Source organism: Vibrio sp. HM8-C (genome assembly GCF_058630515.1).
In genome coordinates this window covers 115,344-173,014 of record NZ_JBMMKS010000011.1, presented here as the reverse complement: position 1 = coordinate 173,014, position 57,671 = coordinate 115,344, and the positions used below count along the sequence as shown (strand labels likewise).

Here is a 57,671-nt window from a genome sequence, read left to right as displayed (position 1 = left end):
AAGTTCTAACTCTTCACGAAGTTGCATTGCTAAGTCTTCACCGATTTCAGCATCTAATGCTGAGTTATCGATGCCTTTGATAATGCGTTCTTCTTGAATCGTATGACCATGACCTGTTGAGTACAGAACCGTTTCATCACGGTGAATATGATAGACACCCTTGAACTCCTTACCACAGCCGATTGGCCAAGTAATAGGAGCACAAGCGATCTTCAGCTCATTTTCCACTTCGTCTAACAGTTCCATTGGGTCGCGGATATCACGGTCCAACTTGTTCATGAAAGTGACGATTGGTGTATCACGCAGACGAGTAACTTCCATCAATTTACGCGTACGATCTTCTACACCTTTTGCCGCGTCGATAACCATCAAACATGAGTCAACAGCAGTAAGTGTACGGTAAGTATCTTCAGAGAAGTCTTCGTGTCCCGGTGTATCCAGTAGGTTCACCAACGCATCGCGATATGGGAACTGCATTACAGAGGTTGTTACCGAGATACCACGTTCTTTTTCCATCTCCATCCAGTCAGATTTAGCGTGCTGAGATGAACCACGTCCTTTTACAGAACCTGCGGTTTGGATTGCGCGTCCGAATAACAACACCTTTTCAGTGATGGTAGTTTTACCAGCATCCGGGTGAGAAATAATCGCGAACGTCCTACGTTTGTTGACTTCGCTTAGAAAAATCGGGTCTGCCATTTGATCATTCTTTTCGTTTGAGCACGGATACATAGATGCGAGTTGTTACCTGCAAGGCTTTACTCACACAAATCCGTTAGTTAATCGTGATTGGCGGGTATTTTCGCTGATTCTGCCGTCATAAACAATCAAAGCTTATATAAAGTAACATTTACCTAGGTGTTAAACTCAAAAACCAAGGTGAAAAATCAATATTTTCAGTAAATTAAACAAGGTTATTAAATCTAAATTCCAATTATTCTAATCAGACAAAAAACTTATTCTTTAATAAACACTCTATTTCTATTGAGAAGATTAACTATTTAAATTACTGTAATTTATGGTCTTATTAGCGCTAAGCAAGGAAAGCTTAAAATTGTGAGTCCTGATAACATTCGCGATAGATCGTCATTCAAAAGTTAAATGTGCAGTCATTATTGAGCATTAATATATCAGCCAATATGGGCTATAACTTTAAAGGAATATAGGAACTTTTGGGCGCTATGGCTAAAACTAAGCAGCTACACTCATTGGCATTTAAGCAAGCCAAAACCGTGTTTCTGGTATCTGTGATACTGGGAATATGCTTTAGTTTTTATCATATAATTGTCGACTTTCATCAAGAGCAAAAAAAGGTAGAAGAAAGCTATCACGTCAAGCTGATGCAAAGTTATGCCAATGCCAGTCTAGCCGCTTATCACTTAAACAACCTCTTAGCAGGACAAGTTGCAGCCAGTTTGATGGCAGACCCAGCTATTTATAAAGTTGAAATCATCGATGATTTCGGTGATACCTTGATTGTTAAACAGCGCCCTATTCCGAAAATGAGTGAATTCGTCAAACTGCTTTCCAATTATTTCACTCCTGAGATCCCAACCTTTACCACCGATCTTCATAAGCCCGAATCCAATGTATTGGTCGGAAACTTAAGTTTTTCCGTAGATGGTACTTCACTCGCATCGGAATTTATCAACAAAACGACTCAGGTATTGCTATTTGATTTGTTTCGTAACGTTCTGCTAACCAGCATATTGTTGCTATTTTTCTATCGTAAATTGTCGCTGCCTATTATCTTGCTCAACAACTGGGTTAGATCTTTAAAAGGGAAGCAGCATATTACACCGCCACCACTTGCTGAACACGAAGATGAGATCAGCGAGTTAGCTTTTACTTTCCACAAACTATGGAAAGACAGAGAAGAAGCGGAAATTAAACTCAACCAGCTAGCCTACTACGACAGCTTAACGGGACTAGCCAACCGCAGTTTACTGCTGCAAAAATTGTCAGAAGCCATTGATGAAGCACGGTTGAATAAAACAACTGGCGTCCTGTTCTACATCGATATCGACCGATTTAAGACCATCAACGATTCTTTAGGCCACACTATCGGCGATAAATTAATTAAAGCGATTGCACTACGAATGGAAGCTTGGGCAAGGGATGGTTATGTGCCCGCACGTATCGGCGGCGATGAGTTCGCAATTCTCAACGCAAATGCCTCTCCGAAAGATATAGAGAACGCAGCCAAACAACTGCTCGCTTTAATTTCTAATCCATACTCTATCGATGGCCACCAGCTTTATTGCACGGTCAGCCTAGGCATTACCACTTTTCCAGAAAACATCACAACCAATATCGACCTGCTTCGTCAAGCGGATACCGCCTTATACCGAGCAAAAGTGGGTGGGCGAAACAACTATGTTTTTTACAAACCGGAAATGCAGGCTCAAATTGAATCTTTTCTAACAATAGAAAAAGGACTGCATGAGGCGCTTTCAGAGAACCAACTTGTGCTCTATTACCAACCTCAAGTCGACATTCACCACAATATTATCGGTGTCGAAGCGCTAATCCGTTGGAATCATCCAAGAAAAGGAATCCTGCCTCCAGGTTTATTCATGCCGATAGCCGAAGAGACGGGGCAAATATTGCAGATGGGAAACTGGATCATCGAGCAAGCTTGTTATCAGTATGCTCAATGGAAAAAAGCCGGCGTACTGCCACCTCATTTCCGCCGCCTAGCCATTAACATCAGCCCACTGCAGTTTGCTCAGGACAGCTTTGTGGAGTTCATAAACGACACGTTGCAACAAGTCGAGATCTCAGGTGAGCATATTGAGCTTGAGATAACCGAAGGATTACTACTGGAAAATGTCGAGAGCTCAATGGAGAAGATGGCTCAGCTCAAAGAAAACCATATTAAGATCTCTATCGATGATTTTGGTACGGGCTACTCTTCTCTGCGTTATTTAAAACACCTTTCTGTCGACATGCTGAAGATTGACCGTTCTTTTGTCACTCAACTGCACCTAGACGAAAGTGATCAAGCGATTGTCGACACCATTGTAATGATGGCGCGTAGACTCAATTTAGAAGTGATTGCCGAAGGTGTAGAAGACATCAATGAACTCAACGCGCTCAAAGACTTAGGGTGTGAACAGTTCCAAGGCTATTTATTTGATAAACCGTTAGCTGTGGCTGAGATTGAACAACGTTTCCGAGACAATCCATACAAGGCATTGGCAAATCAAAGCGAGATCATTCGACTAGGCAACAAATAACGCTTCCACTAGTTGAAAAAATAATAGCTCATGATAATTGCGTCTTCTTTCCCCTTCTCTGTCGGGTAGTAGTTGACGCGGCGATCAATCTCGTTAAAGCCCAGGTTTTGATATAGCTCGAAGGCACGATGATTACTCTCGCGAACTTCAAGCCAAACACTCTCCGCTTTTAGTTCTTCACAATGTTGTAAGAAAAACTCAGTCAGCTGTTTACCATAACCTTTGCCCTGAACTGCGGGATCGATAGCAATATTGAGCAGAGAAACTTCACCAACAATGTTTTGCGCATAGAAATAGCCAATAACCTTATCTTCACGCAACATACAAAAGTGACACGCGCCACGGCTGTCCAACTGACGAATCATCGATTCTTTCCAAGGATGGCTATGAGCTTGCTGCTCTATTTGCCACACTTGATCCAAATGTTGCTCTTCTAAAGGTAAAAACTGAATCGACATAATATTAATTCGCCTCGTAAGAACAAATTTGTTGCCATAAATCGCGACGATGTTGAGTGTTACCATCAACGTCGGACAAAGGAGGTGTACGGAGTTTTTTGATGTCAGAGATGCTCTCATCATCGCAACCAGCAAACCAGATCCACTCAAGTGTTGAGAGGTCTATATTTGCCAGATTATGCAAATTAGCATACTGAGACTGCTGCAATTCCACGTTGAAGCTCTTCAACACTCTTTCAAATAACGCGACTTCGCTAGCAGTAGGATAATGATCACTCACTAATAGCAGCTTACACTCTGTATCTAAAGCAGCTTTCGCTGGTTGATAGCCCTGTAAACGCTCAGGGTGTATCAAATCCCAGCTTTGAATGCCCATGGCATGTAAGTATTGTTGCTCGTGATTAGACATAGTAGTGAAGAATCAGTAATGCATGATGTTAGAGAACTGAATGCTAACAAACTTACTCTTTAATCACCACTGCTCAGAGTTACTAGCCAGGCCATAAATCTAAGTTAATGCCTCGCAAGATAAGCATGTATGCGGATACGTGATATGAGCTATTTTTGAAAGCGAAAATTGAAGAAGAAGCAAATTTGCTTCTTCTAAATGAGAGAGATTAAGCGAGTTCGTTAAACTCAGGGCAATACTCAATCAGCCCTTGTTTGTTGTCGAGTTCGTTTTCCCACAATGCAACAATTTGAAATGCTTCAGCAGGCACTTCCCATTGGCATTTAAAACCAAACTGACTTGCTGCTTTAAAACCAAAACGGTTGTAGTAGCTTGGATCTCCAAGAACAACACAAGCTGGATAGCCTAGTTCACCTAGAGAACTAAGACCTTCTTTCACAATTTCAGCACCAATACCCTGTTTACGGTACTCTGCTTTCACAGCCAAAGGTGCTAATCCTTGCCAGTTAAGATGTTCACCATCTAGAGATACCGGGCTAAACATCGCAAAACCAACCACTTCACCATCGTCTTCACAGGCAACCAGTGACAACGTGCGATTACCGTTCTCACGCAGAGACATGACTAAATTGGCTTCGGCTTCAGTTTCAAATACCGATTTGAGTAATTGGTCAACAACCAGAATATCAGCAGGCGCTTCACTTCTAATAAGCATTCACTACCTCTTTATGTGCGTTAGGTGCTTGCATGCCTTTATGCACAAATTCCGCCAGTTGGTGAAGTAAAATTTGCAAAGCTTTCGGTAATTGTTCCAAATCCACACTATCCATCAAATTTTTAACTTCAAGACCAAGCTCGGTATCGCCTTCAATTGATAGTCTGCGTTGGAAAAACAAAGTGTCCGGATCTTCTTTACGACCAGCGATCAAAACCAAATCGTTCAAGTTTCCGCTGAAGCTGACATCTTCATCTTTGATATTGTCTGCAACCACCAGCTTTTCGTCTTCATAGCTGATATACCAACACAGGTTCATATCGCGAATTTCAACTTTAAGCCACTTGCCTTCTAGGAACTCAAAATCACCATCATCGAGTGCCTCATGAAAGACCATTTTCATGCCATCAAGTAAGGCTTTTTTTTGCACAAACTTAGGCAATAAGTGGACTGGAGATCTCAAAATTGATGCTGCATTTTGAACTAGTTGAATACGAATGTTGTTAATCACGCCCTTTATCCGTTACCTTTGTCTTTGGAAAACTCATCATACGGGATGTGATAGTGGTGAACCCTGTTATGCATCAAGAAATTGTGCAACACAGAGAAGCTTTTCTAACCGTGAAATCAACGTTATAGTTAGTACGTATCGCTCTTAAATAATTCTTATTGAACAAATAAGCGCTTAAACACAGTTGGTAGTTTCTTAATGCCGTCGCAAATGCCTTCGCAACATCTACAGCACTGGTTCGCAAAAATAACGTCTAATAGTCCGTTCTTTTTTGCCGTATTAGATGACCAACATAATTATGTCATGGTCAATGAGAGGTATTGTGATGTCTCAGGTTTAACCGCTGCTGAATTGGTTGGTATGAATGATTCGCAAATTCTTGGCGAACAATTTTACAACCATCTCAAAGGTTATTACTCAAGAGCATTCGCTGGCGAGACTCTAGAAGCAGAAATGACTCTCCATGATATCGACATGGAAATGAGCCTTCATTTCTCGCTCTCTCCTATTTTCAACGATAAGAAAGATGTGGATTACATTGTTTTCCATGCTATTGATACGTCTGAAAAACAAATTCTTATCCGCTCTCTGGAAGATTCTGAGAATAAATTTTCGACCCTTACCACTTTGTTGCCGGATGGCTTACTTTTGGTCGAAGATGATTTCATTATTTCAGCCAACCCTTCAGCTGCACGTTTACTAGGCTTTGAAGAGACTTCTGAGTTACTGGATGAAGAACTGTCACGCTTATTTGTTGATGAGAAAACCAAAGGCGTGTTTAACGCTAAGCTTGGTGAGCTACTAACTGAAAACCCATTGGTGTGTTTAACCGGCCCTCGCTGTGGTTTTGAACGTCGAGTTCAACTGCATGCTGGCACAACACAGATTTTGGGCAGCAATTCACAACTGATTTTAATTCAGGATGCGTCACAAGCGACAAAACAGCTTTCCGCTACCAGCCAAACCGATATTCATGTTGATTCATTAACGGGATTGTATAACCGTTTAGGCTTTACAAAGCGCCTAGAGCATTTAATTCAAAACGACACGCCACTGGTGATGTTGTATCTGGATATCGATAACTTTAAGAATATTAACGACTCTCTGGGTCACCATATTGGTGACAAAGTGATTCAGGAAGTGTCATCACGTCTAAAACGTTTACTGCCACAACAAGCCATTTTAGGGCATTTAGGTGGTGACGAGTTTGGTCTGATTCTTCCAGAACCTGAACATAACCGTTCGGCTGAAATGCTGGCGGAACGCATTATTTCTCTGATTAACCAACCGTTTGATTTGCATCACTTCAGCAAGCGATTAGCGTGTTCGATTGGTAGTGTGCAGTACCCTGGTGACGGTAACGACGCACGTATTTTGCTCCAAAATGCGGATACTGCGATGTATGAAGCGAAAGATCGTGGTCGAAATCGTCTGATCAAATTCCACGATCAGATGAACAAAGAAGCGCGTATGCGTCTTTGGCTAGAGATCGAACTGCAAAAAGCACTTCAACAGAATGGCTTAGAGGTGTGGTATCAGCCAAAAGTGAATGCTCGTGATTTCAGTGTGAACGGTGCAGAAGCTCTGGTTCGCTGGAAACATCCGGTTGAAGGCTACATTAGCCCAGCAGCGTTCATTCCTGTGGCAGAAAAAGCGGGTCTGATTGAACATCTTGGCCGCGTGGTTATGCGTGATGTTTTTGCGACGGTAAAACGTTGGAAACAACAAGGTATTTTACCGGGTCGAGTCGCTATCAACATCTCTCCAGAACAGTTTGGTAACCCACAGTTAATCGACTATTTGGAAAAACTGCTGCGTACCACTTCACTTGATCCTAGCTGTATCACTTTCGAACTGACTGAAAGTGCGGTGATGAGTGATAGTGAACACACATTGCAAATGCTTAACGCGATTAAGAAACTTGGCTTTAACCTTTCTATCGATGATTTCGGTACGGGCTATTCATCTCTGGCGTATTTAGCACGATTCCCTATTGATGAACTTAAGATTGACCGCGCTTTCATTACTGATATCGATACGCTACCTAAGCAGATCACCGTAATCGAAAACATCATTAACCTTGGTAGATCACTTAACTTATCTGTGGTTGCAGAAGGTGTTGAAACACAACAACAAGCTACCTTGTTATCCAATTTGAATTGTCACGCGATTCAGGGATTCCACTTCCACCGCCCACAGCCAAAACATGAAGTTGAAGAGTTATTTGCTAAACACCGTCGTCATCGCAAAGCTATCTAGCCTTTAAGCAGTAAATCAAAAGAAAATAAGCCATCACTCCAAATGAGTAAATTATTCCTTATTCACTGAAACCTGCCTTACATCAAATCGAAAAGCCTTGTTTATTCATAGAATATGGTCACTTTTTCATAAAAAATAAGTAACCGAGCAATGGAACTTCTCTGTCCAGCTGGTAATTTACCCGCACTTAAAACAGCCATTGATTGTGGTGCAGATGCCGTTTATATCGGCTTCAAAGACGACACCAATGCCCGCCACTTTGCAGGGTTGAATTTCACAGGCAACAAACTGAACAAAGCCGTTCAATACACTCATGACCATGGTAAAAAAATCCATGTCGCATTAAATACTTTTGCGCATCCAGATGGTTTTGAAAGATGGACTAATGCTGTTGATCAAGCTGCCGATCTCGGTATTGATGCTTTGATCGTCGCGGATGTCGCTATTCTTGATTACGCAGCGAACAAGTACCCAGATTTAGAATTACACCTTTCTGTTCAAGCGTCCGCCACTAACGTCAAAGCGGTGGAGTTTTACCACAACAATTTCAACGTGAAACGCGTCGTATTGCCACGCGTACTCTCTATTCATCAGGTAAAACAGCTGTCACGTAATATCCCAGAAGGTGTAGACCTTGAAGTGTTCGCTTTTGGTAGCTTATGCATCATGTCAGAAGGTCGCTGTTATCTATCCTCTTACATGACAGGTGAGTCACCAAACACGGTTGGTGCGTGCTCTCCGGCTAAATACGTACGCTGGCAAGAAACTGAATCAGGCCTAGAGTCTCGACTCAATGAAATACTGATTGATAAGTACGCTACGGGCGAAAATGCAGGTTACCCAACCCTATGTAAAGGCCGTTTTATTGCCGATATTGATGGTGAACAAAAACGCTACCATGCATTAGAAGAGCCAACCAGTCTCAACACCCTTTCACTCCTACCAGAGCTTTTCGCAGCAAATGTCGCTTCCGTAAAAATAGAAGGACGTCAGCGCAGCCCTGCTTATGTAGAACAAGTGACTCGTACATGGCGCGCCGCAATTGACCGCTACCTTGCTACTCCTGATAGCTATCACGTAGAAAGTGCTTGGGACGCCACACTTGCCAATGTTTCTGAAGGCACACAAACCACACTCGGTGCATATCACCGAAAATGGCAATAAGTAGTAAGGGGGAAAATATGAAATACGCATTAGGCCCGCTACTGTACTTCTGGCCAAAACAAGACGTCGAAAGCTTCTATCAACAAGCAAAAGAAAGCAGCGCAGACATCATTTACCTTGGTGAAACCGTCTGTTCCAAGCGTCGTGAAATGAAGCCTCAACACTGGTTTGAGATTGCTAAAGAACTCTCATCTACTGGTAAACAGGTCGTACTTTCAACCATGGCATTGTTGGAAGCGCCAAGTGAAATTAACGTATTAAAAAAATACATTGATAACGGTGATTTCGCCATTGAGGCTAACGATGTATCTGCCATTCAGATGGCACACGAAAAAGGCTTACCTTTCGTCGTCGGCCCAGCAGTAAACACCTACAACGCATACGCACTGAAGATATTCTTAAAGCAAGGTATGACTCGTTGGTGTATGCCTGTCGAACTTTCGCGAGATTGGCTCAACAACGTTTTAAATCAGTGTGAAAAAATCGGTATCCGTAGTCAATTTGAAGTAGAAGTGTTTAGTCACGGATATTTGCCACTGGCTTATTCTGCTCGCTGTTTTACTGCGAGAGCTGAGAACAGAGCGAAAGATGAGTGTGAAACCTGTTGTATCAAGTACCCAACAGGTATTCAGGTAAACAGTCAGGAAGGGCAATCCGTGTTTAATTTAAACGGCATTCAAACCCAATCAGGATATTGCTATAACCTGATGAATGACTTACCCAGTATGGAAGGGTTAGTTGATGTGGTTCGTTTGAGTCCGCTAGGTGTAGAAACTTTCCACCACCTCAGTAAATTCAAACAAAACGAACACGGCGCACACCCAACCAAGTTAGAAAATCAGCAGTGCAACGGTTACTGGCATCAATTAGCAGGCTTAGAAGTTAAGAACATCTGATTGATACTAAAAATAAAAAGCGAGGTTCTAGCCTCGCTTTTTTATTTGTTATCTATCGCCATTTTATGGCTTGCTTTGCCAGCTAATTTTCTGATGCTTAACAAGACCGGCGGACAGTATGCACAGCACACCACCCAAACCAGCAAAACGAACTGCCGTCTGGGCTTTGGCTTCTACTTTTGGTTTTGCGTGGAATGCAACACCAAGACCCGCAGCTTCCATCATCACTAAATCATTTGCACCATCTCCAACGGCAACGGTGTTATGCATTTCAATGTCAAATTGAGTCGCAAGCTCTTCAACGATGTCAGCTTTAGTTTGAGCCGTTACGACATCGCCAAGTACTTTGCCTGTCAGTTTGCCGTTAACAATTTCCAAAGTATTTGATTGAGCATGATCTAAGTTGAGTAGCGCTTTTAGATGATCAGAGAAGTAAGTGAAGCCACCAGATGCAATAGCGGTCTTCCAGCCAAAGGCTTGTAATGTTTCAACCAACTCTTCTAGCTCTTCCATCAAAGGCAAGGTTGAACGCACTGATTCCAAAATCGATTCATCAGCACCGCTAAGTTTACCCACTCGTTGGCGTAAACTTTGTTCGAAATCGAGTTCACCTTGCATGGCACGCTCTGTGACTTCGGCTACTTCATCACCCACACCTGCTAGTTTGGCGATTTCATCGATACACTCAATCTTGATTGCCGTAGAGTCCATATCCATCACAATCAAACCTGGTTTTGATAAATCAGGCACTTCATTGATTCGTGCGTAATCTAAACCTAAACCTTGTATGATTTTCTCGTGTTCACTGGTCAACTCACCTGACATCAGAGCCACTTCATAAGGCCCAACTTTCCAAGCATCAACGATAGCGTTGTAATAACCCGTATAGAAATCAATGTCTTCAAACTGCTGCGCAGTTAAGAAATCCCCAAAAACAATCCAACTTGCTTTGCTTTTGTCTAATTGAAGAGATAAACGGGTTTCAGGCAGACGATTGATAAGAGACGTATGTTTTTTAATAGGTAGCATATATAAGGCATCCATGTCTTTGTATAAGCAGACGTTACCCTATTGCAATTTAAAAACGCAAGTCTCAATATGTGCAAAGTCTGATTTTCTTTGGATTAAAACGCTTATGGACGGTTCTTTGTTCTCCTTTCGTATGGTAATTCGCCTATTAACCTTACTGCTGCTGATTGGCATGTTCGTTATTACGATCAAAAACAGCGTTGTGATTAGTAAAGGTAACGAACGGATTCAAGCTAACCAGCTAGAAACCCTTACTAAAGTATTGATTACTCAAGCCTCACTCACTGCGGGCAGAAGTATTGCTGAGCAAGACCAAGAGCGTCTGTTAAACCTCACCAATCAATTAGCTCAAGATCGCTTAGTATTTGATGCAACAATTTATGATTCTGAAGGTGTAAAACTGGCTTCAAGTGACTCCGCGCTGAGCGTTAGAGAAGTACTTGGCTTAGATACACCGTTACAAACTGCGAGCATTGGCCGCCAGCAACTTGTAGAGCCAGTGATGCACGATGGTAACCTGATCGGTTTTGTGCGTATTACATTCGAAACAGGTAAGGTGACAGCGATTTCTGACCACCACTACCGTAAGAGCGATCGCTACATGTACTTGATGGTACTAATGAGTTTTATCAGTGGCGTGTTGTTCACTCTGCTATTGAAACGCAAATCAAAGCCGAAAGGTGAAAACCTACTGCTGCAAAACGCAGAATAAAGCCTACATTCAGGAGTGCGGTGAACCTTACTTCAATACATTCAGCCACAGCGACTCATAAAAAAACCTCAGCCAGGGCTGAGGTTTTTTGTTTGATTCATTTGAGATAAGAGGCTTAGTAACCTTCTTGATCACCAATCAATACCGAATCTAGAGCGATAAGCATCATGTCGTTGAACGTAGTTTGGCGCTCTTCAGAAGTAGTCGCTTCACCAGTTTTGATATGGTCAGATACAGTACAGATAGTCAGAGCTTTTGCACCGTATTCAGCAGCAACGCCGTAGATACCAGCGGCTTCCATTTCAACACCAACGATACCGTATTTGTCCATTACATCGAACATCGATGGATCTGGCGTGTAGAACAGTTCAGCAGAGAATAGGTTACCCACTTTCACGTCGATACCGCGTGCTTTTGCAGCTTCTTCCGCCGCTTTCACCATTTTGTAGTCTGCGATTGCAGCAAAGTCGTGATCTTTAAAGCGGATACGGTTCACTTTAGAATCTGTACAAGCACCCATGCCGATAACCACATCACGTACTTTGATATCTTCGTTCACTGCACCACAGCTACCTACACGAATCACTTTCTTCACGCCGTAATCTTTGATTAGCTCTGTTACATAGATAGAACATGAAGGGATACCCATACCGTGGCCCATCACAGAGATCTTACGACCTTTGTAAGTACCAGTGAAACCGTACATATTACGTACATCACACACTTGCACCACGTCTTCTAGGAAGGTTTCAGCAATGTATTTCGCACGTAGCGGGTCACCCGGCATTAGTACTACGTCAGCGAAAGCGCCCATTTCAGCATTAATATGAGGAGTAGCCATTATCTTATTCCTTATGATGTTAGGTGTTTTGTTTAACACCTGTACCAAACTGATGATTGGGGCTTGAACGCTGTCTCTTTAAGACAGCGTTCAAGCCCCCAAGAAATTACAAAAAGTTCTTACCGTATTCCATTGGTGAAATACCAAAGTAGCTTGCGAGGCTTTGACCGATATCGGCGAATGTTTCACGACGGCCTAATGAGCCAGGTGCTACTTTCTTACCGTAAACAATCACAGGGATATGCTCACGAGTATGGTCAGTACCCTGCCATGTTGGGTCACAACCGTGGTCAGCCGTTAGAATCAGCACATCATCTTCTTGCATTAATTCTAGAACTTCAGGCAGACGCTCATCAAAATATTCTAGTGCTGCTGCATAGCCTGCTACGTCGCGGCGGTGGCCGTAAGCAGAGTCAAAATCGACGAAGTTAGTGAAAACAATAGTGTCATCACCCGCTTGTTGGATTTGATCTAATGTTGCTTCAAACAGCGCTGGTATACCGGTAGCTTTAACTTTCTTAGTGATACCGCAGTTTGCGTAGATGTCTGCGATCTTACCGATAGACACAACGTTACCTTGCTTCTCTTCAACCAGTTTTTGAAGAACAGTTGCTGAAGGTGGCTCAACAGAAAGGTCACGACGGTTACCTGTACGTTCAAATTGACCTTTACCTGCACCAATAAATGGACGAGCAATAACACGACCAATGTTGTAGTCCGCTAATTCTTCACGGGCAATTTGGCAAAGCTCAAGTAAGCGGTCTAGGCCAAAGGTCTCTTCGTGGCAGGCAATTTGGAATACTGAGTCAGCAGAAGTATAGAAGATTGGCTTGCCAGTCTTCATATGTTCTTCACCTAAATCATCCAGAACCTGCGTACCAGAAGCGTGACAGTTACCTAGGAAATCATCCAAACCTGCGCGAGCGAGAATGCGATCAGTCAGCTCTTTAGGGAAACTGTTTTGTTTGTCCGTGAAATAGCCCCATTCAAACAGAACAGGAACACCAGCAATTTCCCAGTGACCAGATGGCGTGTCCTTACCAGAAGACAGCTCAGCCGCATGACCATAAGCACCGATGATGTCTGCTTTATCATCCAGTCCAGGCGCAAAACGACCTGTAGACTCTTTGTGCGCCATTGCAAGACCAAGCTTAGATAGGTTTGGTAATGTAAGTGGACCTTTACGATTAGCGTTATCCGCTAGACCTTGCGCACATTGATCAGCAATGTGACCTAATGTATCTGCGCCAACGTCACCAAAATCTTTTGCATCAGCCGTTTCGCCGATACCAAATGAATCTAAAACTAAAATAAATGCTCTTTTCATAACTATTTCCTCACAACTCTTTCTTCAATGTATTACACGTCTTCTGCACGGATCTGACGGTAAACATCAGGAGTTGGGACGTATTCACCACCGACTTTAATCGCATTTTGTAGTGCGTTTGCCGCTTCTTGCCACTGCTCTTCACTACGCGCGTGAATGAACGCTAACGGTTTGTTGCTATCTGCAACTTCACCAAGGCGAATGAAGTTATCAAAGCCTACTGCGTAATCGATAGAATCTGTTGCTACACGACGACCACCGCCCATACCAACTACAGCCATGCCAATCGCACGAGTATCCATAGCCGATACCACACCCGATTGCGCTGCATAAACAGGTTTGATGATTTGAGCTTTATCTAAGTAGTTTTCGTAGTTTTCAACGAAGTCTGCTGGGCCGCCAAGCCCTGCAACCATCTTACCAAAGCGCTCTGCTGCTTGACCGTTGTCTAGTACAGCTTGCAGTTTTTGACGAGCTTCAACGCTGTCTTTCGCAAGCTTTCCTAGCACCAACATTTCCGCACAAGAAGCCATAGTCACTTCAAGTAGACGAGGGTTACGGTATTCGCCCGTTAGGAAACGAACCGCTTCACGTACTTCCACAGCGTTACCCGCAGAAGAAGCCAATACTTGGTTCATATCCGTTAAAATTGCCGTTGTTTTGGTGCCAGCACCATTTGCAACCGCTACGATAGATTTTGCTAATTCTTCTGACGCTTCATAAGTTGGCATAAAGGCGCCAGAACCTACTTTCACGTCCATCACTAATGATTCAAGACCTGCTGCTAGTTTCTTCGAAAGAATAGAAGCTGTAATCAGAGAGATATTATCAACGGTTGCCGTGATATCGCGCGTAGCGTACACACGCTTATCAGCCGGCGCTAAATCACCAGTCTGACCGATAATTGCCACACCAGCTTGCTTGGTTACTAGACCAAACACTTCATTAGTCGGAGTAATGTTGTAACCAGGGATAGACTCTAATTTATCAAGAGTACCGCCGGTATGACCTAAACCGCGACCAGAGATCATCGGAACATAACCACCGCAAGCCGCAACCATTGCGCCTAACATCAGTGAAGTTACGTCACCCACACCACCTGTCGAGTGTTTATCTACAATCGGTCCATCGAAGTTCATATGACTCCAATCGATAACCATGCCTGAATCGCGCATTGCACACGTCAGTGCGATACGCTCCGGCATTGTCATTTCACGGAAGAATACAGCCATTGCAAATGCTGCAATTTGTCCTTCAGAAACCGTGTTTTTAGCCACACCTTGAATGAAGAAGTTGATCTCTTCTGTGGTAAGGATTTCACCATCACGTTTTCTGCGAATAATTTCTTGAGGTAAATACATTAGTGCCTCCCTAGCCCCGAACCAATTGGATGGGTAACTATGGTTTTTGCTATTTAGAAATGAAGATGGCGCTAAGCGCCATCTTGTAAAACAGAACGATTAGTACGCTGCTGGATCAGCTTTCTCGTTTGTCACTTCTAATGTATTTAGTAGGTTTGTTAGCAAGCTTGACGCACCGAAACGGTAGTGACGGCTATCAACCCAGTTGTCACCTAAGATTTCGTCAGCCATTGCTAGGTAATCACTAGCATCTTGAGCTGTACGAACACCGCCCGCAGGTTTGAAACCAACAGTTGCAGCTACGTTCATGTCACGAATTACTTCTAACATCATACGAGCGTATTCCGGTGTTGCGTTCACAGGCACTTTACCCGTTGACGTTTTGATGAAGTCTGCACCCGCTTCGATACAGATTTGTGAAGCTTTCTTGATCAATGCTTCTTCTTTTAACTCACCAGTTTCGATGATTACTTTAAGAAGAACATCAGAACCACAAGCTTCTTTACATTGTTTAACTAAGTCGAAGCCTACTTTCTCGTTACCAGCGATTAGAGCGCGGTAAGGGAAAACTACGTCTACCTCGTCAGCACCGTATGCTACTGCCGCTTTTGTTTCAGCCACTGCAATTTCCACATCATCATTACCGTGTGGGAAGTTAGTTACTGTAGCGATACGAACTTCTGGTGTGCCTTGCTCACGAAGGGTCTTCTTAGCAATAGGAATAAAGCGAGGGTAGATACAGATTGCAGCTGTGTTACCAACTGGGCTTTTTGCATCATGACAAAGTTGGATTACTTTCGCATCCGTGTCATCGTCATTCAGTGTTGTTAAGTCCATCAGTTTAAGTGCACGTAGTGCTGCTGCTTTTAAATCGCTCATTTCTAACTCCGATCAATATATTCAATTAGTTCACTACCAAGGCGACTGTCATACGTCTATTTTGATAGCCACAAATGAACGGACTTGGTTCCTTGAAGACTCGGTGACTGTTTAAAGTTCACCAATTGCTATCCTTGTCACCGCACAGTACCCATTTGGGTCTATGGCACAACAATCTGTGATTGCGGTGTCTTACAGTTTCAGTTTCAGGCAGTTTCAGTTTTAGACATGATCTGTTTTAGACATTAGCTGCCTTTCAAAAACACCGTTGTAGTTAACCTATCCAATTGGCTTCACAACGTCGTTTTGAGATTCGCTTACTTCCTTCGGCAAGTGAATACAGTATAGATATTTATCACAAAACTGTAGTCCCAATCGAAGAGCAAACGGTTTGTATCTCAAAAATGGTCAAATTCTGACAACCTTGAGACACAAGGCTTTTCAATGCAATCCATTACAAAAAATCACTCTTTGTCATGCCCTGAAAAGCAAAAACACCCCGCAGCAATATTCTTGCTACGGGGTGAGATTAAATGGCGTCTATATATCGTTCTCTAAATCGAATTAGAAAGAGATAAAGAAGCCAGCAATTGTTGCAGCCATCAAGTTAGATAGCGTACCAGCAATAACTGCTTTGATACCCATACGAGCGATGTCGTGACGACGAGACGGAGCTAAGCCACCTAGACCACCTAGTAGAATCGCGATAGAAGATAGGTTTGCGAAACCACATAGTGCGAATGAGATGATTGCTTGAGTCTTCTCAGACATTACTTGACCAGTTGCCGCAACAACTTGTGCATTTTCACCCACGTAAGGTACGAAGTTCAGGTAAGCAACGAATTCGTTCACAACAGTCTTCTGACCGATGAATGAACCAGCGATTGTTGCTTCTTCCCATGGCACACCGATAACGAATGCAAGAGGAGCAAATACCCAACCAAGGATAAGTTCTAGAGTTAGTCCAGGCATACCGAACCAACCACCTAGACCACCTAGGATACCGTTTAGAAGAGCGATCAAACCGATGAATGCAATTAGCATTGCACCAACGTTTAGAGCAAGTTGTAGACCTGCTGCTGCACCGCCCGCTGCTGCGTCGATAACGTTAGCTGGTTTGTCGTCGCCGCCTTCAAGAGCGTCTTCAATGTTCTCTTGTGGTTGATCAACTTCAGGGAATAGGATCTTAGCGAACAGTAGACCACCTGGTGCTGCCATGAATGACGCTGCAACTAGGTATTCTAGTGGAACACCCATTGACGCATAGCCTGCAAGTACACCACCAGCAACAGAAGCTAAACCACCACACATTACCGCGAACAGCTCAGATTGAGTCATTTTTGGAACAAATGGGCGAACAACTAGTGGAGCCTCAGTTTGACCAACGAAAATGTTAGCTGCTGCAGACATAGATTCTGCGCGAGATGTGCCTAGAGCTTTCTGTAGACCACCACCAAGAATCTTAATTACCCATTGCATAATGCCTAGGTAGTAAAGAACTGAGATTAGTGCTGAGAAGAAAATTAGTGTTGGAAGAACACGGAAAGCGAAGATGAAACCACCGCCACCGAATACTTCGAACATCTTGTCAGAAACAAGACCACCGAATAAGAAAGAAGTACCGTCATTACCGTAGTTAATAACGTTAGATACGCCATTTGAGAAACCAGCAAGTAGATCGCGGCCCCATGGGACGTAAAGTACAAATGCACCTAGTGCAAATTGGATAGCGAATGCGCCACCCACCGTTCTTAAATTAATAGCTTTGCGGTTATTTGAAAGTAGTACTGCGATTGCAAGTAAAACGATCATACCGACTAGGCTCATAAACGTACTCATAGTTTATGGCTTCCTTATAGTTTAATTTGGCGTGTTAAACATTGGGTTGTTTTCGGGGTGCGATTATACGCATCTCCCACCTCAAAAAGTAATATATGCATCACGCATTTTTAGGCAATAAGTACACATTACATTCAAAAATAAGAAGCAAGTCACAATAAACCCTCAAAAATGGTAGTTTGAAGCCTTAGTAGAAACATCTCGCCAACAAATTGTAGTCCAAATACGACAAATTGCTGCAACCGTTTGCTCATAAAAGAAGCGTGCACATTTATAAACTTTAGAACCACATTAACTACATTTACCTACCAAATTAACCATAAATTTTGATTTTAACGAAAACGAAAACATGAGTGTTTCATCACACTTGAATGTTACATTTTTCATTCATCTGCTCTACAAATTTGTATTTTTCTCCACATTCAACACTGTACCAATTGGAAACAATTCATTTCATACACATCGCTAATAAGTTGGCTTACGATTTGCTTAGTGACCAATCCGCAGCGAAAACAGCGGAGAACAAAGCAAACATTTATCTTGTTTGCACTATTTTGGTGACTTAAATCACAAAAATGGTGAGCCTAATTTCTTGTAAATGCTTGGAATTAACAAAAAAACATACATTTTTGGCTAATTAGTTTCTTCTTTTACAAAAAAATGTGATTTGGTGTGAGGTATTCGACTTTTTTTTGCAGCGCAAACGATAAACTTATACACGATCAAACTTGCTCACCAATAATTCATTCAAACTATTGATATTTTGTTTTTGGGTTTGTTCGACTTTTGTTAAGGGTCAGCAGTCTCTCGTCTAGTACAGTGGTATTGCAACATAGGTATATAACAGTGAAAAAATCTATTATAAAAATCTCAGCACTTGCTTTAGCGATCTCTTCATTTCACGTTTTCGCAGAAGCAAAACCAGCCGTAATTTATGATACAGCGGGTAAATTCGATAAATCGTTCAACGAAGCGGTATATCAAAATGGTGTGAAAGTTATGGCAGCGGAAGGTACTGAAGTTCGCGAATTTGAACCTCAAAACGAGGCTCAACGTGAACAAGGTCTTCGCCGTCTTGCAAGCCGCGGTTTTAGCCCAATTGTTGCAGTAGGCTTTAATATGGCGTCAGCTGTAGAAAAAGTAGCAACTGAGTTCCCAGACATTCACTTCACAATTCTTGACTCAGTTGTTGATAAGCCAAACGTACAATCTATCGTATTCAAAGAGCACGAAGGTTCATTCCTTGTAGGTGCACTTGCAGCTAAAGCGTCTAAGTCAGGCGTAGTTGGCTTCGTTGGTGGTATGGATATTCCTCTAATCCGTAAATTCCAATGTGGTTACGAGCAAGGTGCTAAATACACAAACCCAAGCATCACTGTTCTACAAAACATGACAGGTTCAACTCCAGCAGCGTTTGCTGACCCTGCAAAAGGTTCTGAGCTTGCTAAATCTCAATTCTCTAAAGGTGTTGACGTAATTTATGCAGCAGCTGGCGGTACAGGTCTAGGTGTTTACCAAGCAGCGAAAGATGCTGGCAAACTGGCAATAGGTGTTGACTCAAACCAAAACCACCTACAACCAGGCACTATGCTAACTTCAATGGTTAAGCTAGTAGGTGCAGCTTCAGTTGAAACTTGGAAAGAAGAGATGAACGGTACTTGGCAACCAGGTATCAAAGCTCTAGGTCTTAAAGAGAATGCTGTTGACTGGGCATACGATGACAACAACAAATCTCTAATTACTGACGAAATGAAAGCTTACATGGATACTCTTAAAGCTGACATCATCGCAGGCAAAATCAAGATTCACGACTACATGTCTGACAATAAGTGTGAGTACTAATTTAGTCCTCTACACTTAGTTAAAACAATACGTTCCATTTGGAAATGTAATACGCCGCTGCTTGCTCAGCGGCGTATGATTTTATTTGGCTGCGCTTTAAGCGCATCCATTTGAATATGGCCTTAATTAGTTCAGGAAGTTTTTACGTGACGCAATCTCAAAACTATGCCATCGAGCTTAAAAAAATCGATAAACGCTTTGGTGCCGTTCACGCGAATAAAGCTATCGATTTAAAAGTTCCAGCAGGCACAATTCACGGCATTATCGGTGAAAATGGCGCTGGTAAATCCACCTTGATGAGCATCATTTACGGTTTTTATCACCCAAACTCAGGTGAGATGTTTGTCGATGGCAAACCATACAGCCCTAGTAACTCTCAAGAAGCGATTGCAGCGGGAATCGGCATGGTTCACCAACACTTCATGTTGGTTGATACCTTCACGGTTCTTGAAAACGTTGTTCTCGGCGCAGAGTCTGGCTGGAAATTAGAAGACAGCATCAAAGCTGCAAGAAAGAAGCTACACCAAATTGAAAAAGACTACGGCCTAGATGTCCCTCTCGATAAATTGGTTGGTGACCTACCAGTTGGCTTACAACAGCGAGTAGAGATCCTTAAAGCACTTTATCGCGATGCAAAACTTCTAATTCTTGATGAGCCTACAGGTGTATTGACTCCTCAAGAAGCCGATCACTTGTTTGCGATTCTGGACAAACTCCGTAGCCAAGGCACCACAGTTATCATCATCACGCACAAACTGCGTGAGGTACTCGCTATTACCGACAACATTTCGGTGATGCGCCAAGGCCAAATGGTTGCCGATGTAAAAACTTCAGAGACAAATCGTGAAGAACTTGCCGAACTGATGGTTGGACGTAAAGTTCGCTTAAAAGTCGATAAATCAGAAGCAAAACCGGCGAAAGAGCTACTTAAGGTGAACAACCTTAGTTATGTGGATCACAGCGGTGTTAAACGCGTGAAAGATATCAGCTTCTCAGTCCGTGCAGGTGAACTGGTCGGCATTGCTGGCGTATCTGGTAACGGTCAATCCGAAATCTTGTCTTTGCTATCTGGCATCTTGAAGCCAACATCCGGTAGTTTTGAACTCAATGGACATACCATTTCTGTCGATAAACCGGCAGATCCTCAGCAGGTTAGAGCTATGGGTGTCGGTCATATTCCTGAAGATCGCCACAAACAAGGCTTAATCAATAAATTTGAAGCTCAAGAAGCTTACATCTTGGGTTACCACAATCTACCGAAATACAACAAAGGCCTGCTGCAAGACAAAGCTGCAATTTCGAGAATTTGCCAAGAGAACATGGATAAATGGGACGTTCGTCCAAATGACATCCATCTGAAAACGGCAAATTTCTCTGGTGGTAACCAGCAAAAATTGGTTATTGCCCGTGAGATGGAAGAGAACCCAGATGTTCTTTTGATCGGCCAACCAACCCGTGGTGTAGACATCGGTGCAATTGAATACATCCACCAACAAATTATAGCTAGCCGCGATTCTGGCAAAGCTGTGTTGTTAGTTTCCGTTGAATTGGATGAAATCCTCAGTCTTGCAGATCGTATTCTGGTTGTCTTTGATGGCGCAATCGTTGGTGAGCTGCAAGCTCATCAAGCAGATGAAAAAACACTAGGTCTAATGATGGCGAATATCGTTCCAGACCACATAAAAGAGAGCATTGCCCAAGGAGAGACCGCATGAGTCAGGCAAAAGTGCCCGCTTGGGTAACCATTGCGCTGTTACCGGCGATTAACGTATTAGTCGCATTTTTAGTTTCAGCTTTATTGTTTATTTATATTGATATCAACCCATTAGACGCTATCAAAGTCATGTGGACAGGTGCTTTCGGCTACGCTGAAGGTATCGGATATACCCTTTACTACACAACCGGCTTTATCTTCACTGGTCTAGCGGTTGCAGTGGCTTACCATGCAGGCCTATTCAACATCGGTGTGGAAGGTCAGGCATACATAGGTGGCCTTGGCGTTGGGATCATCTGTTTAACCTTGGGCGAGTACGCTCCTTGGTATGTTGTATTTCCTGTCGCGGTTATCGCTGGCGGTGCTTTTGGTGCAGCTTGGGCGTTCATTCCTGCTTATTTACAGGCAAAACGTGGTTCGCACATCGTAATCACAACCATCATGTTTAACTTTATCGCAGCTTCTCTGATGGCATACCTGCTCGTTGATATTCTTAAGCCAGAAACAACAATGGCAACGGAAAGTCGCGTGTTTGCACAAGGCAGCTGGCTGCCGAAAATGCACGAGTTGTTCGCGGTGTTCGGTATTAATGTTGCGCCAAGTCCACTCAACATCAGTTTCATTTTTGCTTTGATTTGCTGCGTGTTTGTTTGGCTCTTTATTTGGCACTCACGTTGGGGCTATGAAATTCGCTCTATCGGCGCGAATGCTTCAGCTGCGTCTTACGCGGGTATCAACTATCTCAAGATAGTTGTGATCACTATGCTGCTTTCAGGCATGTTGGCTGGCTTCTTTGGTATTAACGTACTGCAAGGTGAACTTCACCAGATCAAGCTGAACTTCGTAGAAGGTTTCGGCTTTACTGGTATCGCGGTGGCTCTGATGGGACGAAACCACCCTGTGGGTGTTGTTTTCGCAAGCTTGCTGTTTGGCTTCTTGTATCAAGGTGGTGCGGAACTGAGTTTCGATTATGGTGTTGACCGTAACATCGTTGTTGTACTGCAAGGTCTGGTCATTCTTTTCTCTGGTGCGCTTGAGTACATGTTCAAACCTTCAATTGAACGCATTTATCTGCGCTTATTTGGCAAACAAGAACATGGAGTTGCGTAATCATGTTTGAAACCATCATTTTAATGGCTGACGCCACCATTCGTGTAGCGACTCCGCTGATTCTAGCTGCTCTTGCAGGTATGTTTAGTGAGCGTTCCGGCGTGGTAAACATCGCTCTAGAAGGTAAGCTTCTGGCAGCGGCTTTCTCAGGTGCAGCAACAGCGTACATCACAGGCTCTGCTTGGTTAGGTGTTTGTGCGGGTGTACTCGTCTCTATTCTGCTTGCTCTATTGCATGGCTTTGCTTCGATTACTCACCGTGGTGACCAAGTGGTAAGCGGCATGGCAATCAACATTTTGGCGACAGGCTTAACTGTGACCCTTGGACGTTACTGGTTTAATCAGGGCGGTCAAACACCAGCGCTTTCTGGTGATGCTCGCTTTGCACCAATCTCTTTACCGGGTGCAGATGCGCTACAAGATACACCTGTAATTGGCCTACTCTACTCTGAACTAATCAGTGGTCACTCAATCATTGAGTATGTGGCTTTAGCTGCGGTTCCTCTGTCTTGGTATGTGCTGTTCAAAACTCGTTTTGGTTTACGCTTAAGAGCAGTGGGTGATTCACCAGCGGCTGTCGATACTGCCGGTATCTCAGTGGCAGGCATGCGTTATAGCGCTATGGTGATCTGTGGATTGCTAGTCGGTTTAGCGGGCGTTTATCTTTCTGTTGGTCAAACAGCGCAGTTCATTCCGAACATGAGTGCAGGTAAAGGTTATATGGCTCTAGCGGCGCTTATTTTTGGTAAGTGGCGTCCATTCACAGCGATGGGTGCATGTTTGCTGTTTGGCTTCCTAGATGCGTTAGCTATTCGTCTGCAAGGTGTGAGCATTGGTGATTTCCCAATCCCAGTTCAAGCCATTGAAGCACTACCTTATATCTTGACCGTATTCTTACTGGCTGGATTTATTGGCAAAGCAATTGCTCCTAAAGCGATTGGTGTTCCATACACCAAAGAGCGCGAGTAGTGATTAAATTGATCATCACATCAGCAAATTAATTTTAAGGGAGCGAATTTCGCTCCCTTTTTTTAAACTATTCATCATTCATTCGAAACAGTTCGAGGCTATTTGCCCATAGCTGCGATGCCAGTTGCTCTTGGTCTTCATCTCTCAGTAGTGCCAATTCTTCTAATACATGAATGAGATATTTGGGATGATTTGCCAATCCTTGTCTGCCACATAGCGGCATATCTGGCGCATCGGTTTCTAAAACCAGAGCTTCTATCGGTAACTGACGGATAGCTTGCCGAGTTTTATTTGCACGAGGGTAAGTAATCACTCCGCCTACACCGATTTTAAATCCTAGGTCGATAAACTGCTTTGCTTGCTGTTCACTACCTGAAAAAGCATGCAATACGCCACCTTGTGTAAATCGCTGTTGTTTGATTAGTTGCAGTAATCGGTTATGTGTTTTTCGACTGTGCAAAATGATAGGAAGACGAGCGTGTTGCGCTATGGATAATTGAGCAATAAAAACACGCTCTTGAAGCAATGAATTGGCCTCAACCATGGCATCTAACCCACACTCGCCGACGGCAACACAAGAGCTTTCTCGCAGTGCTAATTCATCTTCTAACAGTTGTAACTGTTCATCAGAAAATTGTTCAAGAAAATAAGGATGAAAACCGAGGGCATATCGAAGGGTTGCTGGGTATTGTGCTGCGATATTTTTCACTCGCAGCCAATTAGAAAGACCAACAGATGGAATAAGGATTTTATCTACCTGAGCATGCGTTGCTGCTGAGATTTGATCCGAAAACGACGTTGTAAACTCATCAAAATCAAAGTGGCAATGGGTGTCAAATAGCCTCAGCTTATTATTTATCGCTGTCTTTGCCATGAGTCGGTTCTTTATCATGGATAGGATCTTTACGATAAGGAACACAGCAACGTTTTTGATCTGGCGTTAATCCCATGCTTTGACACCAATCGTCATAGCGTGCTAACCATTTTTTAAACCAAGTTAACATAACAACCTCATCTATAGGCTTATTGTTCTTCTCGTTTGAATACAAGCTCAGTTGCTGTCGATTCTGCGGCACAGAAGTAGTAACCCGCAGTGTCAAAGGCTTCCAGTTGCTTAACCGAGTCAATGCGGTTTTCAATAATATAGCGCGCCATCATGCCACGTGCCTTTTTAGCAAAGAAGCTGATGACTTTGTATTGGCCGTTTTTACAGTCTTTGAAAACTGGTGTAATCACTTGAGCATCTAATGTTTTCGGTTTTACTGCTTTGAAATATTCATTAGAAGCCAAATTGATCAATACCTTATCGCCTTGAGCATTGATCGCTTCATTGAGCTTATTGGTAATAATGTTGCCCCAGAATTGGTACAAGTTGCTACCACGTTCATTACCCAGTTTAGTACCCATTTCTAAGCGGTAAGGCTGCATAAGATCGAGAGGCTTTAACAGACCGTATAGACCAGACAGAATACGCAAATGCGTTTGTGCGTAATCTAAATCGTCTTCAGACAAGGTTTCAGCTTCTAAACCTGTGTAGACATCCCCTTTAAATGCAAAAATCGCTGGGCGTGAGTTATCGGGCGTGAAGGTTTCTGTCCACTGCTCAAATCGCGCTACGTTCAATCCTGCAATTTTATCGCTCACTTTCATTAAGTCGGCGATATCTGCTGGCGTTAGCATGCGACATACTTTGATCAGTTCTGCGGAATGAGACGTCAACTCAGGCTGAGTAAAGCGAGTTGTCGGCAATGGCGATTCATAATCCAAGGTTTTTGCTGGAGAGACCACTATAAGCATAAGGTTTCCTTAATAAATTCTGTTGAGCTGGCTTTTTATTACCTTTGCCCATAGCTTACAAAAAAAGCCATGCAGTGTCTGCAGGGCTTTTCCAATCTATAGCATCGGCGCTGTCTATTAGTTGTCAACTTTCCAGTAGTAGCGCCGCTATTTATGAATCGATAACTGACCCAAACCAATCTATTTGGCTTTTGATTGTTCCCAAATACCGTCTTCTAGTTGAGATTTCAATTCTGGGTAATCATTGGCGTTGAATGTCGGTACTTTGCCTGCATCCAATTGGCGGTTGTAGTCTTTAGCGAGCTTAATCACAGTGCCAGACAGAAGTAGAATCGCAATCAGGTTCACAATTGCCATCAAGCCCATTGAAACGTCCGCCATAGCCCAAACAGTAGGCAAAGTTGCTAATGCGCCGAACATCACCATCGCAAGGAAAATCAAACGAAATACCACCAAGCCTTTCTTATTGTTGTGTTCAAGGAAAACTAGGTTGGTTTCTGCATAGGAGTAGTTGGCAATGATTGAAGTAAATGCGAAGAAGAAAATCGCCATCGCAATGAAGATTCCACCCCAGTCACCCACTTGTGAACTTAACGCACGTTGAGTCAATTCAATTCCCGTAATTTCACCGTGAGGAACGTACTCACCAGAAACAAGGATGATAGCCATTGTTGCTGAACAGATAACGATGGTATCGACAAACACGCCCAGCATTTGTACATAACCTTGAGAAGCCGGATGAGGCGGATACGGTGTAGCAGAAGCCGCAGCGTTAGGAGCTGAGCCCATACCAGCTTCGTTGGAGAATAAACCACGTTTAACGCCGTTAATCATTGCTTGAGCGATAGCATAGCCAAGTCCACCAGCTGCTGCTTGTTCAAAACCAAAAGCGCTTTTAATGATAAGAGAGAATACCGCAGGTACTTTCTCAATATTCATAAACACAACGACTAGCGCAATCGCTAAATACGCTATCGCCATGAACGGAACGATAAGCTCAGCAGTACGGGCAATTTTACGGATACCACCGAAAATAACGAACGCTGTTAGCAGCACAATACCAACGCCGACCATCATAGGGTCAAAACCAAATGCATTGTTCATCGCATTAGAAATCGAGTTAGCTTGTACTGCGTTAAACACTAAGCCGAATGCAATGATAAGGAAAACCGAGAAAAGCACACCCATCCAGCGCATGCCTAGACCTTTCTCCATGTAGTATGCAGGTCCACCACGGTAGTTACCGTCTTTGTCACGAGACTTGTAAAGCTGCGCTAGAGTACTTTCAGCAAATGACGTTGCCATACCTAGCATAGCGGTCATCCACATCCAGAAAATTGCGCCAGGGCCACCAACCGTAAGTGCAACGGCAACACCCGCCATGTTACCTGTGCCTACACGTGCAGCAAGGCTGGTACAAAGTGCTTGGAAAGAAGAAATACCAGCTGTATCGGCTTTGCGGCTATTTTTCAGTACGCTGAACATATGGCCAAAATGACGAAATTGAATAAAGCCTAAACGTAGTGTGAAATAGATACCCACACCAACGAGTAGATACACAAGTATCGAACCCCATAGCAGGTCGTTCATTAGGTTAATTAAGTCTGTCACAAGAACCTCTAAATAGAGTCAATAGTAGAACCTGAATATAAAAGTTAACACTTTAGCTACACGTTCGCTGGCTGCGAAATGCTTTTATTATGATGTGTCATTCAGGAGATTGGAGATACCCTTTCAGATTAGGTATCAATTTGATGGGCGAGAATGATGCAGCTAGGGGGGGTAAAAATCAATATGAATAAAATTGCTTATAATTCATATCATCACCTTAACTCAATAGAATTCTCACCCACCAAGAGCAACTTAAAACAAACACTACTGCAACAAAAAACAAACAATAGCCCTACTGTCAATATCAGACAAATCGTATTTAGCTAAAACTAGCCCCCACCTTTTAATTCTCGTTATTCACGACAAAAAATTTTACATAATCCACAAGGAAACATTTAGAAACTTAGTGGTTAAATTTTAATCCATAAATAGTTATTAACTTGAGAAAGACAACATTCCATTAACATTAAGCAATTATCAATAAATAAGAAACAGCGAAACCAACCGGTTAAATAACAACCAACCTAAGGCTATCAAAGTTTAATTGCCTAGAAGAAATCCATAAAAATTTAATATCAATGAAACAAATGAGAAATAAATCATAGTTATTGTCCATGGAAATATGATATTTAGAAAAAACTCCAGGAACGGAGACAACCAGAAAGAGGCTTGCTTATGGATGACTTGCACTTCGATGAACTGTTAGATGCGCAAATCGCGAAACTTCGCTCAAATGCGAGTAGCAGAGCGAAACCAGCTAAAAGGATGTGGCGTGAGATAGAAGCAATAAGAGATCGAAAACGGTTGGAAAGAGAGTTGTTAGAAATGGACGTCTGTCTAGAACTTGATGACCTCAAAATATAAATAAAAGAGGCGCCTTCATTGGGCGCCTCTGCTGTTTTTGACTGACTAATGGTTTTCAACTACGACTAATTACATTCCGTCTCGCTCTTTCTTACTCGACGAGCAAGTTGAGCATATCTCTCTGCAATGGTTGAACCAAAGACAGGATCATCTTCACTGCAATTCCACTGAGATTCCACTTGCTGCCAATCAGCCACACTAAAAGTTCGATTGATCAACGGTAAAACTGATTGCTCTTCCATTTCCAAATGTTGTCGCTGAGAAGATATAAATTGTTCTAGCTGAGTTATAAATACATCTTGGGGAACAACCGCGTCATTTAAAATCATTTCTACGGTATTCAAAAACTCGTGTGTCGTTTCAGATAGTAGGACATGTTCTTTTTCCAAATCCGAAACATCTTCATGTTCACCATAATGCTGCATGTAGTGGCGATAAAGAATATCTTCTTTTGGGTGGTGGATACTTTCTGAATGCCGAGAAAGATAATCCACAATCTCCTTAACTAGGCTGTAGTTAATGGGTTGTTCATCTTTTAGAAGCTGTAACTTTCCGCGCAAAATAGCCAGCAGGCGAGTCATGTATCCATGTTCACGTCTGATTCTTTCAATCATCATTGTGCGTCTCCCTTACACAGTCCGGTAAAACAAAGTCTATATAAGGATTCACTAACACGCTTTGATTTTGGTCGAAAAAACAGCAACACAAACAACTGTTCACTACATCATTGATTCGAATCAAGAGTTGGTTGCCAATTGATTGGCGCTTTACCTAGTTGCTTGAGTATCTGATTTGTCTGAGAAAAATGCTTACAACCTAAGAATCCTCGATGTGCGGATAGAGGTGAAGGATGAGGTGCCATCAATACATGATGCTTATTTCTATCGATCATCTGACCTTTTTTCTGAGCATGAGATCCCCAGAGAAGGAAAATCACGCCTTGTCGATGCTGGTTTAACGCATCAATCACTCGATCGGTAAATGTTTCCCAACCCGTTTTTGCATGTGAATGCGCTTTACCCTGCTCTACAGTTAATACGGTATTGAGCAACAACACACCTTGGTCTGCCCAACTTTTCAAATAGCCGTGGTTTGGAATTTGAAATCCTTCTATATCCTGTGCCAGTTCTTTATACATATTGACCAGAGAAGGCGGAGTTTTTACTCCTGGTAGAACTGAAAAACACAGACCGTGTGCCTGATTAGGCCCGTGGTAAGGATCTTGCCCCAGAATGACAACTTTCACATCATCAAATTCAGTAAGACGAAAAGCATTAAATACATCTTTTGTAGGCGGGAAAATAACTTTACCAGCAGCGCGCTCAGCCTCAACAAACTTTAGCGTTTGTTGGAAATACTCTTGTTCTTTCTCTAGGCCAATGACGTCGTGCCAAGTCAAAGAATGACTCATAACAGCTCCTGAGTATAAATATAGTGGCGCTATCTTATACCCATGATTACAAAGTTGCAGCTAGATAACCTTCGTAAAATCGAATGCAGCAATTTTTTAGCTTTCAAAAACCTAGGCTTATAGAACCTTGGCGTTAAAAATGTCGCAAACCATTCTATGAATGTCATCAATGCTACAACTAGTCAATCCACTGACTATCAACAGTTACAAGCTATCAAAAGCTACAAACTAGGTATCAATGTCCCTTGCTTGGTTGCGGAGAGCGATGATGGCCTCGCCCCGTTACATGTCGGTTAGGAACAGGCATGCGTGCAGCAGGGCGAGCACTGATTGATGAGGTAACACAAACTAAAGAGAACATAATTGGGCATCCTTCTTTACAACGTTTCATGAAATCGTCATGAGAAAAACATGCCAATATTGTGATCTCAAACCAAGGAATTACGCACTTAAATGATGATCACGCATCGTTTTAATTTCCAGATGCCAAATATCAGGATCAATTGTTTCTAAAATCAATGGGATATGATCAAAACGAGGATCTTTAGAAATATATTCGAAACAGTCCCAACCAATTTCACCTTTACCCAAAGAGTGGTGACGGTCGAGTTTGCTGCCCAACCCACCTTTTGAATCATTAATATGCATTGCTCTTAAATAGTGCATGCCCACAATTTGATCAAACTTAGCAAAGGTTGCCTCACAAGCGTCAAAACTACTTAAATCGTACCCTGCGGCAAAGGTGTGGCAAGTATCAAGGCAAACACCGACACGCGATTTGTCTTCCACTTGATCAATAATTGCCGCTAGATGTTCAAATCGCCATCCGAGGTTAGTGCCTTGTCCTGCGGTATTTTCAATAACAGCAATCACATCAGGAACAGCTTTATGTGCCAGATTGATTGACTCAGCGATCGTGCTAAGACACTCCTCTTCTGAAACCATTTTTAAGTGGCTGCCTGGGTGGAAGTTCAGAAGCTTCAACCCTAACTGGTTACAACGTTCCATCTCATCGATAAAGGCAGCACGTGACTTTTCCAGCTTATCTTGTTCTGGAGCGCCTAAATTAATTAAGTAGGAATCATGAGGAAGAATATAGTCAGCAGAAAAACCCAGTTTCTGACATTGCTCTTTAAAACGTCTTATTGTTGACGCTTCTAGTGGCTTAGCTACCCACTGACGCTGATTTTTAGTAAAGATTGCAAACGCGTTTGCGCCAATTTCTTTTGCTCTTAATGGGGCCTGATCGACACCGCCTGCAGCAGATACATGCGCACCAATATATTTATTACCAAGAGGCTTTACTTCTTTTGTCATTTAATCACTTTCTACTTTCAATTTAGCTTTTATAAGTCACTGATTTGTTCCATTCAGCACCTTCTAGCACATCATTAATGTAGTTTTATTACTACACTTAGATTAAAAAACAATCATAAAATATTTTTTAATCATTAAAAATTAATTGAATATCTATATTTATTAATCACTTATTGATTCAAATCAATTTTTACACCTTAAAGTAATTAAGGTTTTATGTTGTTTTTTGACCTATATCAATACTATAATCAGGGATATAAAATATATAATACGAAGCTCAACAGAATTTACGAAAATTAACACCAATAATACGCCACTTAAAGTGGACTAGGAGATATTGATGATCCAAGGTATCCAAATCACTAAAGCAGCTAATGATGACCTACTTAACTCAATTTGGCTAATCGATAGTGAATCAAATGAAGCTCGTTGTGTTGCAGCAGCTGGTAGCTACGAAGCCGATCAAGTTGTTCCAGTATCTGACCTTGGCGAGTACGAAAGCCGTGAAGTGGCGATTGAAACAGCTCCAAAAATTGAAGGCGGTCAACACCTTAACGTGAACGTTCTAAAACGTGAAACATTGGAAGATGCCGTTGCTCACCCAGAGAAATACCCACAGCTAACTATTCGTGTATCAGGCTATGCTGTTCGTTTTAACTCTCTAACTCCAGAGCAACAACGCGACGTTATCGCTCGTACTTTTACTGAATCTCTATAATTCAGTTTCTAAGATTAAAAAAAGCGGTGCTATTAAGCACCGCTTTTCATTTTCAATAAGTAGAGAATCCATCGATTCTCTACTTATTATTCCGTTAGCCACGTACTTTGATTAGCAGCTCTCTCAACGCCGCGAAATCAACATTCATCTCTTCAGATAGAAGATCTAACACAGCATGTTTCGCTAAAGGTGCCGGTAATTCGATATCCGTACCTAAAATATCATCCACGACTTCTTTGAACTTAGCTGGATGAGCAGTACATAAGAACAGACCTGTTTCACCTTCTTGAAGTTGCTGCTGAAGAACGCGGTAAGCAATTGCACCGTGTGGTTCACACAAATAACCCAATGCGTTCAGCTCTTTTACTGACTCAGCACTTTCAGCGTCCAGAACCGCGCCTTTACCTAGAGTTTCCAAGCCCCAATCTTTGATTTTGCATAGCTCTTCGATACGAGGCCAGTTATTTGGTTGGCTAACATCCATCGCATTTGAAGTAGTTGCCACTGTAGGTTTAGGATCCCATTTTCCAGTTTCTAGGTAGCGAGGTACAGTGTCGTTTGCATTTGTTGCGGCGATGAAACGCTTCACAGGTAAACCCAAAGCTTTTGCTAACAGACCAGCAGTAAGGTTACCGAAGTTACCACTTGGTACAGAGATAACTAGGTTTTCGCGCTCAGCTTTGCTCATTTGAGCTGCTGCTTCGAAGTAGTAACAGATTTGCGCCATTAAACGGCTGATATTGATTGAGTTAGCCGAGTTAAGACCTACTTTTTCACGCAGCTCTGCATCATCAAAAGCGTTTTTAACTAACGCTTGGCACGCATCAAAATCGCCATTGACCGCTACAGTGTGAATGTTCTTGCCTAGAGTACAGAACAGCTTCTCCTGAAGTGGGCTGATTTTTCCTTTTGGATAAAGAATCACGACGTTGATGTCTTCCATGCCGTAGAAAGCATGTGCAACTGCTGCACCTGTATCGCCAGATGTTGCTGTTAGAATCGTGATTTTTCCGCCATTAGATACCGCAGCAAGAGACTGAGCCATAAAGCGGCCACCAAAGTCTTTAAACGCAAGCGTTGGACCATGGAACAGTTCAAGAGCATAAACGCCATCTTTTACTGATTTGATTGGCGCAGGGAATTGGAATGCAGATGCCACCATCTCATTCACTTTCTCGCTTGGAAGTTCATCACCAATCAAAGCAGAAAGGATTTTAGTGCTGCGAGATACGAAATCTTCGGCTAATAGCGCATCGATATCATCAAATTTTGGTAATTCCGACGGGAAAAATAGACCTTGGTTACGGCCTAACCCTTGGCGCACGGCTTGGCCAAAGGATACTTGTTCATCATTTTCTTTTATGTTGTAAAGCTTCATAGCTCACTTCCTGTAACTTTTGAACCGTTTTTGTCTAAGCGACAAACGTGAACGAATCCTTCTTCGTTTTGTACGTAGTTTTGTTCCAGCCAACGCGCAACACGTTCAGCAACGTCTTTCTCTTTACATACGCTAAATAGTGTTGGGCCACTACCAGAGATACCAGTCGCAAGTGCACCAGCAGAAAGCGCATATTGGCGAGCCTTCGCAAAACCAGGCAGCAGTTTCTCACGATAAGGTTCTGCGATCACGTCTTTGATCATTTTTGCTGCTAACTCAGGCTGATTGGTGTGGCAAGCATGAATGAAGCCCGCCAAATAACGACCATGAGCAATAATATCCTGACGACGATATTGAGAAGGCAAAATAGCACGAGCTTCAGCAGTGGAAACTTTGATTCCTGGATAAGCCATTACCCAGTACCAATCATCAAAGCACGGCACTTCTTGGCTGATAATGCCAAGCTCTTCCAGCATCAATTGGACGCCACCAAGATAACAAGGTGCTACGTTGTCATAATGGATGCCGCCAGAGATCTTACCTTCCATCTCCCCCATCAATGCCAACAATTCAGTTTCATTTAATGGTTGATCATGGAATCGGTTAAGTGCATCTAACGCCGCCACAATTGAACATGCACTTGAACCTAAACCAGAACCGATAGGCATGTTTTTTTCTAACGTCATTTCGAGTGGTTTAAGAGCAATCTGCTTTTTCTCTAACTCACGAGCAAACACTACCCAACAATCATAAACGATGTTTTCTTTTGGGTTTTCAGGAAGCTTCGAAACAAAGCTGCCTGCTGTTTTAAGTGTAAAAGGCTCTGAGCCTGCTTTTACCTGAACTCGGTCGCCAAGCAGCGTTCCGTCAATCGGTGAAACCGCAGCACCTAATACGTCGAAACCAACACTTACGTTACCGATAGAAGCTGGGGCGTAGACAACTACGCCCATGTCACTTGAACTCATTGATTAAATCCCTAATTTCCAGCCAAGCGTACGCATGACATCCGAGAATACACCTGCTGCAGTAACTTCAGTACCCGCACCGTAACCGCGTAGCACAAGCGGGATAGGCTGATAGTATCGGCTGTAGAATGCTAGAGCGTTCTCGCCATCTTTAATTTTGAACATTGGACCGTTTTCATCGACCATCGCGATGTGCACTCGGCATTCACCTTCTGCAATTTCTCCCACGTAGCGCAGAACTTTTCCTTCTTCTGCAGCTTTTGCTGACAGTTGTTGGAAGTACTCATCCGCTTGTGGTAAACGAGCCATGAAATCCTCAACACTGCCTGACGCATCAAAGCCCGGTGGTAGTGCTTGCTCCACTTTAATATCTTCAAGCTCTAATGCCATCCCCGCTTCACGAGCAAGGATCAGCAGTTTACGCGCCACATCCATACCAGATAGGTCATCACGTGGATCTGGCTCAGTGAAACCTTTATCTTTTGCAATAGCAGTTGCTTGGCTAAGAGTCAGACCTTCATCTAATTTACCGAAGATGAAAGATAGCGAGCCAGATAGAATACCGTTGAATTTTTCTAACTCATCACCCGCAGCAATCAAGTTCTGCAAGTTTTCAATAACTGGCAAACCCGCACCTACGGTTGTTTCATACATCAGTTTACGACGAGAGTGACGAGCCACTTCACGCAACTGGTGGTAATACGCCATACTTGCAGTGTTTGCTTTCTTGTTTGGAGTAACAACGTGGAAACCCGCCGCCAAGAAATCTGTGTATTGATTTGCAATCGCTTCGCTAGAAGTACAGTCCACCAGCACAGGGTTGATGATGTGGTTGCGGTTCACAAGTGCAATCAAGCGAGCTAGTGAAAACTCTTCAGATGCTGCGCCCATGCGGTCACGCCAGTTATCAAGTGGTAGACCTTCGCTATCAAGCAGTAAGCCTTTGCTGTTAGCCAGACCACATACGCGAATCACGATGCCTTTTTCAGCCAGTTTCGCTTGTTGACGGTTAATTTGATCAACCAATTCACCACCAACACCACCAACACCGACAACGAATACGTCAAGGAAGTGCTTAGAATTAAACAAGTTTTCGTGACATGCTTTGATTGCTGAAGACACTTTGTCTTCTGGGATTACCGCTGAAATCGCACGCTCTGATGAACCTTGTGCGATAGCGACAATATTCACGTGCGCTTCTGCCAGTGATGCGAAGAACTGAGATGCCACGCCACGTGAAGTACGCATACCATCACCAACCAGAGTGATGATCGATAGGTCTTCTGTGAACTCAACAGGCTCTAGTAGGCCATCTTTCAACTCCAACTCAAACGCATCTGACAATGCTTGTTGAGCAAGTGCTTTGTGCTCAGCTTCGATACAGAAACTGATGCTGTATTCAGACGATGATTGAGTGATCAGAACAATAGATACACCTGACGCAGACATCGCACCAAATACGCGACTTGCCATACCGACCATGCCTTTCATGCCCGGGCCTGAAACGTTCACCATAGTCAGGTTGTTTAGCGTTGTAATACCTTTGATCGCAAGATTGTCTTCACCAGTGTCAAGACCAATTAAAGTACCCGGACCTTGAGGGTTGAAACTGTTTTTGATTAGACAAGGAATGTGGAATTGAGCAATTGGAGCGATTGTTTTTGGATGAAGTACGGAGGCGCCAAAGTAAGAAAGCTCCATCGCTTCTTGATAGCTTAGAGACTTCAGCAAGCGAGCATCTTCAACTAAACGTGGATCACAGTTGTAAACACCATCTACGTCAGTCCAAATTTCACAGCACTCTGCACGTAAACACGCAGCCAATACAGCAGCGGAGTAGTCAGAACCGTTACGACCAAGACAAACCAACTCGCCTTTTTTGTTACCAGCAGTAAAGCCAGGCATGATGTGTACGTGTTTTTCTGGAAGTGGGTTTAATTTGAAGTTTTGTGTTGAAACTTCCACGTCAACCATTGCTTCTAAGTGGTCGCCTTTCGCTAGCAGATATTTAACTGGGTCAATCAGGTTAGCGGCTAATCCTTTTGCTTCCATCACAGCTTTCATTAGCTGGATTGACACACGCTCACCTTTACTGATGATACGAGCATTCACGTTGTCAGGACACATACCTAATAGGCTGATTCCGTGTACGAACTGACGTAACTGTGACATTGACGTTTTGACTTGATTTTCATACGCAGCGCCATCGATGTTCGGCAATACAGCTTTTACATCATCGAACAAAGTGTTGAAAGACGATTCCAACTCTTTGATTTGTAGCTCTGCCTCTCCATTACGCATCGCGCTTTCAATCACTGCCACCAGTTTATTTGTTGTTTTACCCGGTGCAGAAAGAACAACGGCAACGTCTTCCTGCTGAGCATTATTGGCAATGATGTCGGCTGCCCGTAATAAACGGTCAGCATCTGCTAACGATGAACCTCCAAACTTTAGAACTCGCATCCCTTTACTCCAAGTCATTTTAAATAGGCATAAAAAAAGGCCTGTATCGGTGGGGATACAGGCCTTCTTTGTAAATTTTACGCTTAGCAGCCTGCCCCAACACGCGTAATGTCGGTAATAATAATGGTGGTTGTCATCATTACTAGGCTGTTATTAAACATAGAAATCGTACTTCGTTTGTGTGTTTGCTTGCCTCTACGTTTACCTTATTTTTTATCGCATAGTCAACGAAAAAGTATTTTTTTTTTAAGTTTCATTCTGATTAGTTATCTAAGTCTCTAAATATTCAAGAATCCTTTCTCAAGCAAACAAAACCAACTAAGCAAATAACAAAATGCTCTAACTACTCATCAACCAGAGCCTGTTTTTGTGCCTAGACTTTGAAATACGCAGTGCAAAAGTATTTTAAATAATCAATAACAATAAGGGGGATATCATGAGACTCGTTCTCGGTATTACCTGCTTGCTCATTACATTTGGTGCTCGGTCTGAACTACTCCCTGTTTTGCCCTCTATGCAGAAGGATTCCCCACATCGGTTATTTTTAACAAGTGAACAAGTGACAAGCGAACAACTTGGGGAAGATGTTGGCGGTTGGGATATCAGTATTAACGGAGGTTACGCTTACGCAGTTTTCAACGATATTGATGTCTATGTGGGAGCTCGAATTAATCAGTCTTATTCGGGTAAAAACAATTTTGGCGAAAACGGATTTCTTAGTGGTGTAAGCTATCAATTGACAGAAAGAGTCACTTTAAGTAGTTCAGTTCAATCCTATTTTTCAGATAAACACAGTGAGCGAAATTCGAATATCGGTGCAGAATTATCAAGCCGACTACAGCTTTCAAATGATCTAGATTTGCATGCCACCCTTGGCTATCAAGAGTGGCAACAAGGAGTTGAAGTTGGTTTGGGATTTCGCTTTTAGCTCAAGTCTAAAGCTTGTTTTGACAACAAAATTCCGTTCCAATCCGCATAAATATAATCACCCGGTTGCACCATTTGATTATGCATCGTCAACGTGACATTCACTTCGCCTACGCCACGTTTTTCGGTTTTGAACGGGCAAGCATCTAGTGCTTTTATCCCCAAATCCATTTGTGAAAGTGCGACTACATCTCGAACTGCGCCGTAAATAATGACACCTTCCCAACCGTTATCAATCGCCATCATAGCAACCTGATCTCCCATCAGAGCTTTTCGACGAGATCCATTACCGTCAACAACCAGTACTTTCCCTTTACCATTTTGGCTCAGAACGTCACGAACCTTGGAGTTATCGTGATAGCAACGAACCGTTACTATCTGTCCCCAGAAATCGCTTCTCATACCGTAATTCTGTAAAGGTAAGTCGAGTAAAGTTACCTGTGATTCATAACGATCACATATATCCGGTGTGATATCTTTCATCGTTCCTCCATGATTCTCGTAATTGTAATTTCAAAAAATAAATAGGCTTTAAAGGGGGAATAACCTCAATTGGGTTAGACGTTGAATAATTTAAAATCCCCTAAACACTCCTGTTGTTCTCCCTTACAGGAATGCAAATACAATAAGTCGTTACTAACGTAATAGATGGCATTCTGCCTGAAAGCCCTGCCGAGACTGAGTGCTACTTGCAACGGCATTTGCACAGCAAAACTTTCTTCAAACCAAATAAAATCAGGGTCGCCAACGCGAACAGAATACCAATCATAACCAATCAGCTCATTCTGTAAATGTTGATTATTTACGCAATTCTCATATTCTGACAACTTATCACTTTCAGGGTTCCATGCGGTAATAATGGCGTAACTTTCAAAGGTAATCTTATGTTGAAGGTCAAACTTCACATTGGCATAAGCTTGCCAGAGGTTTGCATTTATTTTCATCATGTTGCAAATTTTACATTTCGTTATTGGCTTTAATATCTGTTACATTTTAACAATTGATGTAAATCAACAAAGTGATTGGAATTAACATTTGGTCATTGTTAGCATGCTGTTAACATTATAGAATCCGGCTCAAAGACTAGTAGGACCAAAGAGGTATTGGATTCCTCATCAACTAGTATCCATGGATGGCGGGCAACCCGAGAGTAGATTTTTTACGTAAATTAAGTTTTATTGTTAACATCGAGCTACCCTATGTTATGTTTTTGCCTAGAATGAGTTCTATTAGCACAAATTTTTCACAAGTTTAGGTACCGCCAATGCAAACCCCGCAGATTCTTATCGTTGAAGACGAGCAAGTTACTCGTAACACTCTAAAGAGTATTTTTGAAGCCGAGGGATACGCTGTTTTTGAAGCTAGTAACGGTGAAGAAATGCACCATGAACTATCTGACAACAGCATTAACCTAGTGATCATGGATATCAACTTACCGGGTAAAAACGGTTTGTTGTTAGCTCGTGAGCTTCGTGAGCAAGCAGATGTTGCACTGATGTTCTTAACTGGTCGTGACAACGAAGTCGATAAAATCCTAGGCCTAGAAATTGGTGCGGATGACTACATCACAAAACCATTTAACCCTCGTGAACTCACTATTCGAGCTCGTAACCTACTAAGCCGTTCTATGAACGCAGGCGCGACTCCTGATGAGAAACGTTCTGTTGAGAAATATGAATTTAACGGTTGGGTGCTAGATATTAATAGCCGTTCATTAGTTAGCCCAAGTGGTGATGGTTACAAACTACCTCGTTCAGAATTCCGTGCTCTTCTGCACTTCTGCGAGAACCCAGGTAAGATTCAAACTCGTGCCGATCTTCTGAAGAAGATGACTGGTCGTGAGCTTAAACCACATGACCGTACTGTAGACGTTACGATTCGTCGTATCCGTAAACACTTCGAGTCAGTATCTGGCACTCCAGAAATCATCGCGACAATTCACGGTGAAGGTTACCGTTTTTGTGGTGATTTAGAAGAATAAGCCAAAAGCGAATTTCTCTAATGAAGAATGCAAAAAAGCCCCTAACTGGGGCTTTTTTATTGCGTATTTCTAGTGTGCATATTCACTAATAAACTTTATCGATAGCAACATTACGCTCAACTAACCATACGTCGCCATTCTTATCGCTCAACTCTAAAGCTATATGAACACTCTTTTCGACATCCACCGGAATTTCAGTGTTAAACACCACTTCCCATAAATTTTCGCTCAGTGTTCTCAGCTCAGTATCTTCACCTTGCACAATCCACGTGTGATCTTTTTGCTTAATCACTACCATTTCAACCACCAGCTCAGCTGACAGTTCGCCCGACGTATCCAACATCAAAGTCCCATTTAGAGGTTGGCTATCTGGAGATCCATCAATTTTGGGCATTTTATCTGTCCACAAATTGCTTTTTATCTGAATGGCGGTATCAGACAACGCAGCTAAATTGCCTTGTGTCCAATTGATATCAGTAGATATGGTTGAAGTCTGCGAAGTACAAGCAGTCATAGTTAGAACCAATAGAACGGTCGCGAATTTTTTCATTTTATTTCCTTTGTTCTAGCCACTGTTTTAGCACTTCAATATCGTTGAGGTATTCGTTCTTTATCTCCTCAACCCAATCTGTAATGTTTTCCCACCACGCAGGCGCTTCTGGTGATTGCGCTTTCTGCGCAACGCTTTGGATGTGTTTTAAACCAATAGATCCCGCAGCACCTTTAATCTTATGCGCTTCCGAAACAATACCTTCTTGGTCTTTTGCTACCATATTGGAATCAAGCAATTCGATATAGCTCGGCATCATCTTTTCAAACATTTGGATACTATCAAGCACTGGTTTTGGCCCGACAATATCTACATAAGAGGTCAACATATCGAGATCCAGCAGTCGAACATAAAGGTCGTCCTTACCTTCAATGGTTTTTTCCATCGGTTTCACCTCGTCAGTTATTTGTTGAGAGCTCATTGTCACTTTACTTATCACATCCTGAACCGCAGAAACAGAAAGCGGTTTACTAATCGCGTCATCCATACCCTTTTCAAAATACTCAGAACGATCTTTTAATACGTTTGCTGTTAGAGCTACCAGTGGCGGTAGTTCTGAATAATGACTGCGATAGTACTGGGCGATATCAAAACCTGTCATATCCGGTAATTGAATATCTAAAAACACCAGATCATACAGCTCAGGTTTGAAGGTATCGATCGCAGCCTGCCCTGTCATCGCTACCGTCACTTTGTGTCCTAAGCTTTCCAATAGAGAGCGTGCAACCGTTACGTTCAGTTCAATATCTTCAACCATGAAGATGTTTAAACTACGTTGCGCAGCTTGCGGTGCTTTCTTAATCTGTGATGCTTCCACAAGCGGCACACTGATCGAAACAGTAAAGGTACTACCAAATCCCTCTTCGCTGCTGACGGTAATATCACCGCCCATCAAATTGACCAACTGACGTGAGACGGCAAGCCCGATGCCAGTACCAACAGCATGCAGGTTGTCTTGCCCTGATTTCACCTGATAGTACATGGCAAAAATCTTATCGAGCTCAGCTTCAGGAATACCGATACCCGTATCTTCAATATCCATGGTGATATGCGCCATATCGTCTTCGATATCCGCACTGACGTTCATCACTACACCACCCTCTTTAGTGAATTTCATCGCGTTGCTGATCAAATTCCACAACACTTGGCGAAGTCGGGTAGCGTCAACACTGACTAACTCTGGCAAGTCAGTTAAGCGCTCTAAATCGAATCGCAGACCTTTCTGCTCAGCCATTAGAGCCGACAAACTTTCAAGTTCTGCAACAAACTCTTCGAAATTCAAAGGCGCAGGGAAAAGCTCCAACTTGCGACGGTCAAACTTATCCATATCGATAATATCGTTAAAGATATTACCCAGAGTCACCGCACTGACGTTAATGGTCTGCATGTGTTTACGCTGCTCTGGCGTCATTGGTGTATCAAGCAGCATTCGGCTTAAACCCACAATACCGTTCAATGGAGTTCGCAATTCATGACTGATAGTCGAGATAAATGTGGTTTTATCTCGGCTGGCTTTTTCCAATGACTCTTCATGACGTTTACGTTCAGTAATATCACGACCGAAACCAACCAGCCCCAAGTGACGACCATCTTTACTGTAGAACGGCACTTTGCGCAGTTCAAAATAGTTCTTGTGACCATCAGGATATTCCAGCCACTGCTCATAAGTGATGGCGCGGTTGTCTTTGAAGACACGTTGGTCGGTTTCGACAATCGACTGAGCAATCTCTTTGCGATAAACATCCCATGGCGTTAAACCAACCAGCTCACTCTCCTTCTTGCCCGTGAGCTCTTCCATCGCACGGTTACAGCCAGAGAACTCGCCTTTTGCATTGCGGTAATAGATCAAATCGGGGGAAGCATCGATAAATGAACGTAAAAGCGCAGTTCGCTCTGCCAGTTCAACCTGTGTTTTTTCACGCTGGAAAACCTCGGTCTCTAAATCGACCATTGCTTCTTCGCGAGCTTCTTCAGCTTTAATACGCTCTTCGATCTCTTGGTTTAGCTTCACGATGTTCTGTTGGAGCTTATGATTCAGCTCTTGGTCGCGAGAACGCATGTCTTTGAGCTTTGAAACCAGCTTTGACAGACGTTGACGTGACTCTTCCAACTGGTCGACAACAACAGAAAGAAAATAGACAGCCCAAGGGGTGATGATCAAACCAAAGAATACCGATCTGAGAATGTCGATATCATCAACGTAGCCATTGAGGGCGAGAGTAATCCCCACCTGAACCACAACAGCTAAGGCGACTAAAGCAAGCGCTAGTAAAATAGAGAAACGTAAAATACCCAGCTTAACTAGCAAATCAACATAGTACTGGGCGAGATTTTTCATCGGTTTCATTCATAACTCCATAGGAATGAATTAGCCGTAGTCTAGCCTGTTTCAATGCTCAGAGTCAGCCAAAGAAGTCACTGGCTTTTGAAGAATTTGAACTCATCAATGATTACTGATAAAAGTTCGCCTTTTTTCCGTCTTGATAAGGGAATTTAACGCACAGTTTGATATTGAAAAGGCTGACCAATCAGAGATCCTTGTGAGCCATCTTTATCCAAAGCTCTGCCAATTTCCGTCATTGCTAGCCAACGGTTTTCACACCATAACGGAGATAACAATGTTGGTCTGCGTGCGGCAGAAGAAACACGGTGATACACCACCTCTGGCGGTGTTAAGCGAATCATCTCGCTAGCAATAGAAACATAGTCTTCCAAACTAGGTGCTTCGAGTTTTCCTGCTCGCCATGCCTTAGCCATGGTGCTGCCTTCAACGATGTGCAAACCGTGCAGTTTGATACCGTCAGTGCCTACTTCTAATACCTTGCTCAGAGTTTCAATGTTGTCGTCACGACTCTCTTTCGGCAATCCGACAATTAAATGTGTGCAAACTTTAATTCCCAACGCTCGCGCTCGCTGAGTGATCTGCGCGTAGCATTCGAAATCATGTCCTCGATTAATGTGTTTTAAGGTTTTATTGTTCGCCGTTTGCAAACCTAATTCCAGCCAAATTTCATAGCCTTGTTGAACATAGCCAGAAAGAAGTTCAAGCACAGCATCCGGCACACAATCAGGACGAGTACCAACACACAAACCGACAATATCCGCCGCCTTTAATGCTTGTTCATACATATTCTTCAGGGTTTGAACTTCAGCATAGGTGCTGGTGTAAGCCTGAAAATAGGCGAGATATTTACGCGCACGGTGAATCTCTCCCGCGCGATCTTTTAATTGGTCTTCAATACTTTGAACTTGAGTTTGCTCATCGACAAACGAAGCCACATTACAGAATGTGCAACCACCTCGACCAATCGTACCGTCGCGATTAGGACAGCTAAAACCACCGTGCAAAGTCAGCTTGTGAACACGCTCTCCGTAGCGTCTTTGAAGATCTTGTCCGATGGTATTAACGAGTTCGTGTAACTGCATATGGGTACCAAAATAGATGCAAATAATTCTCAATGCGATCTTTGTAATTAAATTACAAAATATCAAAAAATATGGTCGTTAATTGTAAGTATCTATAACGTCCCAAGCCCCAATCAAAATCAATAAACATTCACAAAATAAGCATTTAAAGCCCAATGTTATTCATTTGTTAAAATCATTATGCATTTCGCAACAAAAAAACGCTCTAGAAAGCGGACTTTTCGTTGGAATTTCGTGCAACAAAAATGTAGGATATTTTCAGTTTCGCTCTTTTTTTGTTTATTTTATTACACAAAACCCTGTGAAATATCTGTGATTATCCAAACCCACCTATATAAATCACTACAAAAGTGATCATGACAAAGGGATATCACTAAGGATTGTTTTTCTCACAAAATTTTTCCGTGAGAGACCGAAAGGATGCGAACCAACTAGCACTGGTTGGTTTAGATTCATTAATTATAAAAGGACCGGAAGCAATGCTAAGGCATGCCTTAGGGAAATTGCGTCCGCTTGAACTGGAAGGAAGTATCTATGGTAGATAGACAGCAAAATTCGCAAGGTCTTTATACTCCCGAGCTGGAGCATGACGCATGCGGTATCGGTTTTGTTGCTCACCTAAAGAACCGTAAGTCGCATCACGTAGTGACACAGGCTCTGGACATGCTTGCGCGTATGGAACACCGCGGCGGCCAAGGTTGTGACCCATGCAGTGGTGACGGTGCCGGTATTTTATTGCAAAAACCACACGAATTTTTACTCGAAGAAGCGGTAAAGCTAGGCATTAAACTGCCATCTTTTGAAAAGTATGGCGTGGGTGTCATGCTGTTCCCGAAAGAGGAGTACAAACGTGCACAATGTCGTGACATTCTTGAACGCAACGCTCGCCGTTTAGATCTAGACGTAATTGGCTACCGCGTTCTGCCAACCGACAACTCAATGTTGGGTGCTGACCCGTTAAGCACCGAACCTCAGTTTGAACACGTATTTATCTCAGCTGCACCGGGAGTTACACCTGAAGAACTCGAGCGTAAGCTATATGTTCTGCGTAACTACACAATCCGTGTTTGCTTGGAAAGTGTTTCAAACATCAAAGACGAATTCTATATTAACTCAATGTCTTACAAGACGTTGGTTTATAAAGGTCAGCTGACCACAGAGCAAGTACCTCAATACTTCTTGGATTTACAGAATCCATCAATGGTGACGGCTCTGGCGCTTGTACACTCTCGCTTTTCAACCAATACATTCCCAAGATGGCGTCTGGCTCAGCCTTTCCGCTACATTGCGCACAACGGTGAAATCAACACTGTTCGCGGCAACTTGAACTGGATGAAAGCGCGTGAAGCGATTCTAAAGTCAGACCTATTTACTCAAGTTGAAATCGATATGCTGCTACCTATCTGTCAGGAAGGTATGTCGGATTCAGCAAACTTCGATATGGCGCTAGAACTACTGGTTCTTTCTGGCCGTAGCTTGCCTCATGCTCTGATGATGATGATCCCAGAAGCATGGCAAGAGAACAAAACCATGGACCCAACTCGCCGTGCGTTCTACCGTTACCATGCAAACATCATGGAGCCGTGGGATGGCCCAGCGTCAGTTTGTTTCACCGACGGCGTTCAGGTAGGTGCAACTCTAGACCGTAACGGTCTTCGTCCTTCACGCTACACAGTGACGAAAGATGATTTCCTCGTAATGGCGTCAGAATCGGGCGTTGTTGAAATCGCACCAGAAAATGTGGAATTCCGCGGTCGTCTACAACCGGGTCGTATCTTCGTTGCCGATCTAGAACAAGGTCGCATCATTTCTGATGAAGAGATCAAAGATGGTATCGCAAGTGCTCAACCTTATGAAAAATGGGTTGAAGATAACCTGCTAAGCCTGAAGAAACTTCCAGAAGCAGACAACGCACACAGCCAACCAAACCCAGAGCGTTTACTACACCGCCAACAGGCGTTTGGTGTCAGCATTGAAGAAGTGAACGACATCATCGTACCAATGGCAAATGATGGTAAAGAACCACTTTCTGCTATGGGGGCGGACTGGCCATTAGCGGTGCTTTCGCATCAGTCGCAACACTTATCTAACTACTTTAAGCAGTTATTTGCGCAGGTAACTAACCCACCGATCGACCCGATCCGTGAGCGTATGGTTATGTCACTCAATACCTATATCGGTAAAGATCAAAACCTGCTAGCTGAAACACCTCAGCACTGTCGTAAAGTGGAACTTGAGTCGCCAGTCATTTCTAACGCTGAATTAGAAAAACTGCGTGCGATCGATAACGAACACTTACAAGCGAAGACTCTGGATATCGTATTCCAAGCAAGTGGCGATCCGGGCAAGCTTGAGCGTGCGCTAAAACGTATCTGCCAATATGCAGAAGATGCCGTTATTGATGGTTACTCAATCATCCTTCTAACTGACCGCGCAGTGAACTCAAACCATGCAGCTATTCCAGCAATGCTTGCTGTGGGCGCGGTTCACCACCACCTAATCCGTAAAGGTCTACGTGCTCGTTGTGGCATTGTGGTGGAAACCGGTGATGCGCGTGAAACACACCACTTTGCAACGCTACTGGGTTACGGTGCAAACGCAGTAAACCCATATCTAGTGTCAGAAACACTGGTGGATTTGCAACGTCGTAAAAAGCTGGATGCAGAAACACCAGTAGACAAACTGTTCGAAAACTATCGCAAAGCAGTCAATGGCGGCTTGTTGAAGATCTTCTCTAAGATGGGTATTTCAACACTTCAGTCATACCATGGCGCACAGATTTTCGAAGCACTAGGCATCCATAAGTCGGTAGTAGACAAATACTTCACAGGTACTGTTTCTCGTATCCAAGGTCTAACTCTGGATGACATCGCGAAAGAAGTGGTTGTTCGCCACCGTGTGGGTTACCCAACTCGTGAAGTGCCAATTCGCATGCTCGATGTCGGTGGTGTTTACCAGTGGAAACAACGTGGTGAAAAACACCTGTTCAACCCAGAAACAATAAGCCTATTGCAACAATCTACTCGTAATAAAGACTACGCTCAGTTCAAGCAATACGCGGCAGCGGTTGATAAGCAAGGTGACAACGCAGTTACACTACGTAGCCAGCTTGAATTTGTTAAGAACCCAGCAGGTTCGATCCCGATTGAGCAAGTAGAGCCAATCGAAAGCATCGTTAAACGTTTTGCGACGGGTGCTATGTCATTCGGTTCTATCTCTCACGAAGCACACTCGACACTTGCGATTGCGATGAACCGCTTAGGCGCGAAATCGAACTCTGGTGAAGGTGGTGAAGATCCAACTCGTTTTGAACGTAAAGAAAACGGCGATTGGGAACGCTCAGCAATCAAACAGGTAGCATCAGGTCGCTTCGGTGTGACTTCGTACTATCTAACTAACGCTGATGAGCTTCAAATCAAGATGGCTCAAGGCGCTAAACCGGGTGAAGGTGGTCAGCTACCGGGTGATAAAGTCGATGACTGGATCGGTGCAACTCGTCACTCTACACCAGGAGTTGGCTTGATTTCTCCCCCGCCACACCACGATATCTACTCAATCGAAGATTTGGCTCAGCTTATTTTCGACTTGAAGAACGCGAACCGTGCTGGCCGTGTGAACGTGAAGCTAGTTTCAGAAGCGGGCGTAGGTACGATCGCATCGGGCGTTGCGAAAGCAAAAGCTGATGTAGTGCTTATCGCAGGTTTCGATGGCGGTACAGGTGCATCTCCAATTTCTTCAATTCGCCATACCGGTCTTCCTTGGGAGCTTGGCTTGGCAGAAACTCACCAAACGCTACTGAAGAACGGTCTACGTAACCGTATCGTTGTTCAAGCCGATGGTCAGATGAAAACACCTCGTGACCTTGCGATTGCAACACTGCTAGGTGCTGAAGAATGGGGCGTGGCAACAGCAGCACTGGTTGTTGAAGGCTGTATCATGATGCGTAAGTGTCATAAGAACACCTGTCCTGTTGGTATCGCAACACAGAACAAAACTCTTCGTGAGCGTTTTGATGGCCGCGTAGAAGACGTAATCACCTTCTTCCAATATATGGCTCAAGGTTTACGTGAAATCATGGCGGAGCTTGGCTTCCGCACTATCGATGCCATGGTTGGTCAAGGTCAGAAACTAAAACCTCGCCAAGACGTGACACACTGGAAATATAAGAACCTCGATCTGTCGCCAGTTCTTCATATCGAACAAGCTCGTGCAGAAGATGGTATCTACAACCAGACACAGCAAAACCACAACTTAGACAACGTGTTAGATCGCACTCTGATCAAGATTGCAGCACCAGCGCTTGAGCGTGGTGAAGCAATTCATGCAGAGCTACCAATCATCAACACTGACCGCTCTGTTGGTACTATGCTGTCGAACGAAATTTCGAAAGTCTACAAAGACCAAGGTCTGCCTCAACCGATGAATGTGAAATTCACGGGTTCTGCGGGTCAATCCTTTGGTGCATTCCTTGCGAAAGGCGTGTCATTTGAAGTGGAAGGCGATGCAAACGACTACTGGGGTAAAGGGCTGTCTGGCGGTACTTTGATTCTTTACCCAGACTCGAAATCGACCATTGTTCCGGAAGACAACATCGTGGTAGGTAACGTTTGTTTCTACGGCGCAACCTCTGGTGAATCTTACATCCGCGGTATGGCGGGCGAACGTTTCTGTGTTCGTAACTCTGGTGCGAAAGTTGTTGTTGAAGGCATTGGCGACCACGGTTGTGAATACATGACAGGTGGTGTAGCAATTGTTCTTGGCTCTACAGGTCGCAACTTTGCTGCCGGTATGAGCGGCGGTGTCGCTTATGTTTGGGATAAGTCTGGTGACTTCAAATCTAAACTGAACGCTGAGCTGGTCGATCTTGATCCTATTGAACAAGAAGACAGAGAGCTACTACTGGATATGTTAACCAAGCATGTTCAATTCACAGGAAGTGAAGTCGCTAAGTCGTTCCTTGATAACTTTGAAGCAAGCCTAAACTCAATGGTTAAGGTTATGCCGCGTGATTACAAAGCGGTACTTCAAAAGCGTAAGGCACTGGCACAACAGACAGAAGCGGAGGCAGTATAAATGGGTAAGCCTACTGGATTTTTAGAGCATGGCCGTGAGCTTCCGAAAAAGATTGCACCGGCTGAGCGCATCAAAAACAACAAAGAGTTCGTTCTTAACGAAGAGTTTGGCAGCAAAATTGGCACTCAAGCTTCTCGTTGTATGGATTGTGGCGTGCCGTTTTGTCATAACGGCTGCCCTATCGGTAATATCATTCCTGAATTTAACGATGCGGTGTATCGCGATAGCTGGGAAGAGGCGTGGAACATTTTAAGTTCTACCAACAACTTCCCAGAATTTACAGGTCGAGTTTGCCCAGCACCTTGTGAAAGTGCATGTGTACTGGGTATCAACCAAGATCCAATCACCATCTGTAATATCGAGAAAACCATTGTTGAAACCGCTTATCGCGAAGGTTACGCGAAACCGAAAACTCCGCGTAACCGTACAGGTAAGAAAATAGCCATCATTGGTTCAGGCCCTGCGGGCTTAGCCGCTGCAGAGCAACTAAACAGTGCTGGTCATACGGTAACGGTTTATGAGCGCGATGAAAAAGTGGGTGGCTTGCTACGTTTTGGTATTCCTGACTTCAAACTCAGCATGGAAGTGATTGATCGCAAGATCAATTTGATGGCTGAAGCGGGTGTTCAATTTGAAGTGAATGCGCATGTGGGTGTAGATATTAACGCTCAGCAACTACGCCAAGAATACGATGCTGTGTTACTGACTGGTGGTTCTACGGTTCCTCGCAACCTGCCAATTCCAGGGCGTGAGTTGAACGGCGTGTACTTTGCAATGCAATTCCTTGCTCAAAATAACCGTCGTGCAAACAACATGGATCTGAAAACAGAAGAGATCCACGCTAAAGGCAAGCACGTTGTGGTTATCGGTGGCGGTGATACGGGTTCTGACTGTGTGGGTACATCAAACCGTCATGGTGCGGCGAGCATTACACAAGTTGAAATCATGCCAGTACCAGCAGACAAACGCCCTGCTAACATGCCTTGGCCGCAATACCCAATGATTCTTCGTACATCAACTTCTCACGAAGAAGGCTGTGAACGTCATTGGAATATCCTGACTAAAGAATTTATCGGTAACGATAAGGGAGAAGTCACTGGATTACGTATTGCAGACATCGTTTGGAGTGATTCTCGCAACTTTACAGAAGTTGCAGAAAGTGAACGTGTTATTCCTTGTGATATGGCATTTTTGGCTATGGGTTTCTTACACCCAGAACCACACGGCGTACTTGCTCAACTTGATATTGCTCTTGATGAACGTGGTAACGTCGCAACCGAAGGTTTCGCGACTAACCAAGAAGGTGTTTTCGCTGCTGGCGATATGCGTACAGGCCAGTCTCTGGTTGTACGTTGTATCAACGAAGGGCGCGAATGTGCTCGTTCAATCGACGAATACCTTATGGGTAATACCAATCTAGAAGCAAAAGCTGATTCATTAATGCTTTCAGCATAATGATTCATAACAAAAGGTTTTTACAGTTCGATACTCTAGAAACCTTTTTTATTCACACTGAATATTTCCCATAGACCTTCCATTTGGCTAGCATACACTGCTAGCCTTTTTTATTCTTTTCTCATATCTTGAGATTTATATGTTAAATATTTGTGATAACAAATTATTTATCACATTGAATTTATTAAATAATTTCAGAGAAATCAGCGGTAAATCGCACTCAAAAATGATTTTAGCCCAACAACTTGACCTTTTTCACAATTAGCTATAGGTTGTGAACTCACTGAAAACAAACTGCTCAAAATTGTTAAATTTTTAGTCAATTCTTAGTAATAAATATCCAAATAATAACAACAACAATATCCAAAGAACTTGCAGTGGCAAAAAGCGACAAGTGAATGACCTCCTATGCCCATGTAGATCGTCGGTTCTCATGGAAGGAGACAAATACCTAATCAGCAAAGCTGTCACTAAAAGTAGGAAGGGAATAGTCATTTACTGTCTTGTAGACAGAAGCAAAGGGAGAATTGCAATGGCTCTATACGATCCTCGTCTTGAGAAAGACAACTGTGGATTTGGCTTGATTGCGCATATGGAAGGTCAAGCTAGTCATAAATTGGTTCGCACAGCGATTTCTGCACTTGATCGCATGACACACCGCGGCGGCATCGCAGCCGATGGAAAAACCGGTGATGGCTGTGGTCTTCTACTGCAAAAGCCTGACTCATATCTGCGTTTAATTGCTGATGAACAAGGTTGGAACCTTGGTAAGCAATACGCTATCGGTATGGTGTTTCTCAGCCAAGACCCAATCAAAGCTCAAGCTGCTCGCGACATCATCAATAAAGAGCTATCGCAAGAAACATTGTCGGTCACTGGCTGGCGCGTTGTACCTACTAACCCAAAGGTTCTAGGTCCAATCGCTGCTGATTCATTACCAGACATTCAACAAATTTTTATCACGGCACCTGCGGGCTGGCGTGAACGCGATATCGAGCGTCGTCTTTACATTGCTCGTCGCCGTATCGAAAAACAGATCACTAACGATTCAGATTTTTATATCTGTTCTCTTTCTACACAAGTTATTGTTTATAAAGGCTTGTGTATGCCAGCAGATTTACCTCGTTTTTACTTGGATCTTGCTGACTTACGTATGGAATCGGCTATCTGCCTATTCCACCAGCGTTTTTCAACTAACACTCAACCTCGTTGGCCACTAGCTCAGCCTTTCCGTTATCTTGCACACAATGGTGAGATCAACACGATTGATGGCAACCGCCAATGGGCTCGCGCACGTGCATATAAGTTTGCATCGCCGCTACTGCCAGATCTTAGCACTGCAGCACCGTTTGTTAACGAAACTGGCTCTGACTCTTCAAGCCTAGATAACATGCTGGATCTCTTCCTTGCTGGTGGTATGGATCTGTTCCGTGCTATGCGTATGCTTGTTCCACCAGCATGGCAAAACCACCCAGACATGGATGAAGATCTACGCGCGTTCTACGATTTCAACTCAAAACATATGGAACCGTGGGATGGCCCAGCAGGTATCGTTCTATCTGATGGTCGCTACGCAGCGTGTAACTTAGACCGTAACGGTCTGCGCCCTGCGCGCTATGTGATCACCAAAGACAAACTGATCACACTTGCGTCGGAAGTGGGTATCTGGAACTACGCGCCTGATGAAGTGGCAGAGAAAGGTCGTGTTGGACCGGGTGAACTACTGGTTATTGACACTCGCAAAGGTAAGTTGTGGCAATCAAGCGAGATCGACAACGATCTTAAGAGCCGCCATCCATACCGCGAGTGGATGAAAAACAACGTTTACAAACTGAAGTCTTTTGCTGAGCTGCCTGATGATCAAGTTGGCGAGCGTAGCTTTGATGAAACGCTGCTAAAGACATACCAAAAGCAGTTTGCAATGACCAACGAAGAAGTGGATCAAGTACTTCGTGTGCTAGGTGATATGGGGCAAGAAGCCGTTGGCTCAATGGGTGACGATACCCCAATGGCTGTACTTTCGTCTAAAGAGCGCTTGATCACTGACTACTTCCGTCAAAAATTTGCACAGGTGACTAACCCACCTATCGACCCACTGCGTGAAAAGCATGTAATGTCGCTAGCAACCAGTATCGGTCAAGAGATGAACGTGTTTAACGAGACCGATGGTCACGCGCACCGCGTTACTTTTGACTCACCTATTCTGCTTTACTCCGACATGCAGCAGTTGCTAACACTGAGTGATCAGCACTACCGCAACACGATTCTGGATATCAACTTCGATCCACAACAATCGACGCTGCAACAAGCAGTGATCGACTTGTGTGATAAAGCCGTTGAAGTGGTTCGTGGTGGCACAGTTCTACTTGTGCTGTCAGATCGTGCGCTAACAAAAGATAAGCTTCCAATCCCTGCAGCAATGGCCGTGGGTGCGATTCATACTCGCTTGGTTGAAGAGAATCTGCGTTGTGATGCCAACATCATTGTTGAAACAGCAACGGCACGTGACCCACACCAATTTGCGGTGCTAATCGGCTTTGGTGCAACAGCAATTTATCCATATCTGGCTTACGAAGTACTGGGCAAGATGGTAGATGACGGTGCGATTGATAAGAGCTACCGCGATGTAATGCAGAACTACCAGTACGGCATCAACAAAGGTCTGTATAAGATCATGTCGAAGATGGGTATTTCTACGGTTGCCTCTTACCGCTGTTCTCAGCTATTTGAAGCGGTGGGTCTACATACTGATGTTGTTGATCTTTGCTTTAAAGGCGTGAAAACACGTATTCAGGGTGCAAGTTTTGAAGACTTCCAACAAGACTTGTTTAACCTATCTCGCAAAGCATGGGCGGCACGTAAATCTCTAGAACATGGCGGTTTACTGAAATACGTTCACGGTGGCGAATACCACGCTTACAACCCAGATGTAGTCGGTACTCTGCAAAAAGCTGTGAAGTCTGGCGAAAGCGGTGATTACAAGCAATTTGCTAAACAAGTTAACGAAAGACCAGCCGCGATGCTGCGTGACCTGTTGAAGCTGAAAAAATCAGATAAACCACTACCACTTGAGAAGATTGAACCAGCAACTGAGCTATTCAAACGCTTCGACTCTGCGGCGATGTCTATCGGTGCTTTGAGCCCAGAAGCACACGAAGCGCTAGCAACTGCGATGAACCGTCTAGGTGGTTTCTCTAACTCAGGTGAAGGTGGTGAAGATCCTCGTCGTTTTGGTACTGAGCGTAACTCGCGTATCAAACAAGTAGCATCGGGTCGTTTTGGCGTAACACCGCACTACTTAACCAATGCGGACGTTTTGCAGATCAAAGTCGCTCAAGGTGCGAAACCGGGTGAAGGTGGTCAGCTTCCGGGTCATAAAGTGACCGCAGAAATAGCGAAACTTCGTCACTCGGTACAAGGTGTAACCCTAATTTCACCTCCACCACACCACGATATTTACTCTATCGAAGACTTGGCACAGCTTATCTTCGACTTGAAGCAAGTGAACCCGAAAGCGTTAGTATCCGTAAAACTGGTTTCTGAACCGGGTGTTGGCACTATCGCAACAGGTGTTGCAAAAGCTTATGCCGATTTAATTACCATTTCGGGTTACGACGGCGGTACAGCAGCAAGTCCACTGACTTCAGTGAAATATGCAGGTAGTCCGTGGGAGCTTGGTCTTGCTGAAACACAACAAGCACTGGTTGCTAACGGTCTGCGTCATAAGATTCGTCTGCAAGTCGATGGTGGTTTGAAAACCGGTCTCGACGTAATCAAAGGGGCTATTTTAGGTGCTGAAAGCTTCGGCTTTGGTACGGGTCCTATGGTTGCAATGGGCTGTAAGTTCCTACGTATCTGTCACCTAAACAACTGCGCGACTGGCGTAGCAACGCAAGACGAAACTCTGCGTAAAGACTACTTCAAAGGTCTGCCAGAAATGGTCATCAACTACTTCACAGGTATTGCTGAAGAAGTTCGTGGATACTTAGCAGAACTTGGCGTTGAAAAACTTACGGATCTGATTGGTCGTACTGACCTGCTAGAAGCGGTTCAAGGTTTAACAGCGAAGCAAAGCAAGCTTGATTTGTCTGGCATTCTTGAAGCTCCGGTGTCACCTCAAGGACTACCTCTAAGCTGCACAGAGCCAAACACACCGTTTGATAAAGGCGTTCTCAACCAGAAAATCGTCGAAGATGCGATTGACGCGGTAGAGAAACAGCAATCTATCGAGCTTTACTACGACGTGATCAACACAGACCGCTCTGTGGGTGCTCGTTTGTCGGGTGAAATTGCTAAACGCTACGGTAATGCTGGTTTAGCTGGCTCGCCAATCAAAGTGGTACTGGATGGTACTGCGGGTCAATCTTTCGGCGTGTGGAACGCTGGTGGTGTAGAACTATACCTAACTGGTGATGCGAACGACTACGTTGGTAAAGGCATGGCTGGCGGTAAGATTGTCATCAAACCTCATTTAGGGACTGCCTTTAGCTGTAACGAAGCCACTATTATCGGTAACACCTGTTTATATGGCGCTACAGGCGGAAAACTGTTTGCTGCTGGTAAAGCTGGCGAACGTTTCGCAGTACGTAACTCAGGCACTATCAGTGTGATTGAGGGCGCAGGTGATAACGCTTGTGAATATATGACAGGTGGTATTGTCGCTATTCTTGGCGCAACGGGTGTGAACTTTGGTGCAGGTATGACGGGCGGTTTTGCCTACGTTCTTGATGAGAACGGTGATTTCCAAGGCCGTGTAAACGAAGAATCTGTTGAAGCGTTATCGCTGAAAGATCTCTACATCCATCAAGAGCATCTGCGTGGACTTATCGCAGAGCACTTAGAAGAGACAGGTTCTGCTCACGCAGAAAACATTCTAGCGAACTTTGATGAATGGATTCCGAAGTTCTATTTAATCAAACCACAGGCTGCGGACCTACAAACCCTATTGGGTCACCAAAGCCGTAGCGCTGCAGAACTACGTGTTCAAGCACAATAATTGGAAGGAGCCAGTTTTATGAGCCAGAACGTATACCAATTTATTGATGTTAACCGTGTTGATCCGGCAAAGAAGCCACTCAACATCCGTAAAATTGAATTCGTAGAAATTTACGAACCTTTCACTAAGCAGCAGGCAACAGCTCAAGCTGACCGCTGCTTGGATTGTGGTAACCCATACTGTGAGTGGAAATGTCCTGTTCACAACTACATTCCACAATGGCTGAAACTTGCGAATGAAGGTCGCATTATGGAAGCTGCAGACCTTGCACACCAAACCAACAGCTTGCCTGAAGTGTGTGGTCGCGTGTGTCCGCAAGACCGTCTATGTGAAGGTTCATGTACTCTAAATGCTGATTTCGGCGCAGTAACCATAGGTAATATTGAAAAATACATTACTGATACTGCTTTTGAAATGGGCTGGAAACCTGACATGTCTCACGTTGAGTGGACGGATAAAAAAGTAGCCATAATCGGTGCAGGCCCTGCTGGACTTGCAGCTGCTGATATCTTGGTTCGTAACGGTGTTAAACCAGTTGTGTTTGACCGTTACCCTGAAATTGGTGGCTTGCTAACTTTCGGTATCCCTTCTTTCAAACTTGAAAAAGGGGTGATGGAAAACCGTCGCCGTGTATTCACTGAAATGGGTGTTGAGTTCCGCTTGAATGTCGAAGTCGGTAAAGATGTTCAGCTACAAGATCTGATCAACGAATACGATGCTGTGTTCCTTGGCGTAGGCACATACAAATACATGCGTGCCGGTCTGGAGAACGAAGACGCACAAGGCGTATTTGACGCATTGCCGTTCCTGATTTCGAACACCTATAAAGTGATGAACTTAGAAAACACAGACCCATTTATCGACATGCAAGGTAAGAAAGTCGTGGTTCTGGGTGGTGGTGATACAGCGATGGACTGTGTACGTACTTCCATTCGTCAAAATGCTTCACGTGTTATCTGTGCTTACCGTCGTGATGAAGAGAATATGCCAGGCTCTCGCCGCGAAGTGAAAAATGCCAAAGAAGAAGGTGTGGAATTTATGTTCAACCTTCAACCTCTTGGTATTGAAGTCGATGCATCAGGCAAAGTTACCGGTGTAAAAGTAGTTCAGACTGCTTTGGGAGAGCCTGACGATGCAGGTCGTCGACGTCCAGAGCCTGTAGCTGGAAGTGAACACGTGCTTGAAGCTGATGCAGTGATCATGGCATTTGGTTTCCAACCTCATCAAATGAGCTGGTTAGAGCCACACGGCGTAGAACTGGATCAATGGGGTCGAATCAAAGCACCTTCTGAGCAATCATTTAAGTTCCAAACAACCAATGAGAAGATCTTTGCTGGCGGAGACGCTGTTCGAGGATCGGATCTAGTAGTTACTGCTATTGATGAAGGTCGTAAGGCCGCTGATGGTATTTTGGATTACTTAGGCGTTTAAGTGATTTGATGGCTAAAAAAAAGGATCCCTCTCAACACGGATCCTTTTTTATTTATATAATCACCAATTATTTTTTAGTTGTGATTGATGAATAAAATAATTGATAGCTTAGGGCTGATAAGAACAGGTTTTGCAGATGTATAAAGTTCCGCTTCTTATTCTTTCAACAGTGCTGCTCAGCGCTTGTAGTAAAGGAAATCCTCCGATGGTCGATCGTACGAACACACCATGCGGCAATAAACCCAACTGTGTTTCAACTACTGAAACAAGAGAAAAATATGCGTTAGCGCCTTTTATTCTTCGTTCTGGTGTTACCTTAGACCAAGTTGAACGTGTTGCTTTGACTCTTTCTGGCGCTCAAACCGCAGAGAAAACTGATGACTATATACGCATTGAATGCACCTCTCGCATCATGCGCTTTGTCGATGACTTAGAACTAAAAATTGAAGATGACCATTTGCTGGTTCGTTCTGAATCTCGAGTCGGTTATAGCGATTTTGGGGTCAACCGCCGCAGAGCAGCAGAACTAAGAGAAAAGCTCAGTTTTGCTGGATTAATATTCGAACCATAAGAGCTCTTTTCCAGTCACTTGCTTACGAGCGATAAGATAAGCAGCCGAATCTCGATAAATTGTCTAATCTCATGATAAACTTCAGGCTGTTTTTCAATTAACAACTTATAAAAGAGATACCTCATGAAAATTGGCATCATCGGTGCGATGCAACAAGAAGTCGCTATTCTAAAAGACGCTCTTGAGCAATGTCAGGAAGTCAGCAAAGGTGGCTGTACTTATTACTCAGGTAAAATCCACGGCGTTGATGTCGTTCTGCTTCAGTCAGGTATCGGTAAAGTAGCAGCCGCGATTGGTACAACGATTCTTCTAGACGAATATCAACCAGATGTTGTGATCAACACAGGTTCTGCTGGTGGTTTTGATTCTAGTTTAACTATGGGCGATGTGGTTATCTCAACGGAAGTTCGTCATCACGATGCAGACGTAACCGCATTTGGTTATGAAATGGGTCAAATGGCAGGCCAACCTGCAGCATTCGCAGCGGACGAGAAACTGATGGCAGTCGCAGAGAAGGCTCTTGAAGCTATCTCTAGCGAAACAAATACTGACAAACACGCAGTACGCGGTTTGATTTGTACTGGTGATGCTTTCGTTTGCACGGCTGAGCGCCAAGACTTTATCCGTAAACACTTCCCTTCTGTTATTGCCGTTGAAATGGAAGCGTCTGCAATAGCGCAAACTTGTCACCAATTCCAAGTGCCATTTGTTGTAGTTCGTGCGATTTCTGATGTGGCAGACAAAGAATCACCAATGTCATTTGATGAATTCTTACCACTTGCGGCACAAAGCTCATCAGAGATGGTGTTAAAAATGGTTGAGTTGTTAAAGTAAGCCACTCACATTAATGAACGAATTTATTTCGACCATTTATGCTGACGGTGCGCTCCTCATTATGTGGGGCGCGCTTTTGTTGCATTACATCCTACCGATTCCCAGAGCTTCACATCCCGCCATTGTATGGCACAAATTTGCGGAAGTTCTGGCAGATAAAGTCAACACAAACAGCAATTACTCACAAAGCATGATCTCTGGCACCTTGGCTTGGTTGTTGATGATCATCCCTGCGTTTCTATTTTGTATTGCTTTAAAACCTCTCGTTTGGCAGCCTCAACTGTATGAATTAGCTCTTTTGATTCTGGCATTAGACTGGCGTAACAATGGTCAGCTTGCCAATAAACTGGGCAAAGCATTAGCAAAAGAAGACAAAGTCGGAGCTCGTAAGCTGCTTGAACCTTTTGTGAACAGAGAAACCAGCACACTGTCGACTGTAGGGTTGGGTAAAGCTGGCGCGGAAACTATTATCATGGGGTATGGTCGCAACGTTGCTGTGGTGCTTTTCTGGTATGCCCAATTCGGTGCTACGGGTGCATTTCTCTATCGATTAATGGCGGAACTTGCGCGAGCTTGGTCTCCGTCACGTTCAAAGTTCAACCCTTTTGGCTTGCCTATCGTGCGCGC

The 57,671-nt window shown here is 43.6% G+C and carries 47 protein-coding genes and 1 other annotated feature (2 of these 48 cut by a window edge); of the genes, 20 read left to right on the top strand and 27 right to left on the bottom strand.

The genetic code is table 11. The features are described from left to right. Positions 1-699 carry the 5' end (the start) of a peptide chain release factor 3 gene (gene prfC, locus ACOSVQ_RS14010; protein WP_491983145.1) on the bottom strand. The gene continues 891 nt to the left of window position 1, outside the view, so the window shows 699 of its 1,590 coding nt (coding positions 1-699); it begins with the start codon at positions 697-699; its stop codon lies off the left edge, out of view. 482 nt (positions 700-1,181) lie between these two features. On the opposite strand from prfC, the gene ACOSVQ_RS14005 reads away from it, so the two are divergent. Continuing rightward, the gene (locus ACOSVQ_RS14005; protein WP_491983144.1) at positions 1,182-3,239 is read left to right on the top strand and encodes a putative bifunctional diguanylate cyclase/phosphodiesterase; all 2,058 of its coding nucleotides are present in this window, start codon (positions 1,182-1,184) and stop codon (positions 3,237-3,239) included. Positions 3,240-3,247: 8 nt separating this feature from the next. Here ACOSVQ_RS14005 and rimI read toward each other — a convergent pair whose 3' ends face one another. From rimI to ubiT, 4 genes are all read right to left on the bottom strand, one after another. Next, positions 3,248-3,697, bottom strand: a complete 450-nt coding sequence (gene rimI / locus ACOSVQ_RS14000; RefSeq protein WP_491983143.1) for a ribosomal protein S18-alanine N-acetyltransferase — start codon at positions 3,695-3,697, stop codon at positions 3,248-3,250. Positions 3,698-3,701: 4 nt separating this feature from the next. Further along, on the bottom strand, positions 3,702-4,106 hold the full coding sequence (locus tag ACOSVQ_RS13995; protein ID WP_491983142.1) for a DNA polymerase III subunit psi: 405 nt from the start codon (positions 4,104-4,106) through the stop codon (positions 3,702-3,704). A 208-nt stretch (positions 4,107-4,314) separates the two neighbouring features. Further along, positions 4,315-4,821, bottom strand: a complete 507-nt coding sequence (locus ACOSVQ_RS13990; RefSeq protein WP_491983141.1) for a GNAT family N-acetyltransferase — start codon at positions 4,819-4,821, stop codon at positions 4,315-4,317. Further along, positions 4,811-5,332, bottom strand: a complete 522-nt coding sequence (ubiT, locus tag ACOSVQ_RS13985) for a ubiquinone anaerobic biosynthesis accessory factor UbiT (RefSeq protein WP_491983140.1) — start codon at positions 5,330-5,332, stop codon at positions 4,811-4,813. The genes ACOSVQ_RS13990 and ubiT overlap by 11 nt, the downstream gene beginning before the upstream one ends. 198 nt (positions 5,333-5,530) lie before the next feature. Between ubiT and ACOSVQ_RS13980 the strand changes: the two genes are divergently transcribed. From ACOSVQ_RS13980 to ACOSVQ_RS13970, 3 genes are all read left to right on the top strand, one after another. After that, entirely contained in the window at positions 5,531-7,591 is a 2,061-nt protein-coding gene (locus tag ACOSVQ_RS13980; protein WP_491983139.1) for an EAL domain-containing protein, read from the top strand. Between the two features lie 150 nt (positions 7,592-7,741). Then, on the top strand, positions 7,742-8,755 hold the full coding sequence (gene ubiU / locus ACOSVQ_RS13975; protein WP_491983138.1) for a ubiquinone anaerobic biosynthesis protein UbiU: 1,014 nt from the start codon (positions 7,742-7,744) through the stop codon (positions 8,753-8,755). Between the two features lie 17 nt (positions 8,756-8,772). After that, entirely contained in the window at positions 8,773-9,651 is an 879-nt protein-coding gene (locus ACOSVQ_RS13970; RefSeq protein ID WP_491983137.1) for a U32 family peptidase, read from the top strand. Between the two features lie 63 nt (positions 9,652-9,714). On the opposite strand, the gene serB is transcribed toward ACOSVQ_RS13970, so the two are convergent. Further along, positions 9,715-10,695, bottom strand: coding sequence for a phosphoserine phosphatase (gene serB / locus ACOSVQ_RS13965; protein WP_491983136.1), 981 nt, complete (start codon positions 10,693-10,695; stop codon positions 9,715-9,717). 91 nt (positions 10,696-10,786) lie between these two features. Here serB and ACOSVQ_RS13960 point away from each other — a divergent pair, with 91 nt between their 5' ends. Beyond that, complete coding sequence (locus tag ACOSVQ_RS13960; protein ID WP_491983135.1) at positions 10,787-11,392, top strand: YtjB family periplasmic protein; 606 nt, start codon at positions 10,787-10,789, stop codon at positions 11,390-11,392. A gap of 115 nt (positions 11,393-11,507) precedes the next feature. Here the strand turns inward: ACOSVQ_RS13960 and deoD are convergent, their stop codons facing one another. The 5 genes from deoD to ACOSVQ_RS13935 form a co-directional block, all read right to left on the bottom strand. After that, positions 11,508-12,233, bottom strand: a complete 726-nt coding sequence (gene deoD / locus ACOSVQ_RS13955) for a purine-nucleoside phosphorylase (RefSeq protein WP_102940435.1) — start codon at positions 12,231-12,233, stop codon at positions 11,508-11,510. A 106-nt stretch (positions 12,234-12,339) separates the two neighbouring features. Then, positions 12,340-13,560, bottom strand: coding sequence for a phosphopentomutase (locus tag ACOSVQ_RS13950; protein WP_491983134.1), 1,221 nt, complete (start codon positions 13,558-13,560; stop codon positions 12,340-12,342). 32 nt (positions 13,561-13,592) lie between these two features. After that, positions 13,593-14,921 (bottom strand): thymidine phosphorylase, encoded by a 1,329-nt coding sequence (gene deoA / locus ACOSVQ_RS13945; RefSeq protein WP_491983133.1) that lies wholly within the window; start codon positions 14,919-14,921, stop codon positions 13,593-13,595. Between the two features lie 99 nt (positions 14,922-15,020). Beyond that, on the bottom strand, positions 15,021-15,800 hold the full coding sequence (gene deoC / locus ACOSVQ_RS13940) for a deoxyribose-phosphate aldolase (RefSeq protein ID WP_165312178.1): 780 nt from the start codon (positions 15,798-15,800) through the stop codon (positions 15,021-15,023). A 564-nt stretch (positions 15,801-16,364) separates the two neighbouring features. After that, on the bottom strand, positions 16,365-17,639 hold the full coding sequence (locus ACOSVQ_RS13935; RefSeq protein ID WP_491983132.1) for a NupC/NupG family nucleoside CNT transporter: 1,275 nt from the start codon (positions 17,637-17,639) through the stop codon (positions 16,365-16,367). 846 nt (positions 17,640-18,485) lie between these two features. On the opposite strand from ACOSVQ_RS13935, the gene ACOSVQ_RS13930 reads away from it, so the two are divergent. The 4 genes from ACOSVQ_RS13930 (at position 18,486) to ACOSVQ_RS13915 (ending at position 23,273) form a co-directional block, all read left to right on the top strand. Next, positions 18,486-19,481: a BMP family lipoprotein gene (locus tag ACOSVQ_RS13930; protein WP_491983131.1), complete on the top strand. Its 996-nt coding sequence runs from the start codon at positions 18,486-18,488 to the stop codon at positions 19,479-19,481. Between the two features lie 146 nt (positions 19,482-19,627). Next, positions 19,628-21,196 carry an ABC transporter ATP-binding protein gene (locus tag ACOSVQ_RS13925; RefSeq protein ID WP_491983130.1) on the top strand — a complete coding sequence of 523 codons (1,569 nt, stop codon included), beginning with the start codon at positions 19,628-19,630 and terminating at the stop codon, positions 21,194-21,196. Beyond that, on the top strand, positions 21,193-22,305 hold the full coding sequence (locus ACOSVQ_RS13920; RefSeq protein WP_491983129.1) for an ABC transporter permease: 1,113 nt from the start codon (positions 21,193-21,195) through the stop codon (positions 22,303-22,305). Before ACOSVQ_RS13925 ends, ACOSVQ_RS13920 begins: the two co-directional genes overlap by 4 nt. 2 nt (positions 22,306-22,307) lie before the next feature. Continuing rightward, complete coding sequence (locus ACOSVQ_RS13915) at positions 22,308-23,273, top strand: ABC transporter permease (protein ID WP_491983128.1); 966 nt, start codon at positions 22,308-22,310, stop codon at positions 23,271-23,273. Between the two features lie 67 nt (positions 23,274-23,340). Here ACOSVQ_RS13915 and ACOSVQ_RS13910 read toward each other — a convergent pair whose 3' ends face one another. The 4 genes from ACOSVQ_RS13910 to ACOSVQ_RS13895 all read right to left on the bottom strand — a co-directional run bounded on the left by ACOSVQ_RS13910 (position 23,341) and on the right by ACOSVQ_RS13895 (position 26,681). Further along, positions 23,341-24,147 carry a TatD family hydrolase gene (locus ACOSVQ_RS13910; RefSeq protein WP_491983127.1) on the bottom strand — a complete coding sequence of 269 codons (807 nt, stop codon included), beginning with the start codon at positions 24,145-24,147 and terminating at the stop codon, positions 23,341-23,343. Next, a complete protein-coding gene (locus ACOSVQ_RS13905; protein WP_491983126.1) occupies positions 24,125-24,277 on the bottom strand; it encodes a DUF5363 family protein in 153 nt (50 codons plus the stop codon). Before ACOSVQ_RS13905 ends, ACOSVQ_RS13910 begins: the two co-directional genes overlap by 23 nt. 19 nt (positions 24,278-24,296) lie before the next feature. Further along, the gene (gene yaaA, locus ACOSVQ_RS13900) at positions 24,297-25,070 is read right to left on the bottom strand and encodes a peroxide stress protein YaaA (protein WP_491983125.1); all 774 of its coding nucleotides are present in this window, start codon (positions 25,068-25,070) and stop codon (positions 24,297-24,299) included. 180 nt (positions 25,071-25,250) lie between these two features. Beyond that, on the bottom strand, positions 25,251-26,681 hold the full coding sequence (locus tag ACOSVQ_RS13895) for an alanine/glycine:cation symporter family protein (protein WP_491983124.1): 1,431 nt from the start codon (positions 26,679-26,681) through the stop codon (positions 25,251-25,253). 675 nt (positions 26,682-27,356) lie between these two features. On the opposite strand from ACOSVQ_RS13895, the gene ACOSVQ_RS13890 reads away from it, so the two are divergent. Beyond that, positions 27,357-27,545, top strand: coding sequence for a DUF3545 family protein (locus ACOSVQ_RS13890; protein ID WP_491983123.1), 189 nt, complete (start codon positions 27,357-27,359; stop codon positions 27,543-27,545). A gap of 65 nt (positions 27,546-27,610) precedes the next feature. Here ACOSVQ_RS13890 and ACOSVQ_RS13885 read toward each other — a convergent pair whose 3' ends face one another. The 4 genes from ACOSVQ_RS13885 to nfo form a co-directional block, all read right to left on the bottom strand. Continuing rightward, positions 27,611-28,162, bottom strand: coding sequence for a hemerythrin domain-containing protein (locus ACOSVQ_RS13885; RefSeq protein WP_491983122.1), 552 nt, complete (start codon positions 28,160-28,162; stop codon positions 27,611-27,613). Between the two features lie 107 nt (positions 28,163-28,269). After that, positions 28,270-28,956 carry a uracil-DNA glycosylase gene (gene ung, locus ACOSVQ_RS13880; RefSeq protein WP_491983121.1) on the bottom strand — a complete coding sequence of 229 codons (687 nt, stop codon included), beginning with the start codon at positions 28,954-28,956 and terminating at the stop codon, positions 28,270-28,272. A gap of 235 nt (positions 28,957-29,191) precedes the next feature. Continuing rightward, positions 29,192-29,347 (bottom strand): hypothetical protein, encoded by a 156-nt coding sequence (locus ACOSVQ_RS13875; RefSeq protein ID WP_491983120.1) that lies wholly within the window; start codon positions 29,345-29,347, stop codon positions 29,192-29,194. A gap of 50 nt (positions 29,348-29,397) precedes the next feature. Continuing rightward, positions 29,398-30,273, bottom strand: coding sequence for a deoxyribonuclease IV (gene nfo, locus ACOSVQ_RS13870; RefSeq protein WP_491983119.1), 876 nt, complete (start codon positions 30,271-30,273; stop codon positions 29,398-29,400). 340 nt (positions 30,274-30,613) lie between these two features. On the opposite strand from nfo, the gene grcA reads away from it, so the two are divergent. Then, the gene (gene grcA / locus ACOSVQ_RS13865) at positions 30,614-30,991 is read left to right on the top strand and encodes an autonomous glycyl radical cofactor GrcA (RefSeq protein WP_491983118.1); all 378 of its coding nucleotides are present in this window, start codon (positions 30,614-30,616) and stop codon (positions 30,989-30,991) included. A gap of 94 nt (positions 30,992-31,085) precedes the next feature. Here grcA and thrC read toward each other — a convergent pair whose 3' ends face one another. The 3 genes from thrC to thrA are packed head-to-tail and all read right to left on the bottom strand — an operon-like array spanning position 31,086 to position 35,800. Then, positions 31,086-32,369: a threonine synthase gene (gene thrC / locus ACOSVQ_RS13860; RefSeq protein WP_491983117.1), complete on the bottom strand. Its 1,284-nt coding sequence runs from the start codon at positions 32,367-32,369 to the stop codon at positions 31,086-31,088. Continuing rightward, positions 32,366-33,322, bottom strand: a complete 957-nt coding sequence (gene thrB, locus ACOSVQ_RS13855) for a homoserine kinase (protein WP_491983150.1) — start codon at positions 33,320-33,322, stop codon at positions 32,366-32,368. The genes thrC and thrB overlap by 4 nt, the downstream gene beginning before the upstream one ends. Positions 33,323-33,340: 18 nt before the next feature. Continuing rightward, the gene (thrA, locus tag ACOSVQ_RS13850) at positions 33,341-35,800 is read right to left on the bottom strand and encodes a bifunctional aspartate kinase/homoserine dehydrogenase I (RefSeq protein ID WP_491983116.1); all 2,460 of its coding nucleotides are present in this window, start codon (positions 35,798-35,800) and stop codon (positions 33,341-33,343) included. A gap of 30 nt (positions 35,801-35,830) precedes the next feature. Continuing rightward, positions 35,831-35,948, bottom strand: a sequence feature (Thr leader region). 288 nt (positions 35,949-36,236) lie between these two features. Here thrA and ACOSVQ_RS13845 point away from each other — a divergent pair. Continuing rightward, entirely contained in the window at positions 36,237-36,728 is a 492-nt protein-coding gene (locus tag ACOSVQ_RS13845; protein ID WP_491983115.1) for a hypothetical protein, read from the top strand. On the opposite strand, the gene ACOSVQ_RS13840 is transcribed toward ACOSVQ_RS13845, so the two are convergent. Together ACOSVQ_RS13840 and ACOSVQ_RS13835 are read right to left on the bottom strand one after the other, a co-directional pair. Then, positions 36,725-37,210, bottom strand: coding sequence for a putative 4-hydroxy-4-methyl-2-oxoglutarate aldolase (locus ACOSVQ_RS13840; RefSeq protein WP_491983114.1), 486 nt, complete (start codon positions 37,208-37,210; stop codon positions 36,725-36,727). The two genes, ACOSVQ_RS13845 and ACOSVQ_RS13840, sit on opposite strands and share 4 nt — an antisense overlap. Before the next feature lie 74 nt (positions 37,211-37,284). After that, positions 37,285-37,674: a DUF3293 domain-containing protein gene (locus tag ACOSVQ_RS13835; protein WP_491983113.1), complete on the bottom strand. Its 390-nt coding sequence runs from the start codon at positions 37,672-37,674 to the stop codon at positions 37,285-37,287. A 317-nt stretch (positions 37,675-37,991) separates the two neighbouring features. On the opposite strand from ACOSVQ_RS13835, the gene arcA reads away from it, so the two are divergent. Next, complete coding sequence (arcA, locus tag ACOSVQ_RS13830) at positions 37,992-38,708, top strand: two-component system response regulator ArcA (RefSeq protein WP_491983112.1); 717 nt, start codon at positions 37,992-37,994, stop codon at positions 38,706-38,708. A gap of 85 nt (positions 38,709-38,793) precedes the next feature. Here arcA and ACOSVQ_RS13825 read toward each other — a convergent pair whose 3' ends face one another. From ACOSVQ_RS13825 to mnmL, 3 genes are all read right to left on the bottom strand, one after another. Further along, positions 38,794-39,258: a hypothetical protein gene (locus tag ACOSVQ_RS13825; protein WP_491983111.1), complete on the bottom strand. Its 465-nt coding sequence runs from the start codon at positions 39,256-39,258 to the stop codon at positions 38,794-38,796. Position 39,259: 1 nt separating this feature from the next. Further along, the gene (gene arcB / locus ACOSVQ_RS13820; protein WP_491983110.1) at positions 39,260-41,605 is read right to left on the bottom strand and encodes an aerobic respiration two-component sensor histidine kinase ArcB; all 2,346 of its coding nucleotides are present in this window, start codon (positions 41,603-41,605) and stop codon (positions 39,260-39,262) included. 146 nt (positions 41,606-41,751) lie between these two features. Continuing rightward, complete coding sequence (gene mnmL, locus ACOSVQ_RS13815; protein WP_491983109.1) at positions 41,752-42,684, bottom strand: tRNA modification radical SAM protein MnmL/YtqA; 933 nt, start codon at positions 42,682-42,684, stop codon at positions 41,752-41,754. Positions 42,685-43,218: 534 nt separating this feature from the next. Here mnmL and gltB (ACOSVQ_RS13810) point away from each other — a divergent pair. From gltB (ACOSVQ_RS13810) to ACOSVQ_RS13780, 7 genes are all read left to right on the top strand, one after another. Further along, positions 43,219-47,757 carry a glutamate synthase large subunit gene (gltB, locus tag ACOSVQ_RS13810; protein ID WP_491983108.1) on the top strand — a complete coding sequence of 1,513 codons (4,539 nt, stop codon included), beginning with the start codon at positions 43,219-43,221 and terminating at the stop codon, positions 47,755-47,757. Continuing rightward, positions 47,758-49,212, top strand: coding sequence for a glutamate synthase subunit beta (locus ACOSVQ_RS13805; RefSeq protein ID WP_491983107.1), 1,455 nt, complete (start codon positions 47,758-47,760; stop codon positions 49,210-49,212). A gap of 532 nt (positions 49,213-49,744) precedes the next feature. Continuing rightward, positions 49,745-54,208 carry a glutamate synthase large subunit gene (gene gltB, locus ACOSVQ_RS13800; RefSeq protein ID WP_491983106.1) on the top strand — a complete coding sequence of 1,488 codons (4,464 nt, stop codon included), beginning with the start codon at positions 49,745-49,747 and terminating at the stop codon, positions 54,206-54,208. An 18-nt stretch (positions 54,209-54,226) separates the two neighbouring features. Continuing rightward, positions 54,227-55,639, top strand: coding sequence for an FAD-dependent oxidoreductase (locus ACOSVQ_RS13795; protein ID WP_491983105.1), 1,413 nt, complete (start codon positions 54,227-54,229; stop codon positions 55,637-55,639). Positions 55,640-55,775: 136 nt separating this feature from the next. Further along, the gene (locus ACOSVQ_RS13790; protein WP_491983104.1) at positions 55,776-56,210 is read left to right on the top strand and encodes a DUF1499 domain-containing protein; all 435 of its coding nucleotides are present in this window, start codon (positions 55,776-55,778) and stop codon (positions 56,208-56,210) included. 123 nt (positions 56,211-56,333) lie between these two features. Next, complete coding sequence (gene mtnN, locus ACOSVQ_RS13785; protein ID WP_491983103.1) at positions 56,334-57,044, top strand: 5'-methylthioadenosine/S-adenosylhomocysteine nucleosidase; 711 nt, start codon at positions 56,334-56,336, stop codon at positions 57,042-57,044. Positions 57,045-57,057: 13 nt separating this feature from the next. Continuing rightward, on the top strand, positions 57,058-57,671 hold the 5' portion of the coding sequence (locus tag ACOSVQ_RS13780; RefSeq protein ID WP_491983102.1) for a cobalamin biosynthesis family protein. 340 nt of this gene lie beyond the right edge of the window; only the first 614 of its 954 coding nucleotides appear in the window; the start codon lies at positions 57,058-57,060; its stop codon lies off the right edge, out of view.

Excerpts from the sequence above, each read along its gene's own strand:
- thrA (WP_491983116.1), bottom strand. The coding sequence starts at position 35,800 with ATGCGAGTTCTAAAGTTTGGAGGTTCATCGTTAGCAGATGCTGACCGT.
- rimI (WP_491983143.1), bottom strand. The coding sequence starts at position 3,697 with ATGTCGATTCAGTTTTTACCTTTAGAAGAGCAACATTTGGATCAAGTG.
- ACOSVQ_RS13980 (WP_491983139.1), top strand. The coding sequence starts at position 5,531 with ATGCCGTCGCAAATGCCTTCGCAACATCTACAGCACTGGTTCGCAAAA.
- grcA (WP_491983118.1), top strand. The coding sequence starts at position 30,614 with ATGATCCAAGGTATCCAAATCACTAAAGCAGCTAATGATGACCTACTT.
- ung (WP_491983121.1), bottom strand. The coding sequence starts at position 28,956 with ATGAGTCATTCTTTGACTTGGCACGACGTCATTGGCCTAGAGAAAGAA.
- ACOSVQ_RS13950 (WP_491983134.1), bottom strand. The coding sequence starts at position 13,560 with ATGAAAAGAGCATTTATTTTAGTTTTAGATTCATTTGGTATCGGCGAA.
- mnmL (WP_491983109.1), bottom strand. The coding sequence starts at position 42,684 with ATGCAGTTACACGAACTCGTTAATACCATCGGACAAGATCTTCAAAGA.
- ubiU (WP_491983138.1), top strand. The coding sequence starts at position 7,742 with ATGGAACTTCTCTGTCCAGCTGGTAATTTACCCGCACTTAAAACAGCC.
- ACOSVQ_RS13835 (WP_491983113.1), bottom strand. The coding sequence starts at position 37,674 with ATGATGAAAATAAATGCAAACCTCTGGCAAGCTTATGCCAATGTGAAG.
- ACOSVQ_RS13890 (WP_491983123.1), top strand. The coding sequence starts at position 27,357 with ATGGATGACTTGCACTTCGATGAACTGTTAGATGCGCAAATCGCGAAA.
- ACOSVQ_RS13905 (WP_491983126.1), bottom strand. The coding sequence starts at position 24,277 with ATGTTAACTTGGTTTAAAAAATGGTTAGCACGCTATGACGATTGGTGT.
- deoC (WP_165312178.1), bottom strand. The coding sequence starts at position 15,800 with ATGAGCGATTTAAAAGCAGCAGCACTACGTGCACTTAAACTGATGGAC.
- ACOSVQ_RS13875 (WP_491983120.1), bottom strand. The coding sequence starts at position 29,347 with ATGAAACGTTGTAAAGAAGGATGCCCAATTATGTTCTCTTTAGTTTGT.
- ACOSVQ_RS13990 (WP_491983141.1), bottom strand. The coding sequence starts at position 4,821 with ATGCTTATTAGAAGTGAAGCGCCTGCTGATATTCTGGTTGTTGACCAA.
- deoA (WP_491983133.1), bottom strand. The coding sequence starts at position 14,921 with ATGTATTTACCTCAAGAAATTATTCGCAGAAAACGTGATGGTGAAATC.
- ACOSVQ_RS13825 (WP_491983111.1), bottom strand. The coding sequence starts at position 39,258 with ATGAAAAAATTCGCGACCGTTCTATTGGTTCTAACTATGACTGCTTGT.
- ACOSVQ_RS13910 (WP_491983127.1), bottom strand. The coding sequence starts at position 24,147 with ATGGCAAAGACAGCGATAAATAATAAGCTGAGGCTATTTGACACCCAT.
- ACOSVQ_RS13795 (WP_491983105.1), top strand. The coding sequence starts at position 54,227 with ATGAGCCAGAACGTATACCAATTTATTGATGTTAACCGTGTTGATCCG.
- ACOSVQ_RS13840 (WP_491983114.1), bottom strand. The coding sequence starts at position 37,210 with ATGAAAGATATCACACCGGATATATGTGATCGTTATGAATCACAGGTA.
- arcB (WP_491983110.1), bottom strand. The coding sequence starts at position 41,605 with ATGAAACCGATGAAAAATCTCGCCCAGTACTATGTTGATTTGCTAGTT.
- arcA (WP_491983112.1), top strand. The coding sequence starts at position 37,992 with ATGCAAACCCCGCAGATTCTTATCGTTGAAGACGAGCAAGTTACTCGT.
- ACOSVQ_RS13790 (WP_491983104.1), top strand. The coding sequence starts at position 55,776 with ATGTATAAAGTTCCGCTTCTTATTCTTTCAACAGTGCTGCTCAGCGCT.
- ACOSVQ_RS13915 (WP_491983128.1), top strand. The coding sequence starts at position 22,308 with ATGTTTGAAACCATCATTTTAATGGCTGACGCCACCATTCGTGTAGCG.
- ACOSVQ_RS13935 (WP_491983132.1), bottom strand. The coding sequence starts at position 17,639 with ATGAGTACGTTTATGAGCCTAGTCGGTATGATCGTTTTACTTGCAATC.
- gltB (WP_491983108.1), top strand. The coding sequence starts at position 43,219 with ATGGTAGATAGACAGCAAAATTCGCAAGGTCTTTATACTCCCGAGCTG.
- thrC (WP_491983117.1), bottom strand. The coding sequence starts at position 32,369 with ATGAAGCTTTACAACATAAAAGAAAATGATGAACAAGTATCCTTTGGC.
- yaaA (WP_491983125.1), bottom strand. The coding sequence starts at position 25,070 with ATGCTTATAGTGGTCTCTCCAGCAAAAACCTTGGATTATGAATCGCCA.
- ACOSVQ_RS13920 (WP_491983129.1), top strand. The coding sequence starts at position 21,193 with ATGAGTCAGGCAAAAGTGCCCGCTTGGGTAACCATTGCGCTGTTACCG.
- mtnN (WP_491983103.1), top strand. The coding sequence starts at position 56,334 with ATGAAAATTGGCATCATCGGTGCGATGCAACAAGAAGTCGCTATTCTA.
- deoD (WP_102940435.1), bottom strand. The coding sequence starts at position 12,233 with ATGGCTACTCCTCATATTAATGCTGAAATGGGCGCTTTCGCTGACGTA.
- ACOSVQ_RS13960 (WP_491983135.1), top strand. The coding sequence starts at position 10,787 with ATGGACGGTTCTTTGTTCTCCTTTCGTATGGTAATTCGCCTATTAACC.
- ACOSVQ_RS13970 (WP_491983137.1), top strand. The coding sequence starts at position 8,773 with ATGAAATACGCATTAGGCCCGCTACTGTACTTCTGGCCAAAACAAGAC.
- ACOSVQ_RS14005 (WP_491983144.1), top strand. The coding sequence starts at position 1,182 with ATGGCTAAAACTAAGCAGCTACACTCATTGGCATTTAAGCAAGCCAAA.
- serB (WP_491983136.1), bottom strand. The coding sequence starts at position 10,695 with ATGGATGCCTTATATATGCTACCTATTAAAAAACATACGTCTCTTATC.
- ACOSVQ_RS13845 (WP_491983115.1), top strand. The coding sequence starts at position 36,237 with ATGAGACTCGTTCTCGGTATTACCTGCTTGCTCATTACATTTGGTGCT.
- gltB (WP_491983106.1), top strand. The coding sequence starts at position 49,745 with ATGGCTCTATACGATCCTCGTCTTGAGAAAGACAACTGTGGATTTGGC.
- ACOSVQ_RS13995 (WP_491983142.1), bottom strand. The coding sequence starts at position 4,106 with ATGTCTAATCACGAGCAACAATACTTACATGCCATGGGCATTCAAAGC.
- nfo (WP_491983119.1), bottom strand. The coding sequence starts at position 30,273 with ATGACAAAAGAAGTAAAGCCTCTTGGTAATAAATATATTGGTGCGCAT.
- ACOSVQ_RS13805 (WP_491983107.1), top strand. The coding sequence starts at position 47,758 with ATGGGTAAGCCTACTGGATTTTTAGAGCATGGCCGTGAGCTTCCGAAA.
- thrB (WP_491983150.1), bottom strand. The coding sequence starts at position 33,322 with ATGGGCGTAGTTGTCTACGCCCCAGCTTCTATCGGTAACGTAAGTGTT.
- ACOSVQ_RS13885 (WP_491983122.1), bottom strand. The coding sequence starts at position 28,162 with ATGATGATTGAAAGAATCAGACGTGAACATGGATACATGACTCGCCTG.